This window comes from Pseudomonas sp. GW822-FHT02D10, assembly GCF_058802345.1.
Genome location: NZ_JBXAOB010000010.1, coordinates 55,539 through 111,265, shown reverse-complemented (window position 1 = coordinate 111,265; position 55,727 = coordinate 55,539). Strand labels below are relative to the sequence as shown.

At 57.8% G+C, this 55,727-nt stretch carries 56 protein-coding genes and 1 tRNA gene (1 of these 57 only partly in view); 28 read left to right on the top strand and 29 right to left on the bottom strand.

The window, feature by feature from the left end; all coding sequences use genetic code 11:
• The 4 genes from pdxR to AC1RPZ_RS17585 all read left to right on the top strand — a co-directional run.
• Positions 1–806: the 3' portion of a MocR-like pyridoxine biosynthesis transcription factor PdxR gene (gene pdxR / locus AC1RPZ_RS17600; protein WP_493138334.1), read on the top strand. Its footprint begins 613 nt before the window's first position; the window shows 806 of its 1,419 coding nt (coding positions 614–1,419); the start codon falls outside the window, past its left edge; its stop codon occupies positions 804–806.
• 187 nt (positions 807–993) lie between these two features.
• Positions 994–1,431: a carboxymuconolactone decarboxylase family protein gene (locus AC1RPZ_RS17595; protein ID WP_493138247.1), complete on the top strand. Its 438-nt coding sequence runs from the start codon at positions 994–996 to the stop codon at positions 1,429–1,431.
• Between the two features lie 11 nt (positions 1,432–1,442).
• The gene (locus AC1RPZ_RS17590; RefSeq protein ID WP_493138246.1) at positions 1,443–1,883 is read left to right on the top strand and encodes a cupin domain-containing protein; all 441 of its coding nucleotides are present in this window, start codon (positions 1,443–1,445) and stop codon (positions 1,881–1,883) included.
• A gap of 562 nt (positions 1,884–2,445) precedes the next feature.
• Positions 2,446–3,024: a DUF4337 domain-containing protein gene (locus tag AC1RPZ_RS17585; RefSeq protein ID WP_493138245.1), complete on the top strand. Its 579-nt coding sequence runs from the start codon at positions 2,446–2,448 to the stop codon at positions 3,022–3,024.
• Positions 3,025–3,208: 184 nt separating this feature from the next.
• On the opposite strand, the gene AC1RPZ_RS17580 is transcribed toward AC1RPZ_RS17585, so the two are convergent.
• Positions 3,209–3,544, bottom strand: coding sequence for a hypothetical protein (locus AC1RPZ_RS17580; RefSeq protein ID WP_493138244.1), 336 nt, complete (start codon positions 3,542–3,544; stop codon positions 3,209–3,211).
• 420 nt (positions 3,545–3,964) lie between these two features.
• Between AC1RPZ_RS17580 and osmE the strand changes: the two genes are divergently transcribed.
• From osmE to AC1RPZ_RS17565, 3 genes are all read left to right on the top strand, one after another.
• A complete protein-coding gene (osmE, locus tag AC1RPZ_RS17575) occupies positions 3,965–4,327 on the top strand; it encodes an osmotically-inducible lipoprotein OsmE (RefSeq protein ID WP_493138243.1) in 363 nt (120 codons plus the stop codon).
• Between the two features lie 142 nt (positions 4,328–4,469).
• On the top strand, positions 4,470–5,012 hold the full coding sequence (locus AC1RPZ_RS17570) for an Hsp20/alpha crystallin family protein (protein WP_493138242.1): 543 nt from the start codon (positions 4,470–4,472) through the stop codon (positions 5,010–5,012).
• Positions 5,013–5,231: 219 nt separating this feature from the next.
• Positions 5,232–6,779: a sensor domain-containing diguanylate cyclase gene (locus tag AC1RPZ_RS17565; protein ID WP_493138241.1), complete on the top strand. Its 1,548-nt coding sequence runs from the start codon at positions 5,232–5,234 to the stop codon at positions 6,777–6,779.
• A 90-nt stretch (positions 6,780–6,869) separates the two neighbouring features.
• Here AC1RPZ_RS17565 and AC1RPZ_RS17560 read toward each other — a convergent pair whose 3' ends face one another.
• Positions 6,870–7,706 carry an IclR family transcriptional regulator gene (locus AC1RPZ_RS17560; protein ID WP_493138240.1) on the bottom strand — a complete coding sequence of 279 codons (837 nt, stop codon included), beginning with the start codon at positions 7,704–7,706 and terminating at the stop codon, positions 6,870–6,872.
• A gap of 242 nt (positions 7,707–7,948) precedes the next feature.
• Between AC1RPZ_RS17560 and AC1RPZ_RS17555 the strand changes: the two genes are divergently transcribed.
• The 8 genes from AC1RPZ_RS17555 to phaR all read left to right on the top strand — a co-directional run bounded on the left by AC1RPZ_RS17555 (position 7,949) and on the right by phaR (position 15,228).
• A complete protein-coding gene (locus tag AC1RPZ_RS17555; RefSeq protein ID WP_493138239.1) occupies positions 7,949–8,977 on the top strand; it encodes an ABC transporter ATP-binding protein in 1,029 nt (342 codons plus the stop codon).
• Positions 8,974–9,846 (top strand): ABC transporter permease, encoded by an 873-nt coding sequence (locus AC1RPZ_RS17550; protein WP_493138238.1) that lies wholly within the window; start codon positions 8,974–8,976, stop codon positions 9,844–9,846. The genes AC1RPZ_RS17555 and AC1RPZ_RS17550 overlap by 4 nt, the downstream gene beginning before the upstream one ends.
• Positions 9,847–9,849: 3 nt before the next feature.
• Complete coding sequence (locus AC1RPZ_RS17545; RefSeq protein ID WP_493138237.1) at positions 9,850–10,644, top strand: ABC transporter permease; 795 nt, start codon at positions 9,850–9,852, stop codon at positions 10,642–10,644.
• A gap of 15 nt (positions 10,645–10,659) precedes the next feature.
• Complete coding sequence (locus AC1RPZ_RS17540; protein WP_493138236.1) at positions 10,660–10,950, top strand: (2Fe-2S)-binding protein; 291 nt, start codon at positions 10,660–10,662, stop codon at positions 10,948–10,950.
• The gene (locus AC1RPZ_RS17535; protein WP_493138235.1) at positions 10,947–12,299 is read left to right on the top strand and encodes an FAD/NAD(P)-dependent oxidoreductase; all 1,353 of its coding nucleotides are present in this window, start codon (positions 10,947–10,949) and stop codon (positions 12,297–12,299) included. Before AC1RPZ_RS17540 ends, AC1RPZ_RS17535 begins: the two co-directional genes overlap by 4 nt.
• On the top strand, positions 12,296–13,447 hold the full coding sequence (locus tag AC1RPZ_RS17530) for an NAD(P)/FAD-dependent oxidoreductase (RefSeq protein ID WP_493138234.1): 1,152 nt from the start codon (positions 12,296–12,298) through the stop codon (positions 13,445–13,447). The genes AC1RPZ_RS17535 and AC1RPZ_RS17530 overlap by 4 nt, the downstream gene beginning before the upstream one ends.
• A gap of 14 nt (positions 13,448–13,461) precedes the next feature.
• On the top strand, positions 13,462–14,505 hold the full coding sequence (locus AC1RPZ_RS17525; protein WP_493138233.1) for an ABC transporter substrate-binding protein: 1,044 nt from the start codon (positions 13,462–13,464) through the stop codon (positions 14,503–14,505).
• Between the two features lie 189 nt (positions 14,506–14,694).
• Entirely contained in the window at positions 14,695–15,228 is a 534-nt protein-coding gene (gene phaR / locus AC1RPZ_RS17520; RefSeq protein WP_123583025.1) for a polyhydroxyalkanoate synthesis repressor PhaR, read from the top strand.
• 35 nt (positions 15,229–15,263) lie between these two features.
• On the opposite strand, the gene phaP is transcribed toward phaR, so the two are convergent.
• Positions 15,264–15,827 carry a TIGR01841 family phasin gene (phaP, locus tag AC1RPZ_RS17515; protein WP_123583026.1) on the bottom strand — a complete coding sequence of 188 codons (564 nt, stop codon included), beginning with the start codon at positions 15,825–15,827 and terminating at the stop codon, positions 15,264–15,266.
• 251 nt (positions 15,828–16,078) lie between these two features.
• Here phaP and AC1RPZ_RS17510 point away from each other — a divergent pair, with 251 nt between their 5' ends.
• The gene (locus tag AC1RPZ_RS17510) at positions 16,079–18,517 is read left to right on the top strand and encodes a DUF3141 domain-containing protein (protein WP_493138232.1); all 2,439 of its coding nucleotides are present in this window, start codon (positions 16,079–16,081) and stop codon (positions 18,515–18,517) included.
• Positions 18,518–18,530: 13 nt separating this feature from the next.
• Here AC1RPZ_RS17510 and AC1RPZ_RS17505 read toward each other — a convergent pair whose 3' ends face one another.
• Positions 18,531–19,670, bottom strand: coding sequence for an AraC family transcriptional regulator (locus tag AC1RPZ_RS17505; RefSeq protein ID WP_493138231.1), 1,140 nt, complete (start codon positions 19,668–19,670; stop codon positions 18,531–18,533).
• Positions 19,671–19,940: 270 nt separating this feature from the next.
• On the opposite strand from AC1RPZ_RS17505, the gene phbB reads away from it, so the two are divergent.
• The 4 genes from phbB to AC1RPZ_RS17485 all read left to right on the top strand — a co-directional run bounded on the left by phbB (position 19,941) and on the right by AC1RPZ_RS17485 (position 24,106).
• Positions 19,941–20,687, top strand: a complete 747-nt coding sequence (phbB, locus tag AC1RPZ_RS17500; RefSeq protein ID WP_419114764.1) for an acetoacetyl-CoA reductase — start codon at positions 19,941–19,943, stop codon at positions 20,685–20,687.
• 64 nt (positions 20,688–20,751) lie between these two features.
• Positions 20,752–21,930: an acetyl-CoA C-acetyltransferase gene (locus AC1RPZ_RS17495; protein WP_493138230.1), complete on the top strand. Its 1,179-nt coding sequence runs from the start codon at positions 20,752–20,754 to the stop codon at positions 21,928–21,930.
• A gap of 160 nt (positions 21,931–22,090) precedes the next feature.
• Entirely contained in the window at positions 22,091–23,794 is a 1,704-nt protein-coding gene (gene phaC / locus AC1RPZ_RS17490) for a class I poly(R)-hydroxyalkanoic acid synthase (protein ID WP_493138229.1), read from the top strand.
• A gap of 45 nt (positions 23,795–23,839) precedes the next feature.
• Positions 23,840–24,106 (top strand): hypothetical protein, encoded by a 267-nt coding sequence (locus AC1RPZ_RS17485; RefSeq protein ID WP_493138228.1) that lies wholly within the window; start codon positions 23,840–23,842, stop codon positions 24,104–24,106.
• A 129-nt stretch (positions 24,107–24,235) separates the two neighbouring features.
• On the opposite strand, the gene AC1RPZ_RS17480 is transcribed toward AC1RPZ_RS17485, so the two are convergent.
• Together AC1RPZ_RS17480 and AC1RPZ_RS17475 are read right to left on the bottom strand one after the other, a co-directional pair.
• A complete protein-coding gene (locus AC1RPZ_RS17480) occupies positions 24,236–24,457 on the bottom strand; it encodes a hypothetical protein (protein ID WP_493138227.1) in 222 nt (73 codons plus the stop codon).
• Between the two features lie 208 nt (positions 24,458–24,665).
• Positions 24,666–24,755: transfer RNA gene (locus tag AC1RPZ_RS17475), tRNA-Ser, on the bottom strand.
• 307 nt (positions 24,756–25,062) lie between these two features.
• On the opposite strand from AC1RPZ_RS17475, the gene AC1RPZ_RS17470 reads away from it, so the two are divergent.
• From AC1RPZ_RS17470 to AC1RPZ_RS17460, 3 genes are all read left to right on the top strand, one after another.
• Positions 25,063–25,752 (top strand): crotonase/enoyl-CoA hydratase family protein, encoded by a 690-nt coding sequence (locus AC1RPZ_RS17470; protein WP_493138226.1) that lies wholly within the window; start codon positions 25,063–25,065, stop codon positions 25,750–25,752.
• A 214-nt stretch (positions 25,753–25,966) separates the two neighbouring features.
• Positions 25,967–26,689: a lysophospholipid acyltransferase family protein gene (locus AC1RPZ_RS17465; protein ID WP_493138225.1), complete on the top strand. Its 723-nt coding sequence runs from the start codon at positions 25,967–25,969 to the stop codon at positions 26,687–26,689.
• Between the two features lie 131 nt (positions 26,690–26,820).
• Complete coding sequence (locus tag AC1RPZ_RS17460; protein WP_493138224.1) at positions 26,821–27,792, top strand: magnesium and cobalt transport protein CorA; 972 nt, start codon at positions 26,821–26,823, stop codon at positions 27,790–27,792.
• A gap of 80 nt (positions 27,793–27,872) precedes the next feature.
• Here the strand turns inward: AC1RPZ_RS17460 and AC1RPZ_RS17455 are convergent, their stop codons facing one another.
• From AC1RPZ_RS17455 to AC1RPZ_RS17445, 3 genes are all read right to left on the bottom strand, one after another.
• Positions 27,873–28,601 carry an amidotransferase gene (locus AC1RPZ_RS17455; RefSeq protein ID WP_493138223.1) on the bottom strand — a complete coding sequence of 243 codons (729 nt, stop codon included), beginning with the start codon at positions 28,599–28,601 and terminating at the stop codon, positions 27,873–27,875.
• Positions 28,602–28,695: 94 nt separating this feature from the next.
• Positions 28,696–30,840: a 3-hydroxyacyl-CoA dehydrogenase NAD-binding domain-containing protein gene (locus AC1RPZ_RS17450; RefSeq protein WP_493138222.1), complete on the bottom strand. Its 2,145-nt coding sequence runs from the start codon at positions 30,838–30,840 to the stop codon at positions 28,696–28,698.
• A 41-nt stretch (positions 30,841–30,881) separates the two neighbouring features.
• Positions 30,882–32,087 (bottom strand): acetyl-CoA C-acetyltransferase, encoded by a 1,206-nt coding sequence (locus tag AC1RPZ_RS17445; RefSeq protein WP_493138221.1) that lies wholly within the window; start codon positions 32,085–32,087, stop codon positions 30,882–30,884.
• Between the two features lie 606 nt (positions 32,088–32,693).
• Here AC1RPZ_RS17445 and AC1RPZ_RS17440 point away from each other — a divergent pair.
• Entirely contained in the window at positions 32,694–33,500 is an 807-nt protein-coding gene (locus tag AC1RPZ_RS17440; RefSeq protein WP_493138220.1) for a c-type cytochrome, read from the top strand.
• Between the two features lie 120 nt (positions 33,501–33,620).
• Here the strand turns inward: AC1RPZ_RS17440 and AC1RPZ_RS17435 are convergent, their stop codons facing one another.
• The 14 genes from AC1RPZ_RS17435 to AC1RPZ_RS17370 all read right to left on the bottom strand — a co-directional run bounded on the left by AC1RPZ_RS17435 (position 33,621) and on the right by AC1RPZ_RS17370 (position 45,097).
• Positions 33,621–34,424, bottom strand: coding sequence for a transglutaminase family protein (locus tag AC1RPZ_RS17435; RefSeq protein WP_493138219.1), 804 nt, complete (start codon positions 34,422–34,424; stop codon positions 33,621–33,623).
• On the bottom strand, positions 34,421–35,371 hold the full coding sequence (locus AC1RPZ_RS17430; protein WP_493138218.1) for an alpha-E domain-containing protein: 951 nt from the start codon (positions 35,369–35,371) through the stop codon (positions 34,421–34,423). Before AC1RPZ_RS17430 ends, AC1RPZ_RS17435 begins: the two co-directional genes overlap by 4 nt.
• A gap of 12 nt (positions 35,372–35,383) precedes the next feature.
• Complete coding sequence (locus AC1RPZ_RS17425; RefSeq protein ID WP_493138217.1) at positions 35,384–36,793, bottom strand: circularly permuted type 2 ATP-grasp protein; 1,410 nt, start codon at positions 36,791–36,793, stop codon at positions 35,384–35,386.
• Positions 36,794–37,094: 301 nt separating this feature from the next.
• Positions 37,095–37,436: a ribonuclease E inhibitor RraB gene (locus AC1RPZ_RS17420; RefSeq protein WP_019689386.1), complete on the bottom strand. Its 342-nt coding sequence runs from the start codon at positions 37,434–37,436 to the stop codon at positions 37,095–37,097.
• Between the two features lie 211 nt (positions 37,437–37,647).
• On the bottom strand, positions 37,648–37,884 hold the full coding sequence (locus AC1RPZ_RS17415; RefSeq protein WP_493138216.1) for a hypothetical protein: 237 nt from the start codon (positions 37,882–37,884) through the stop codon (positions 37,648–37,650).
• A 137-nt stretch (positions 37,885–38,021) separates the two neighbouring features.
• A complete protein-coding gene (locus AC1RPZ_RS17410; protein WP_493138215.1) occupies positions 38,022–38,627 on the bottom strand; it encodes an START domain-containing protein in 606 nt (201 codons plus the stop codon).
• A gap of 41 nt (positions 38,628–38,668) precedes the next feature.
• Positions 38,669–38,923 (bottom strand): YkgJ family cysteine cluster protein, encoded by a 255-nt coding sequence (locus tag AC1RPZ_RS17405; RefSeq protein WP_493138214.1) that lies wholly within the window; start codon positions 38,921–38,923, stop codon positions 38,669–38,671.
• A gap of 166 nt (positions 38,924–39,089) precedes the next feature.
• Positions 39,090–39,593, bottom strand: coding sequence for a translation initiation factor 2 (locus tag AC1RPZ_RS17400; RefSeq protein WP_493138213.1), 504 nt, complete (start codon positions 39,591–39,593; stop codon positions 39,090–39,092).
• A 91-nt stretch (positions 39,594–39,684) separates the two neighbouring features.
• Complete coding sequence (locus tag AC1RPZ_RS17395) at positions 39,685–41,124, bottom strand: aminotransferase-like domain-containing protein (protein ID WP_493138212.1); 1,440 nt, start codon at positions 41,122–41,124, stop codon at positions 39,685–39,687.
• A 211-nt stretch (positions 41,125–41,335) separates the two neighbouring features.
• Positions 41,336–42,148, bottom strand: a complete 813-nt coding sequence (locus AC1RPZ_RS17390) for an OmpA family protein (RefSeq protein WP_493138211.1) — start codon at positions 42,146–42,148, stop codon at positions 41,336–41,338.
• Positions 42,145–42,501, bottom strand: a complete 357-nt coding sequence (locus tag AC1RPZ_RS17385; protein WP_493138210.1) for a DUF4398 domain-containing protein — start codon at positions 42,499–42,501, stop codon at positions 42,145–42,147. The genes AC1RPZ_RS17390 and AC1RPZ_RS17385 overlap by 4 nt, the downstream gene beginning before the upstream one ends.
• A gap of 9 nt (positions 42,502–42,510) precedes the next feature.
• Positions 42,511–43,335 carry a substrate-binding periplasmic protein gene (locus tag AC1RPZ_RS17380; RefSeq protein WP_493138209.1) on the bottom strand — a complete coding sequence of 275 codons (825 nt, stop codon included), beginning with the start codon at positions 43,333–43,335 and terminating at the stop codon, positions 42,511–42,513.
• Positions 43,336–43,417: 82 nt separating this feature from the next.
• Entirely contained in the window at positions 43,418–44,347 is a 930-nt protein-coding gene (locus AC1RPZ_RS17375; RefSeq protein WP_493138208.1) for an electron transfer flavoprotein subunit alpha/FixB family protein, read from the bottom strand.
• Positions 44,348–45,097, bottom strand: coding sequence for an electron transfer flavoprotein subunit beta/FixA family protein (locus tag AC1RPZ_RS17370; RefSeq protein WP_401122313.1), 750 nt, complete (start codon positions 45,095–45,097; stop codon positions 44,348–44,350). It lies immediately after the preceding gene.
• Between the two features lie 546 nt (positions 45,098–45,643).
• Between AC1RPZ_RS17370 and AC1RPZ_RS17365 the strand changes: the two genes are divergently transcribed.
• Complete coding sequence (locus tag AC1RPZ_RS17365) at positions 45,644–47,308, top strand: electron transfer flavoprotein-ubiquinone oxidoreductase (RefSeq protein ID WP_493138207.1); 1,665 nt, start codon at positions 45,644–45,646, stop codon at positions 47,306–47,308.
• Positions 47,309–47,402: 94 nt separating this feature from the next.
• On the opposite strand, the gene AC1RPZ_RS17360 is transcribed toward AC1RPZ_RS17365, so the two are convergent.
• Positions 47,403–48,293, bottom strand: a complete 891-nt coding sequence (locus tag AC1RPZ_RS17360; RefSeq protein ID WP_493138206.1) for an AraC family transcriptional regulator — start codon at positions 48,291–48,293, stop codon at positions 47,403–47,405.
• A 180-nt stretch (positions 48,294–48,473) separates the two neighbouring features.
• Here AC1RPZ_RS17360 and AC1RPZ_RS17355 point away from each other — a divergent pair, with 180 nt between their 5' ends.
• Positions 48,474–49,526, top strand: a complete 1,053-nt coding sequence (locus AC1RPZ_RS17355) for an NAD(P)-dependent alcohol dehydrogenase (RefSeq protein ID WP_493138205.1) — start codon at positions 48,474–48,476, stop codon at positions 49,524–49,526.
• Between the two features lie 85 nt (positions 49,527–49,611).
• On the opposite strand, the gene AC1RPZ_RS17350 is transcribed toward AC1RPZ_RS17355, so the two are convergent.
• On the bottom strand, positions 49,612–50,094 hold the full coding sequence (locus tag AC1RPZ_RS17350; RefSeq protein WP_493138204.1) for a GNAT family N-acetyltransferase: 483 nt from the start codon (positions 50,092–50,094) through the stop codon (positions 49,612–49,614).
• Between the two features lie 351 nt (positions 50,095–50,445).
• On the opposite strand from AC1RPZ_RS17350, the gene AC1RPZ_RS17345 reads away from it, so the two are divergent.
• Positions 50,446–51,318 carry an esterase/lipase family protein gene (locus AC1RPZ_RS17345; protein ID WP_493138203.1) on the top strand — a complete coding sequence of 291 codons (873 nt, stop codon included), beginning with the start codon at positions 50,446–50,448 and terminating at the stop codon, positions 51,316–51,318.
• Positions 51,319–51,381: 63 nt separating this feature from the next.
• Here the strand turns inward: AC1RPZ_RS17345 and AC1RPZ_RS17340 are convergent, their stop codons facing one another.
• The 4 genes from AC1RPZ_RS17340 to AC1RPZ_RS17325 form a co-directional block, all read right to left on the bottom strand.
• Positions 51,382–51,942 (bottom strand): DUF1285 domain-containing protein, encoded by a 561-nt coding sequence (locus AC1RPZ_RS17340; RefSeq protein ID WP_493138202.1) that lies wholly within the window; start codon positions 51,940–51,942, stop codon positions 51,382–51,384.
• A 17-nt stretch (positions 51,943–51,959) separates the two neighbouring features.
• Positions 51,960–52,547 (bottom strand): DUF4823 domain-containing protein, encoded by a 588-nt coding sequence (locus AC1RPZ_RS17335; RefSeq protein WP_493138201.1) that lies wholly within the window; start codon positions 52,545–52,547, stop codon positions 51,960–51,962.
• Positions 52,548–52,655: 108 nt separating this feature from the next.
• Positions 52,656–53,624, bottom strand: a complete 969-nt coding sequence (locus tag AC1RPZ_RS17330; protein ID WP_493138200.1) for a GTP 3',8-cyclase MoaA — start codon at positions 53,622–53,624, stop codon at positions 52,656–52,658.
• A gap of 140 nt (positions 53,625–53,764) precedes the next feature.
• Positions 53,765–54,403: a TetR/AcrR family transcriptional regulator gene (locus tag AC1RPZ_RS17325; RefSeq protein WP_019689364.1), complete on the bottom strand. Its 639-nt coding sequence runs from the start codon at positions 54,401–54,403 to the stop codon at positions 53,765–53,767.
• Positions 54,404–54,482: 79 nt separating this feature from the next.
• Here AC1RPZ_RS17325 and AC1RPZ_RS17320 point away from each other — a divergent pair, with 79 nt between their 5' ends.
• Positions 54,483–55,616: an aminotransferase class V-fold PLP-dependent enzyme gene (locus tag AC1RPZ_RS17320; RefSeq protein ID WP_493138199.1), complete on the top strand. Its 1,134-nt coding sequence runs from the start codon at positions 54,483–54,485 to the stop codon at positions 55,614–55,616.
• Positions 55,617–55,727: the final 111 nt, after the last annotated feature.

Here is a 55,727-nt window from a genome sequence, read left to right as displayed (position 1 = left end):
TTGTGGCCATGGAAGAACCCGGCTATCCCCCCGCGCGCGCTTGCTTTACCGCTATGGGCGCCAAGGTAGTGAGCGTGCCAGTCGATACCGAGGGCATGCTGGTAAGCCAGCTACCTCAGGGTGCACGGCTTATTTATGTAACGCCATCACACCAGTTTCCGCTGGGCATGCCATTAAGCCTGGAGCGCCGCGTTGCCTTGCTTGAATGGGCACAAAACGCCGGCGCAGTGATCGTCGAAGACGACTACGACGGTGAGTTCCGCTTTGAGGGCCGCCCGCTAGAATCGCTTAAGAGCCTGGATCGCAGCGGGCTGGTAGCCTACGTGGGCACTTTTTCCAAAACCATCTTCCCCGAGTTACGTATCGGCTATGTGGTGCCGCCCCTCACGCTGATAGCTGCCCTGATCAAGGCTAAACAGATTGTGGACTGGCACACCGCCACGCTCACTCAGGCGGCCTTGGCGCGCTTTATGCTTGACGGTGATTTCGCCAAGCACCTGCGACGCATCCACAAACAATACGAAGCCCGGCGCGAAGCGCTGCTGCGGCATTTGCGTGGGCCGCTCGCTCCGTGGTTTGAGCCGATTGTGCCGGCCGCAGGTATCCACCTCACAGCGTTGTTGAAGGCTGGTTTTAATGAAGCGGATGTAGTGAATGCCGCCCGTGACGTGGGGGTAGGCTTATATGGTATTTCCAATTTTTATGCCGATACGACTCCCCGGCCGGGTTTGCTATTTGGCTATGGCGGGATCAGTGCAGAAGAGATCGACACCGCGTTAGGAAAGTTGCTGCTAGCCCTGCGTTAGGGTGTGTCATTGCGTAGAGGGGTAACGGACCACGGTGGAGGCTTTTTTTGGGCGTTTCGCATTTTAGCGCGACGCTACTGGTTACCTGAAAATACGCAGAAATGGCCATTTCTGCCTACTGGTTCCGCGATTAACCTTGCTCCTGTCCGCGCAGTTTATTGCGCCTTACCCCGACTGGAGCACGATCATGGAACAACGTCTCGACTTCTACAAAGCCAATGGCCACGCCATCAAAGCCATGATTGGCCTGGAAGAGCGCATCGGCAAATCTGCATTGGAAAAATCCCTGGTAGAGCTGGTGCGCCTGCGTGCCTCGCAAATCAATGGCTGCGCATTTTGCGTTGATATGCACTCTAGCGATGCCCGCAAAGGCGGCGAAACCGAACGCCGCCTGGCCACCACCGTAGTCTGGCGTGAAACCCCCTTCTTTACTGACCGCGAGCGCGCTGCGCTTGAATGGACAGAGGCCTTGACTCTGGTGTCGGTAGACCATGTACCAGACTCCGTATGGACCGCCGTGCGCCCCTACTTCAGCGATGAGGAAATTGTCGATCTCACCTTGCTGGTGATTGCGATCAATGGTTGGAACCGCATGGCCATCGGCTTCCGTAAGACCCCAGCCTGAGGAGCATGATCATGCGCAATGTCAAACACGCTACGTTACCTCTAAGTCGCGTATTGGCTGCGACATTCGCAGTCGCGCTGACGTTCGTCCTGCCTGTCGCACATGCGCACGATGCAGGCGAGGAAACGGTTACCCCGGTTATGAAACAGGATATTCCTAAAAATGCGGGGGATCATGTCTTGCTGGCCACGGTGAGTTACGCACCGGGTCAGGCATCCAAAGCCCATTTGCACGTCGGACCGATATTTGCCTATGTGCTGGAAGGACATGTCACCTCGCAATTAGGCGATGGCCCGCTCAAAACCTATGGCCCTGGCGAGAACTGGTATGAAACACCGGGAACGCATCACACGGTATCGCGCAATGCCAGCGACACCGAGAGCGCCAAGCTGTTGGTGTTTGCAATCGTGGATGGCGCGAACCCCATTAAACAGCCTCTCCCGGCACCATAAACTTGCTCATCTCTTGGCTGATAGCGATTGAGCTCCCGTACGCTCGCCATATGAGCAAGCGTATGGGTATCCAGTCGATCAGTCTTGACTCACTGCCCTGTGGACCTGGCGAACTCACGGGCTTGTCGAGGGTTGACCCGCACCCTGGGAAAACCTGCGGCATAGAGCGCCTCCAAGGCCTTCAACTCGTATCAGCCCATTGCTTCCAGAACAACCTGCTCAGGCGCGAAAGGCCTCAGCCAGTCGATCACCTGGCTCCATCCAGCAGGGTCATTGGAGGCGTGTAGCCGTGGCTTATGTCCATGCACTCCCACATCGGGGAGTCCTTGCTCACATCGATACCCGCGCCTATGCAATTCATGGCGATCGCCTCTAGTCTGGTGACGTCGAGAGTTCTCCTCGTCAGCCCAGCCTTATCTACGAGTGGGGTTACCGTCGGATAAAGATGAAAACCTCATAGTTTCCAGAAGTAAAAGTTCGAAAGCCCCTCATTGAGATAGCGCCTTTGACAAATACTACCGTTACAATTTGACACTTATTCACTCCGCAAAGACCAAAGTCCATGACTGAAGACTTCGAAGTCCCTAGCCCGCACGAAAAACATCTCGAACACGCTACCGAACACGCCCAGGCCCGCGGAGACAGTTTCGCCAGCAAGATCGCGGTGATGACGGCGATCATGGCGACCATCGGTGCCATGCTCAGCTATCAGGCGGGCTCCACGGAAAGCGAAGCGGCAATGGACAAAAACAACGCCGCCATCAAGAAAACCGAAGCCTCCAACCAGTGGAATTACTACCAGGCAAAATCCAGCCGACAAAACCTGTCGGAACTGGCGATTCACATTCCCGGCCTCGATGCCGCGCACTACACCGCTGAAGCGCAACGCTACAAGACCGAAAAAGAAGCGGTGCGCAAGCAGGCAGAGATACTCGAAGCGGAAGCTCGCGAGTGGGATGAAAAGTCAGAATTGGTATTGCACCAGCATCACCGCTGGGCGCAGGCAATGACGGCCATTCAGATTGCCATTTCGCTGGCAGCGATCACCTTGTTGACGCGCAAGGAATGGCTGAAAAGGGTCGCGTACAGTGCGGCGGGCATCAGCGTCGTGCTGGGTTCGCTGGCGTGGTTACATCTATAAGTTTTTGGCGGGGGAGCGACATCAGGTCATCGCTCCAACGTCAATTCATAAGGGTTGCGTACACACGCTAGCACCTGCGCGAGACACTGCCTGCAACTTGAGCGCCTACCGGCACGATTTCGCGGCAAGCAAGGTGCCCTGGTTCGAGATCACGGATGCCTTGTCGCTGCATGAAACCGCTGAGCTACAAACAGTTACGCAGTGACTTCAGCAGCGCGCCCGACTTGGCCCACGGCGGACCTTGATAAAGCGATATTCGACTCCCATTCTTGTACTTCACAATATCCAGAGTCTCGTCGGCGGTAATAACGCTTGGCGCAGTGATCCTGTAGCCGTTAGCAATTGCAATCTGAGTGGTTTTAGGGACCTCGCGCTGCCAGGCCGGCAGTACGCACTGTGCGTAGTCCTTGGGAACCTTGGCAGTGATCTCACTGACATTCGGTTCACCCGGCACCAAGGACGCTGGCAAAGAGCACCCCGCCAACGCTGCAACAGCAAGCGCGCCTATCAAAATTCGCATAATTGTTCCTTGCAATAAAATGTGGCAAATGTAACGCGAGGCCGAGTAGACATCCAGCGGAATTGGGGGGCCGCAGTGCGACGCTCGGTTCCAGAATTGAGAGCGATTTTATCGAAAAGGAACGTTTTCGCGCGCTTCTAAAAATCGGCCCAACTCCTTTTCGCAAGCCCCGCCTTCAGCCTCGACGTTTCGTCGCCTCGTCGTTGATAGCCTCTGGACCGTAGAGCACACTCCGAATCGCTGACGGAACCAGCCCCCAAACAGAAAGCCCACCACGCGTGGGCTTTCTGTTGTCTACCCTTCCCAGGCACGCCAATGCCTCAGCCCAGAGAATATTTGGCGCGCACCGCCGAACTCGACTTTAATTTTACTGATGCACCCAGGAGTTTCTTCACGACACTCACTATCGGGAGCCCAGTCATGAACACCCCTCTATTCGCACTGGTCGCCGTGTTATCTGCGGTGGCTGGATGCAGCTCTGATTCACAGGTCTATCGAGAGCAACCGCTGGTCGCAAAGGTCGAGATGGGCATGAGCAAGGATCAAGTTCAGCAAATCGGCGGGAAGCCTTTATCCATCAGTGAGCGCACCGTCGAGCCCGGCACCTGCTTTGACTACATGCTCACGCAAGCCGGCCAAAAGCACACGTTCAATGTCAGTTTTGATGGTCGAGGCAAAGTCGACCATAAGAGCTTTATGACGTGCGCGGAATGGAGTCATGTGCAGCAAAAGGCTAGAGAGCCATCCGGCAGTACGGGGGGGATGGGCGGTGGAGGATATTAGCGCTTAACAGCGGGGATGGATTTGTTTTGGCTGGGAAAACCGGCCTTGTAGGGCTTGGTAAGACGGTATATTTTTTTGAGGTGGGCAGGCGTCCGGGATGCTCGCAGCCCACCTGCGGACATTACCAAGAGGAGAGGTGAAAATGGCCAACTCCGTAAAGAAAATGCCGATCAACACTGAAGACAAAGCCAGTCAGCACCCGGTAACGACTGACCTTTGGCGTCCCCTGGAAAAACTGCGGCAACAGGTCGATCACCTGTTCGAAGACTTCAATCGAGGCTCAGGATTGTCGCCGTTCAGCCGCGGACTGTTTGATGTCGAGCCGTTCTGGCGGCGGGAATTTATCGGTCGCGGCCTACCTGCCGTGGATATTGCCGAGAAGGAAAAAAGCTTCGAAATCACTGCCGAATTACCGGGCATGGATCAGAAGAACATCGAGATCAAACTGTCCAACGGTAGCCTGATCATCAAAGGCGAAAAGAGAGAGGATAAGGAAGAGAACAGAAAGGGCTATCACCTTTCCGAGCGTCACTACGGTTCCTTCGAGCGGGTGTTCAACCTGCCAAAAGGGGTTGATGCCGACAAGATTGAAGCAAAATTCAGCAACGGTGTGCTGAGCATATCGCTGCCGAAAAAGCCCGAAGCCATAAAACCGGAAAAGATCGTGCCGATCAAAACCGAATGAGCCGGCGACAGACCAGCCCCTTGTCGGGAAACCGGCAAGGGGCTTTTCATTGTAGAGAGGGGGACGCGCAACGGTAGACGGTTGCCTGCGCTGTCGTCATTAAAAAATCAAAACGAGCGCATGGCCAGAAAAGCCGGAACCTCAGCCGAAAAAATCTCAACGATGTAAAAAAACTAGAATACGCTAAACGCTACTACCCAAGGATGACGGCAGAAATCAATGCTAATACAGAAGGCCTCAATTTTTGCCACCGAGTGGACGGATGCCAAACTCAAGGTCGGCCATGTAGTCCTTTTCGTTGCCGTCGTCTGCCTCTCATTGACAGCGATAAGCATCTGGGGCGTTTTCAACTCACTGGAGTACCATCTGCACGACAAAGAAACCGAGATGTCCAATCTTTCCAAGACGCTATCATCCAACATTGAGGCCACTCTAACTCAGGCCGACACAGTGCTTTTAGGCGTTAAGGAGCGTCTGGAAGCTGAAGGTGAAGACACGGAAAATTTAAAAAGGCTGGGCGAACTGCTTAAAGTACAACAAAAGCGCCTACCTCAAATACATGGCTTCTTTATCTATGATGAGCAAGGGCGCTGGCTACTTAATTCAAACGGCATACTCCCCGCCGGCGCAAATAACTCAGACCGCGACTATTTCATTTACCATCGTGACCATGCCGACTCCGGCCCTTATCTTGGCCCCTCAATACGCAGTCGCTCGACCAATGAATGGATCATGACTATATCCCGCAGAATCAACCATCCTGACGGGAGTTTTGCCGGGGTAACGATTGCTACCATTTATCTTGATTATTTTCTCAGCCTCTACGACGACGTCGACATGGGAACAAACGGAATCATCAATCTAGTGACATCACGCGGCAATATTCTGGTACGCAAACCATTTCACGACTCAGACATCGGCATTAACATATCAACTGGAGAAGTGTTCGCCCTACTAAAACCCGATGTAAATTCAGGCACTGCAACCATAAGGTCGTTTATCGACGGCGTGGAGCGAGTCATTGGTTTTCGACGTGTTGATGGATACCCGTTGATCGTCATCGCCGCTTTTGACAGAAATGAACTCCTCGCGGACTGGCGAAGCGAGTCTCTGGCCAGCTTATTCATATCCTCCATATTGCTAATAATCCTTAGCATCATAGGTTATCGACTGATCAAGCTGATGAGCCAGCACATTCAAGCGCAAAGAGAGTTACAGGCATCCCAAAAGAACTATATCGAAGCAAACAAAGCACTTGGATTAATGGCACTCGAAGATGGGCTTACAAAAATTGCCAACCGCCGTCATTTTGACTTATTTATAGAAGCTGAAATCAACCGCAAGAAACGCAAGTTAGACGGCACTGCGCTAATCATGATCGACATTGATTTTTTCAAAGCCTACAACGACCACTACGGACACGTACAGGGTGACGAATGCCTGAAGACGGTGGCGACAATAATTAAAAACCATGTCAACCGAATCGGCGATCTTGCCGCCCGATACGGTGGAGAAGAATTTGCCATTGTGCTTTCAAATACAGATTATGTTGGCGCTTTCCTGCTGGCTGAAAAAATACGACTCGATCTAGAACAAATTAAAATAGAACACATCAAGTCTCCGCTGGGAGTGATCACTGTCAGCATTGGCATTAGCGCACTCTCTGAAGAGGAAATTGGCACTCCCGAAAACCTGGTGGATACCGCCGACAAAGCGCTATACATCGCCAAGTCTAACGGGAGAAACAGGACAATTATTTCAAATTAATATTGATCGGCCTGAGGGGATTAGAAAAGCTTGATCAACACCGCCGTGACGGCGGCCACGGCGTAATCTCTATACACGCGAAATGAGATATCAGCCCTGCCCACCGAATATTTGTGAAGGCCGACGCAGGGTCGGATCAAACGGGTTGATCTTCGGTCCGATGGCCGCAGCCTCGCGCTTGAGCATTTCCACAACGGTAGGCAGCCGGTCCGGCCCCAATCGGTCACTGATGGTCGCCACGCTGAGCGCAGCCACGGCATGACCGTCGCGGTTGAGTATGGGAACGGCGAGACCTGCCATGCCTGGCAATGCACCCGTGTTGCGGGCGGCATAACCAAGGCGACGGACATTTTCCACCTCCGAGCGCAGGAACACCTCGTCATACAGGTGAAAGTCCTTGAGCCTGGGCAGGTTGTAGCGGATCACTGTCTCACGCTCCTCTTCGGGCAGGAACGCCAGAATCGCCAGACTGCCTTGCCCCACCCCCAAAGCCACCCGCCCGCCGATATCGCCGGTAAAGGTGCGGATCGGATAAGGCCCTTCACTGCGGTCCAGACAGATGGCATCGAAGCCGCTGCGTGCCAGGAGAAATAGCGAATCACCCAGCGAAGCACTGAGCCGCAGCATGCTTGGCCTGACCAGATCGCGCAGGTTGCCAGTGTTGCCGGCGCGGGCGGCCAAGGCAAAGAATTCCAGGCTCAGGCGGTAACGCTTGCTGCGCCCATCCTGCTCGACCATGCCTTCGTCCATGAGGCTGCGCAGCAAGCGATGGGTGGTCGGTTGCGACAAGCCGACCTGCTGCGCCAGTTGGGTCACCCGCTCACCACCTTCAGAGGCCGAGCCAAGCGTACGCAGTACGGCGAACAACCTTGAGACGCTACCAACACCGACTTCTTTGGCACTTTCATTCCGATCAGTGGAATTCATTTTGAATATTTCTCTATAAAAATTCGATCATTGAAAGAAACCGTAGAAATACTCCTTTCAATGAAATTAGTACTTTCACCCATCCTAATCTTCGTCCTAATCTGAGTCCACAGGGGCGATTCGAACAATATTTGGCAGCCGACTCAGATCGAGCTCCAGCGCACCCGCGGCATCCCTTCGCATCTGCCCATCACAAAAAAGCGTGTTTCGACGCGTCCTATAAATACAGATGGAACGCAGGCATGGCATTTCTCCAACTCGAAGGTCTCAGCAAACGCTACGGTGCAATCGACGCTGTCGTCGCCACACATCTGGCGGTGGAAAAAGGCGAATTCGTTTCTCTGCTCGGCCCTTCCGGTTGTGGCAAAACCACTACCTTGCAAATGATCGCCGGTTTCGTCGACGCCACGGCCGGGCGCATAGTGCTGAACGGTCGCGACATCACCCACGCCAAACCGAGCAGCCGTGGCCTGGGGGTGGTGTTCCAGAGCTATGCACTGTTCCCACATATGACGGTGCGCGACAACGTCGCTTTTGGCCTGCGCATGCGCAAGGTACCGACAGCCGACATTGCCCGGCGGGTGGCCACGGTGCTGGCGCTGGTACGCCTGGCCCAACATGCCGAACGTTATCCACGAGAACTGTCCGGCGGACAGCGCCAGCGTGTAGCCCTCGCCCGAGCCCTGGTGATCGAACCGCCGGTGTTGTTGCTCGATGAACCGCTGTCCAACCTTGACGCCAACTTGCGTGAAGAAATGCAGTTCGAGATTCGTCGCATTCAGTGCGAAGTCGGCATCACTACCCTGATGGTGACCCACGATCAGGCCGAAGCGTTGTCGATCAGTGATCGCGTGGTGGTGATGCAGGCCGGCCGCGTGACCCAGATCGACGAGCCGTACAAGCTCTATGAACACCCGCGCACCCGCTTCATTTCCGGCTTCGTCGGTAAGGCCAATATGTTGGCCGGGGACTTTGACACGGCGGGTTGCCCGCAAGTGCGCCATAGCAGCGGCGACGGCGAACTGACCCTCAGCCTGCGCCCGGAAAAGATCGACATGCTGGACGCCGGCAGCGGTCGTCTGCAAGGGCGCATCCTGACCCGTTATTTTCTCGGCAGCCAATGGCTGTATCGCATCGAAACCGCCGTGGGTGAACTGACCGTGGTACGCCGAAACGACGGCAGCGCCCCGCTGGCCGAAGGCACCGCGGTGGGGCTCGACTGGCAGGCCGAGCTATTGCGCGTACTCGCGGCCGATGAGGTGTCGGCATGAGCACCCTCGCCGCCATGCGCCAAGGCGGACGCGGTTATCTGCTGTCGATGCCGGCGATGCTGTTGTTCGTCTGCCTGTTGGTCCTGCCGCTGTGCCTGACGCTGGTGTTGTCATTCAACGTCTTTGACTACCAGCTCGGAGTGAAAAGCGGCGCCTACACCCTCTCCCACTACCTTGGCCTGTTCAGCGATTCGTACTTCTACGAGATTTTCTTCCGCACGTTCTGGATCAGTGCCGTAGTGACGTTGCTCTGCGTGCTGATCGGCGTGCCCGAGGCCTACATTCTCAGCCGCATGGGGGCACCGTGGCGCTCGATCTTTTTGATCCTGATCCTGACCCCGCTGCTGATTTCGGTGGTGGTACGGGCCTTCGGCTGGAGCCTGTTGCTCGGTGCCAATGGCTTGGTCAATCAAGCCATTGAGGGACTCGGCGGGCGGCCGGTGAAGCTGCTCTATACCTCCTTCGCAGTGATCATCGCGCTGGTGCATGTGATGCTGCCGTTCATGATCATCCCGATCTGGACCTCGCTGCAAAAACTCGACCCGGCCGCCGAACAGGCGGCGCTGTCCCTCGGTGCCAGCCAGGCCAAGGTCATGCGCTTGGTGGTGTTGCCCCAAGTGATGCCCGGCGTGCTCTCGGGAACCCTGATCGTGTTCGGTCTGTCGGCCAGCTCCTTCGCCATCCCCGGCCTGCTCGGCGGGCGACGGCTGAAGATGGTTGCCACAGCGGTCTACGACCAATACCTATCGGAGCTGAATTGGCCCATGGGCGCGACCATCGCAGTGGCGCTGCTGCTGGCCAATCTGCTGATCATGCTGACCTGGAACCGCTGGGTCGAAGGCCGCTATAAAAAAACGTTGGGGGAGTAAGGCATGTCCAGAAACGGTCCTCTGTCGCTGGTTTTCCATACGCTGGTAGTGCTGTTCATGATGGCGCCGCTGGTGGTGGTCTGCCTGGTGGCCTTTACCCCGGAAAACACCCTGAGCCTGCCAACTGCCGGCTTCTCTTTGCGCTGGTTCAAGGCAGTCTTCGAACGTGCCGACTTTATCCACGCGTTCTACAACAGCCTGATCCTGGCCTTCGTCGCAGCGTCCCTGGCGACGCTGATCGCGGTGCCCGCCGCCCTGGCGATCACTCGCTACACGTTCCCGGGCCGTGACTTTCTCAACAGCGTGTTCCTGTCGCCGATCATCATTCCGCACCTGGTGCTGGGCGTCGCAATGCTGCGCCTGTTCGCCCTGATGGGAGTCAATGGCAGCTTCACCTGGCTGATGCTGGCCCACGTCGTAATCATTACGCCGTACGTGTTGCGTCTGGTCATCGCCGCCGCCATCGGGATCGATCGCAGCACCGAACAGGCCGCCGAATCACTGGGCGCCAGCCGCTTAACGCTGTTCCACCAGATCACCTTGCCAATGATTCTGCCAGGAGTGGCCGGTGGCTGGCTGCTGGCGTTCATCAACAGTTTCGACGAAGTCACTCTGTCGATTTTTGTCAGCTCACCGGCGACCCAGACACTACCGGTGCGCATGTACGTCTACGCCACCGAATCCATTGATCCGATGATGGCCGCCGTCTCGGCTCTGGTGATCGCACTGACCGCAGCGACCATGATTCTGCTCGACCGGGTGTACGGCCTGGACCGGGTTCTGGTTGGCAAACATTGAAAGGAAAGGACTGAGATGGCGTTGCTCAAACGACTGGCCGAACAGGATCGACCGGGGCTGGCTTTTACCCTCGACGGTCAACCCGCCACTGGCTTGCAGGGCGACACGCTGCTGACTGCAGTACTGACCTGCGCCGAGCACTTGCGCGGCAGCGATTTCAGCGCCGAACCGCGCGCAGGTTTCTGCATGATGGGCGCGTGCCAGGATTGCTGGGTACGCCTGAAAGATGGCCGCCGCGTGCGCGCCTGCTCGACCCCGCTGGAAGCGGGACAAGTCGTCAGCCGTGAACCGGGGCGCAGGCCATGAGCGTGGTTATTGTGGGCGCTGGCCCCGCCGGGATTCGCGCCGCGCAAACCTTGCTGGCTCACGGCGTCAAACCGTGCCTGGTGGATGAAGCGCCACGCGGCGGCGGCCAGATTTATCGCCGCCAGCCCGAAAATTTTCGCCGTTCGGCGCAGAAGCTGTATGGCTTCGAGGCCTCGAAAGCCGAGTCGATTCATCGTACTGTCGATGAGCTGGCGACGCAGATCGACTACCGCCCCGAAACGCTGGTATGGAATGCCGAAAATGGTCGCCTGGATACCCTGAACAATGGTCGCTCCAGGGTCGTGGACTATTCACAAATCATCGTCGCCACCGGCGCCACCGACCGCATTCTCCCTGCACCGGGCTGGACTTTACCGGGTGTGTACAGCCTCGGCGCTGCGCAAATCGCGTTGAAGTACCAAGGCTGCGCCATCGGGGAGCGCGTGGCGTTTTGTGGCAGCGGGCCTTTGTTGTATCTGGTTGCCTATCAATACGCCAAGGCCGGCGCAACGGTCGTGGCCGTGCTGGACAGCGCACCTTTCAACGCCCAATGCCGAGCCTTGCCTGCCTTGATGGGTCAGCCCGGCACCTTGGCTAAAGGTATGTATTACCGCAGTTGGTTGACCGCCCACGGCATCCCGGTGCATCAGGGCGCAACCCTCGAACGCATCGACGGCGAGCAGCGCGTCAGTGCCGTAGTCTGGCGTCAACATCAGCGCCAGCAACGGCTGGAATGCGATGCGGTGGCGTTCGCCCACGCCCTGCGCAGTGAGACGCAACTGGCCGATCTATTGGCCTGTGAGTTCCACTGGAGCGAATTGAACCGAGCCTGGCTACCGCTTCGCGACAGTGCCGGACGCAGCACTGTCGAGGGCGTGTATTTAGCCGGTGATGGCGCTGGGATCATGGGCGCCGACGCCGCGGAAATGGCTGGCGAGCGCGCCGCCCTGGCGCTGCTCGAAGACTGCGGGCACAAGGTCGACAGCGCTCGCGGCAAGCATCTGGAACGCAAACTTGTCGCCATCGAACGCTTTCGGCATGGCCTGGAAACTGCGTTCCCCTTCCCCGCCAACTGGGCTGCGCAGGCACCGGACGAACTGATCATCTGTCGCTGCGAAGAAGTCTCGACCGGCGATGTGCGAGCCGTGGTCGATGAAGGCCATTGGGAACTCAACCGGGTCAAGGCCCAGTGCCGGGTCGGTATGGGCCGGTGTCAGGGGCGGATGTGCGGCGCAGCGGCGGCAGAGATCGTCGCCCAGCGCAGCGGGCGGGCGCTGGCCAGTATCGGCCGGTTGCGCGGCCAGGCACCGATCAAGCCGTTGCCGTTCGGTGTGGAGGTTGAGTCATGAGCACGCTGATAGAAACCGATGTGGTGATTCTCGGTGGCGGTATTGTCGGCGCTTCGGCGGCCTTGATGCTCGCACGCAAGGGTAAACAGGTGGTGCTGCTGGAGCGCGACTTTTGCGGTTCGCACGCCAGTGGCGTGAACTACGGCGGCGTACGCCGTCAGGGTCGGCCACTGAGTCAATTGCCATTGTCCCAGCGTGCCCACGAGATCTGGGGCAACTTGCGTGAATTGATCGGCATTGACGGCGAGTATGTTCGCTCGGGGCATCTCAAGCTCGCCCGCAGTCATGCGGACATGACTGCGTTGCACGCCTACGCCGAGGCCAGTCGCGGCTTTGGCCTGGGGTTGCAACTGCTCGACCGCGCCGAGTTGCGCGCACGTTTCCCGTGGGTCGGCGATGTGGCGGTGGGTGCCTCATTGTGTCCAGACGACGGCCACGCCAATCCACGCATGGTTTCTCCTGCCTTCGCCCGAGCCGCGCAACGCCTGGGCACACGGGTGTTCGAACAGGCCAAGGTTACACAGGTCGAGCACGACGGGCAGGCGTTCCAGGTGCACAGCGCCAATGGTCTCCAGGTCCGCGCACCATGGCTGCTCAATTGCGCCGGCGCTTGGGCTGGCAGCGTTGCGGCGAAGTTCGGCGAGCCGGTACCGATGCACTGCGGGTATCCGGCGATGCTCGTCACCGAACCTTTGCCCGTGGTTATGGATGTGAGTACCGGTGTCGAAGGCGGCGGTATTTATGCGCGCCAGGTCGCCCGCGGCAATTGCGTGTTGGGTGGTGGTCAGGGTTTCGCCCTCGGCCCGGAACAGGCTCGGCCGGGACAGGCGGCAGTGCTCGACATCCTGCGCAACGCCGCCGAGCTGTATCCGTTTTTGGCGGGTGCTCAGGCGATTCGGACCTGGAGCGGCACCGAAGGTTATCTGCCAGACCGGGAGCCCGTGATCGGCGCCAGCACCACTCAAGCCGGATTGCTCCATGGCTTCGGCTTCGCCGGGGCTGGTTTCCAGATTGGCCCGGCGGTGGGGGAAGCCTTGGCCGAGCTGGTCTGTGCCGGTCATGCAACACACCCCATCGAAGCGTTTTCAATCCGTCGTTTTTTATCCACTCCGGCCGCCGTCAGCGGGGACCGTCATTCAATTGCCTAGAGGAAGTCGCGCCAATGAAGAACGTCAATCGTATCGCCCTGTCTTGCCTACCCTTGGCCAGCCTGCTGCTCACGGCCCCGGCGCATGCCGAACCGACGCTGTATCTGGGCATGAACGGCGGCACCATGGAACGCGTCTATGCCGACAAAGTGTTGCCGGCGTTTGAGAAAGCCAATCACGTCAAGGTTGTGATCGTACCCGGCACCTCCTCGGACATTCTGGCCAAGGTCCAGGCCAGCAAGGACAACCCGCAAATGCACGTCATGTTCCTCGATGACGGCATCATGTATCGCGCCATTTCCATGGGCTTGTGCGACAAGCTGCAGGACAGCCCGCAACTGGCGGACATTCCGGCAAAAGCCAAGATCAAGGATGAGGCCGTCGCCGTAACGCTGGGTGTGACAGGCCTCGCGTACAACGCGCGAATGTTCAAGGAAAAGGGTTGGACCCCGCCGACCTCGTGGATGGATTTGGCCGACAGCCGCTTTAAAGACAAAGTGGTGTTCCAGTCGCTGGCCTCATCGACTTTCGGCCTGCACGGTTTCCTGATGTTCAACCGCATCCAGGGCGGCAACGAATCCAACGTCGAGCCGGGTTTCAAAACCTGGCCAAAAACCGTTGGCCCCAACGTGCTGGAATACATTGCCAGCTCGGCGAAGATTTCCGAAATGGTGCAAACCGACGAAGCGGCTATCTTCCCGCTGACTCCGACCCAAGTCACCACCCAGCAATTACTGGGTGTACCAGTTGAGTACGCTCAACCCAAAGAGGGTGCGGTGGTACTCAACGTCGCCGAATGCACCATCGCCCACAACGACCAAGCGGAACTGGCGCAGAAACTTGCTGCCTTCCTGTTGACCCCAGAAGCACAAGCACCGGCACTGGAAGAAGGCGACCAGATCCCATCCAACCCGAAAACCCCGACCACCGACAAGACCCGGGGCCGGGTCGAGGCAATGAACAAATACCTTGAGACGGCCATCTCTATCGATTGGGATCAGGTCAACCAACAGCGGCCGGAATGGAATGCGCGTTGGAGCAAGACGATCGAGCGGTAGGCCTCTTCGGCTAACGCCTGCAAAAAGAAAGCACAAACAAAAGGCCCGTAGCGTGGGTCGCACTCAAAAGATGAAGAAAGGTCTTACTCTGAACACCCAGCGCGTGCCGCGTGGGGCGACGCGTTGGAGTGACAGTGATCAGAGTAGGATAAGATGCCTGTAAATCAGGCTCGCTATGAGTAGCCCCGCATGACAGATAACAGTCGGAACACCACCCGTCTGATCAAGAAGTACCCGAATCGCCGTCTATATGACACGCACACCAGCAGTCATTTGACCCTTGCGGATATACGCCAATTGGTCGTCGATAAAATCCCGTTCGAGGTGGTCGACGCCAAGACTGGCGAGGATCTGACCCGAAGTATTTTGCTGCAGGTCATTCTGGAAGCCGAAAGTGGCGGTGAGCCGATATTCTCCAGTGAGATGCTCATGGGGATTATTCAGTTCTACGGTCCCTACCAGAGCGTCCTCGGCAGCTACCTGGATAAAAGCATCCAGACGGTTATCGACATCCAGTCCCAGACCGGAGCTCAGTCCTCTGAAGCCTGGAGCGAATTCATGCACCAGCAAGCACCGGTCATGCAGGATTTGATGCGCCAGTATGTCGACCAGTCAAAAGCCCTCTACCTGAACACTCAGAACCTCTTCGGCCTGTTCGGCGGCATGCCACCAGGCAAGCCAGCTGCCGGTGGCGGGACGAAAAAAAATGGCGATGGGGAGTAAACCCATCGCCATCAGTTCAACCGCTCTAATGTGACTTACTTGTTGCCGCTTGTGGCCTTGGCACCTGGAGCGGTTTTGCCGGCTGCTGCGGTCGCTGCGTCAAAACCGCTCTGGGCAACGTCAGCAGCCTGTTTTACGGCTTTCTGTGCGCTTTCAAAAACGGTACCGGCATTCGCCAGCGACGACTTGAATGCGGCCACAACAGGCTCGGAGCCAGCCGGTGCATTCTTGCTGATCACGTCAACGAACTCTTGCACCTGCTGGGTGCCCGCCTCGACCTGACGCGAGGTCAGTTTGGTGATTTCCGAGTGAGTGCCAACAATCAACGCTTGCACTTGGCGATTGAACTCAGCCAAGCGTTCGGCTTGCACATTTGGCTGGGTGAAAGAAGCCTGGAGCTCAGCGAACCCTTGTGGATCACGGACTGCCAGCAGCTTGCGAAAGACGTCGAATTGTTCCTCGGTGGAGGCCTGCAGTGTCTTGAACTGCAATTGGCTGAGCTGTTCAACACTGGAGAAGATTTTGCCGCTGATTTGCTGCAGGAGGTCTAGGTTGGCTTTCTGAGCGTCTTGCAATTTTTCCGAGTTGAAAAAAGACATGCTTGAATCTCCTGATTCTGGAAGGCCGACACGGGCCTGAGGACGCGATAGCGATCCTGCCGGTCATCGCGCTAGGTTTAATTTTGCAGCGCACAATTTTTTTTGGCAATGATTTTTTGTGCAGCGCACAAATGTTTTTTCTCTACTGCCGATTTTCGCTATAGACTCCTGACATCAAGCGGACAGCCAAGGTCTCATTCATCAATGAGCCGCAGGCCGCTGCTTCGCATGCATAACCCCAGGAGATCACCATGGGCCAGGAAGATATTATTGCATTGCAATATAAAAAACTCTCCTCTCAACGCGGCCTGTTCGAACACCTGAGTCATCTACAGCACCTCAATACGCTGAACATCCTTGATGCTTTGCACCAGCGCCAGGAAAAAAACCTAGCGCCGCTGAAGCAGGGTCAACTCAGACAACCTACGCCCGCTGAATGGCAGGAATATGTCACCGACCTTGGCCAACGCTGCCTGCTGTTCTGGGACACCCTGCGCCAGCGCGGCGACAATACGCTGGCGCATGAACGCGCAGGGTATCCGCTGCTGCTCAAGTTCGATCATGAAACCCTGATCGCAGGCTCCGATCTCCCACGCCCGGTCAACTATTCACTGCTGCGAATCCTCCCCGGACCAGAGCAAAGAATCGACAGCAACGGCCAGCCGGTGATCATCATTGACCCACGCGGCGGCCACGGCTCCGGAATCGGCGGCTTCAAACAGGATTCGGTATTAGGTGAAAGCCTCAGAGCCGGTCACCCCACTTATTTCATCTCTTTCAGCCACTCACCACAGCCTGGGCAAACCCTGGCCGATATCGTCGAAGCCCAGGCCCGGTTCATCGAGGTCGTCAGCGCCCTTCACCCAGCCAACAGCAAGCCGATCATTATCGGCAACTGCCAGGCCGGCTGGGCCTTAATGGGATTGGCGGCAACAAGACCGGAACTGCCGGGATTGATCATTATCAATGGTGCCCCCTTGTCGTACTGGGCCGGTGTCAATGGACGCAATCCGATGCGTTACACCGGCGGCCTGCTGGGTGGCGGCTGGATGGCTCGCCTGGGTAGCGACTTGGGCAATAACCGTTTCGACGGCACCTGGCTGGTCAGCAATTTCGAAAACCTGGACCCGGCCAACACCTATTGGGGCAAGTACTACCAGTTGTTCAGTCGGATCGACAGTGAGGCTGCGCGCTTTCTCGACTTCGAACGCTGGTGGGGCAGCCCGACCCTGCTCAATGGCGAAGAGATCGAGATGATTGTCGATGACCTTTTCATCGGCAACCAGTTGTCCGGCGGCCTTGGCCGCAAGAGCTCCGGTATTGACCTGAAACGGATCGAAGTACCGGTGGTGGTGTTCTGCTCCTACGGAGACAACATCACCCCTCCCCAGCAGGCGTTGAACTGGATCGCCGATGTCTATCCCAGCGATCTCGCTTTGCATGATGCAGGACGTACCATCGTCTACCTGCGACACGCCAGCATCGGCCATTTGGGCATCTTCGTTTCCGGCAAGGTGGCGCGACGTGAACACCGTGGATTGCTCGGTGCGGTCGAAGCCATCAATGCGCTGCCGGCAGGGCTATACGATATGCTGATCGACGATCTGCCGGCCCCCTCAGGCAGCGGTGACGTGCAATACAGCGTGAGTTTCGAATCAAGGCGAATAGCTGATATCCATGATGACGTCGAGCCAGCCCGTGATGACGATCGCGAATTCTCTCTGGTGGAGCGTGCTTCTGAAATCAATAGCGAGTTTTACGACATGTTCATACGCCCGTGGCTGCGTCAGGTCGTCAACGAACCCATTGCCGAACTGATGCGCAGGACGCACCCCTTCCATCAGCAGCAAGTGCTATGGAGCAGCCTGAATCCGGCGCTGTGGTGGTTAGCTGGGGCCGCTTCCCAAGTGAACAGTGATCGTCGTCCCGCACGCCAGGACAACCCGTTGCTGGCGTGGCAGGAGCTGTTCTCCAACCAGATACAAGACGCCCTAAATGCTTATCGCGATGTGCGTGACGCCACTCAGGAGCTGTGTTTTTACGGTATCTACGGCGCACTGGGTACCCTCACCAGCAACAAGCCGGTGCGAAATCTCCAGGCACATGCCGACCAGCAGGACCAGGCCCTGATCGAACGCCTGCAGGATGCGCTGCCCCATGGCGGCCCCCTGGAAGCTTTAGTGCGGATTCTGTTTTTGCTGGGCCGCGACAGCGACAAGGCGGGCAAGGAAAGCATAGAGAAACTGATCCAGCAGGTGCACTTGCTGGTCCAGGACTACAGCACTGAGCCCACAGCCCTGCGCGAAGCCATCCGATTGCAGAACCTGCTGGTTTTTGCCCACCCGCAGGAAAGCTTGCGCAGCCTGCCCTTGTTGCTACCCGAGGCCAAGGAACGCCAACAGGTGCTGACAGCCGTTGGGCAATTAATGCCTGAATTGCTCTCGACTGCTGGAACCGAAGGCAAATTCTGGCGTGAACTGCACACACTGCTCGAAGTCCCCCTGCCCGGTTTCAGCCTCACCCAACCGCCCAGTGAAACAGATGTCATCCCGCGGGAGGCCCCTGCACAGCCATCCCCGTTTGTAGTAACACCGCCGCCGGAAATCACACCGACACCCGCTCCCGCCATCGTCGTTAAAGCCCCGAAGCGAAAAGCGGGCAAAGGGACAAAAGGTCCAAAGCCTAAATGACCTCCACAGGGGATTAGCGGTGTATCCGTTCGGCGTAGGCGCTGGCGAAGCCTGCAATCTTATGGTCTCTGCGCAGACCGACGGAGTTCATGGCTCGGACGGGCACGGGCACGGACGCGACTTCCTTGAGCGCAAACAACGACTCATCGCTTCGATACTGACCGGGGGGCATGCCGAACCAACGGGTGCATGCCTTATGGAAGCTGCTGTGATCATGAAAGCCGAGCAGATACGTCACATGCTTCATGTTGAAATGAGAATGGCGCAAATAGAAGTCGGCCAACTGCCGGCGCACATCGTTCAGGACATCCTTGAATTGCGTGCCATCCTTCTCAAGGCCTCGCTGAAGCGTTCGCTTGCTGATGTTCAGTGCCGCCGCAATCGATTCCATATCACATTGCCCTTGGCCCTGCCCCTGGCTCAAGCGCTCGATAATCAGCGCGCGAATCCTGCCAACAATAGTGCAGCCGGACAACTGGTCCAATTGAGCCTCGGCATAACTGTCATGGAGTATGGCGAGCGCCTCGTTGGCCATACTCAAAGGACTCAGAAGCTCCTCGCCATCGAACAGGATGCTGTCATAAGCCGCCCCGAAACGCAGCGGACAGCCAAAAAGCCGCTGATGCTCCGACGTGTCTTCAGGCTCGGGATAAGTGAACTCTACACTCAACGGTTGCGGCAACTTGCCACCCGCCAGCCAGCGGCAGAAACCCAGCAGCGAAGCCAGGCCTGCATCCGTATATTGCCGGGGTTTGACCGAGCCACGTTGCTGATGATCGAGGCTGGCCAGACGGAAATGTTGCTGCTCCTGGACAAAGAAAAGGCTGAATCCGGTACTTATCAACGGGCTGAAACGAACCAGACGTTCGAGCGCCCTTTTCAGATTCGAACTGGACATCATCGTGTAGCCCACGATCTGAAAAACGCCGGGGTGGAAACTCCCGTAGGCTTTCAAACCGATGTTCGGATCATCCGAGGCCTGAGCAGCCAGATCCCAAAGACGATAGATAACGCTTCGCTCGCAGTATGCTCCAGGTTTATTCACGAACCCGACGTCCAGTCCCGCCTCCTGGCACAGACCGGCAACGTCCAGTCCTTGAGCCAAAAGCGTATTCGCCAGCATGCCTGCATAACCTGAACTCATTCTATACATAGCGCCCTCAATAACCTGTGGAACCGAACATCCTGTCCGGAGCCAATATTGACCTACGCTGAACATATTTCAGCCATGTTGCACGAATATTAATTATCCGTTCCGTTTCAAGTATTGATCCCAGTATAGGTACTCCTCATTTTTTGCAAGCGGTCTAAAACGCCTGTGTGGCACCGATGGACACGAATACGTCACCTACAAACACTTCCGCACGAACCGTTGATATCGAACAATCTTCGCTCCTGCAGCGCAAAAAAAGGAAGTTGAAATATGGAGTCGCGTAGTCGTATTGCGGTAGTAACAGGTGGTATGGGCGGCATTGGTACAGCCATCAGCCAACGTCTGTACAAGGAAGGCTTCAAGGTTATTGTCGGCTGCAGCGCCAACTCCAGCCGCAAGGATGACTGGATGGCAACACAGCTTGCGGCAGGCTATCAATTCGAATGCGTCGAAACCGACATCACCGATTGGGAATCGACCCGCAAGGCCTTTGAGATGGTGCGGGAACACTTCGGGCCGATCGACGTACTGGTCAACAATGCTGGCATCACTCGTGACGCGTCCTTCCGCAAGCTCACCCCGGAAGACTGGAACACGGTGATCGGGACCAACCTGAACAGTTTGTTCAACACCTCCAAGCAAGTCATTGAAGGCATGCTCTCCAAGGGTTGGGGGCGGATCATCAACATCTCGTCGATCAACGGCCAGCGTGGCCAGTTCGGTCAGACCAACTACTCGGCAGCCAAGGCTGGCATCCATGGTTTCACCATGGCACTGGCCCGGGAAGTTTCCGGCAAGGGCGTGACCGTCAACACCGTCTCCCCAGGCTACATCCAGACCGACATGACTGCGGCAATCCGCAAGGACATTCTGGACGGCATGATTGCCGGCATTCCGGTTGGTCGCCTTGGCCAACCCGAAGAGATCGCCTCAATCGTGGCCTGGCTGGCCTCCGATGAGTCCGCCTACAGCACCGGTGCCGACTTCTCGGTAAACGGCGGCATGAACATGCAGTAAGCCCAACCAGGGCATTCATGCCCTGGTGTGTTCGACAAATTTTGTCTTTTCAATGAGGTCACGCATGAACGAAGTCGTAATCGTTGCCGCTACTCGTACCGCCATCGGCAGTTTCCAGGGTGCTTTGTCTGCAATTCCCGCGACCGAACTGGGTGCCGCAGTGATTCGCCGCTTGCTGGAGCAGACGGGTATCGATGCTGCTCAAATTGATGAAGTGATCCTCGGCCAGGTACTCACTGCCGGCGCTGGGCAAAACCCGGCCCGCCAGACAGCGATCAAGGCCGGCTTGCCACATACCACGCCCGCCCTGACCTTGAACAAGGTCTGCGGCTCTGGCCTCAAGGCGGTCCATCTCGCCGTCCAGGCAATCCGTTGCGGCGATGCGGAACTGGTGATCGCTGGAGGTCAGGAAAATATGAGTCTGGCTCCCTACGTTCTGCCCAAGGCACGCACTGGTCTGCGCATGGGCCATGCGCAACTGCAAGACAGCATGATCCAGGATGGCCTGTGGGACGCCTTCAACGACTACCACATGGGAATCACCGCTGAGAATCTGGCGCAAAAGTACGAGATCTCTCGTGAAGCGCAGGATGCCTTCGCCGCCGCCTCGCAACAGAAGGCCGCCGCTGCCATTGAGGGCGGGCGATTCCAGAGCGAAATCACCCCGATCCTGATTCCTCAGCGCAAAGGCGAACCACTGGTATTCGACACCGACGAACAGCCGCGTATCGACAGTACTGCGCAAGCCTTGGCCAAACTCAAACCGGCATTCCAGAAAGACGGCAGCGTGACCGCCGGCAATGCTTCGACCCTCAACGATGGCGCCGCCGTACTGTTGCTGGCCAGCGCCGCTAAAGCACAAGCGCTGGGTCTTCCGGTACTGGCACGGATCAAAGCCTATGCCAGCGCCGGTGTGGACCCGTCGATCATGGGCATTGGCCCGGTCCCCGCTACGCGTCTGACCCTGCAAAAGGCCGGCTGGAACGTCGAGGACCTGGACCTGATCGAAGCCAATGAAGCCTTCGCCGCCCAGTCGCTGGCCGTTGGCAAAGAGTTGGGTTGGGACACCAGCAAAGTCAACGTCAACGGCGGCGCGATCGCCCTTGGCCATCCGATCGGCGCGTCGGGGGCACGGATTCTGGTGTCGCTGGTGCACGAACTGATCCGTCGCGACGGCAAGAAGGGGCTGGCCACTTTGTGCATCGGTGGCGGACAAGGCGTCGGCCTGGCGATCGAGCGCTAACCAACGGCATCTGAGTAGCCAATGCGCGGACTTGGGACCTTGTTCCGCGCATCAGGTTGGCGTCAAACAATGCAGCCCGCATTCCTGCCGTCGCTACGCCGGAGTCCGGCAAAGCGCGGCTTTTTTTCTGCCCGGCTCATCGGTATGGGCAAGGAACTTTATGGATAACAACGCGCATACATTCAAAACCTATTGGTCAGGCCAGGTTCCGTTCATCGCGTCCTTGGCAGTGCAACAGTTGCGCCTATGGGTCAGCACTAACCCCTGGTTTTCCGGACATGAGCACGGCGCCTGGTTCGAGCTACCTCGCGAAACCCTGGACAGCCTTCAAGCGGACTACCAGGTTCAATGGGGCCAACTCGGCCAAAAACTGCTGACCGGCCAATCCTTCAGCTTCGATGATCGACGTTTCGCCAGCGGCAACTGGAGCGAGCCACTGTTCGGCTCCCTCGCTGCGTTTTACCTGCTCAACTCCAGCTTTCTCCTGAAACTGCTCGACAAGCTGCTGATCGACGATAAGAAACCGCGCCAACGCCTGCGCTATCTGGTAGAGCAAGCCATTGCCGCCAGTGCGCCAAGCAATTTTCTGGTCAGTAACCCTGATGCGCTCCAGCGTGCGGTTGAAACTAAAGGTGCCAGCCTGCTCACAGGTCTGCAGCATCTGGCCAGCGACATGAACGAAGGCAAAATGCGCCAGTGTGATAGCGGTGCCTTCAAGGTTGGCGTCGATCTGGCTAACACCCCGGGCGAAATCGTCTTCGAGAATCACCTCTTCCAGCTCATTCAGTACTACCCGCAAAGCGAGACCCAGTACCGACATCCGGTATTCGTCGTACCGCCGTCGATCAACAAGTACTACATCCTTGATTTACGCCCGGACAACTCGATGGTCCGCCATCTGCTGGAAAAGGGACATCCCGTATTCCTGATGTCCTGGCGCAACTTTGACGATGAACACGCTGGCACTACCTGGGATGACCTGATTGAGCACGGGGTGATCAATGCCCTGCAAGTGACCCGTGAGATCAGTGGCGAGCAGCGACTCAATTGCGTGGGTTTCTGCATCGGCGGCACCCTGTTGAGCACTGCGCTGGCCGTACTGGCTGCACGCGGTGATCGAGAGATCGCCAGCGTGAGCCTGCTCACTACGTTCCTTGATTACCTGGATACCGGTCCCATCGACATATTCGTCGACGAAGAACTGGTGGCCTATCGAGAGCGCACCATCGGCGGAATGAATGGCCCCATCGGCCTGTTTCGTGGCGAGGACATGGGCAATACCTTCTCCCTGCTGCGCCCCAACGACTTGTGGTGGAACTACAACGTCGACAAATACCTCAAGGGTCAGAAGCCGATTCCACTTGATTTGCTGTTCTGGAATAACGACAGCACCAACCTTCCGGGCCCGATGTACTGCTGGTATCTGCGCCACACCTATCTGCAGAACGATTTGAAATCAGGTGAGCTTGAGTGCTGTGGGGCCAAGCTGGATTTGCGTGCAATCGACGCTCCCGCTTACATCCTCGCCACCCATGACGATCACATCGTGCCCTGGAAAAGCGCCTACGCCAGTACCAACCTGCTCTCCGGGACCAAGCGCTTTGTACTGGGCGCTTCCGGGCATATCGCCGGTGTCATCAATCCACCCGCCAAGCAGAAGCGCCATTACTGGACCAACAATCGGGTCACTAAAAACCCGGAGACCTGGTTCAAGAATGCCGAGCAGCAACCCGGTAGCTGGTGGAATGATTGGTTCAACTGGCTGGCGGGACACTCCGGCGAGCGCCAACCAGCAGTTCCGCACACCGGAAATGACAAATTCCCGCCTCTGGAGCCGGCGCCAGGCAGTTATGTAAAGCAATGAAAGTTGGCGGCACATCATTTGTTTGGGTACAAGGAGAGACGCCCCGTGAGCACCCCGTTCCGCATCAACGAAGCACTTTTGATTGCCAGCCACGCATTCAAACCTTTTCAATGTGTCGCCTGGGCCCCACAAGATGGTAATGGCGAACTGAGCCTGAGTGTCATCGACCGGGCCAACACTCGTATTTGTCGCAAGCTGGTTCCAAGCAGTGCCTATTCCGACCCGGCGCAGCTGGAACGCCTGCTGGAAGAGGTGCGCACCGAGTTGAGCCAGGAGGGTTACAAGCTGCAATCCTGGACAATGCCAGAGTAAGTATTCTCGCGGATCGCTAACGGTGATCCGCCTAATACCCCACTCTCAAGATCATCGAAGGCAGCCTCATGCACCTGGTGTTGGAAGCAGCCGGTTGTGCCTTTTTGACATAAGTGGCGTTAATTGCATTCAGCTGCAGGCCTCCCTCCGAAAGCCACCCGCACCCTGCTCAGCGGCTGGCTTCGGCGCTAGATTTTGATTGCCCAGCACGTAGCAACTCACCACCTGCGGCCCGCCCTGCGGATCGCTGATCCCGGTCACCGCCAACAGCTTCCAACCGTTCTGCAAAAACTCGTTGGCCTTGTCGACGCCATACACTTCCCTTACTTGAGTCGCTTCATGTAACTGCATGGGGCTTTCCTTATGCGTGTGCCGGAGTGGCCCCCTCAGCCTGGTCCACCCGCCAGCGGGCGGGGCTTCCTTTCTGTTCGGCAGTTGCGATCCAGGTACTGACGGCGAAAAAATAGTCCCGTGGTCCCATATCGCCCTTTTTCAGACGTCAGAAACCACAAACCCCCGACTTTCTCTAGGAAAATCAGGGGTTTGTGTTTACTAAATGTGGCGGTGAAGGAGAGATTCGAACTCTCGATACAATTTCTTGTATACACACTTTCCAGGCGTGCTCCTTAAGCCACTCGGACACTTCACCGTATCTCTTCAAACATGTTCTGTCTGTCGAGGCGCGCTAATGTAGTCGAAAGCTTTTCCGATGGCAAACTTTTTTTCAGAATTTTCATGCGGTTAAGAGATTTGTGCGTTCGGGCGGGTTTGGAGGCATGGCAAACCTGCCAATCTTCGGCCAGGTGAATGCTTCTATATAGAGGGCAATGCGCGGCACGTATGGCCGGCTACGCTTGGCGGGGGTGAATTGGCTGACTGGTCGGTCAGCCTTGGTGCTTTACCTGGCCTACGGCGGTGGGTAACGTCTGCCCCACTTCAATACAAGGAATAGCGTCATGAGTGAGTTGATTTCCTACCACCTCGAAGACGGTATCGCGACCCTGACCTTGAGCAATGGCAAGGTCAATGCCATCTCGCCGGACGTGATTGCCGCGTTTAATGCTGCGCTGGATCGTGCGGTGACGGATCGTGCGGTGGTGATCATCACCGGTCAGCCGGGCATTCTGTCGGGCGGTTATGACTTGAAGGTGATGACGGCCGGTCCTAAAGAAGCGGTGAGCCTGGTGACCGCCGGTTCGACCCTCGCCCGTCGTCTGTTGTCGCACCCTTTCCCGGTGATCGTTGCGTGCCCTGGGCATGCGGTGGCCAAGGGCGCGTTCATTCTGTTGTCGGCCGATTACCGGATTGGTGTCGACGGCCCGTTCAGCATTGGCCTGAACGAAGTGCAGATCGGCATGACCATGCACCACGCCGGCATCGAATTGGCCCGCGATCGTTTGCGCAAGTCGGCATTCCACCGTTCGGTGATCAACGCTGAGATGTTTGATCCGCAGAGCGCTGTGGATGCGGGCTTCCTCGACAAGGTCGTCTCTGCCGAAGAACTGCAAGGTGCAGCACTGGCTGTGGCGCGTCAGTTGAAGAAGATCAACATGACCGCCCACAAGAACACCAAGCTGAAAGTACGCAAGGCCCTGCTGGAGACACTGGACAACGCGATCATTCTGGATCAGGAACACCTGGGTTAAGTCCGAAAGCGCTGCAACGAAAAGCCCGACCGCCGAGTCGGGCTTTTTCTTGTCCGATCTGTTTACCGTCCTTCAATCGCTCTAGGCCGCATCTGACGCTATAGGTCAGAAACATGCGCTTAAACATCGCCTATCTCCTACCTCTATAGCGGCAATTGCCGAAAACAGTGCACATCCGTACACTGCGCCACCTTTTGTCCCGGTGGGCCTGTAAATGCTGTATCTGTTTCGCATGTTATTGATGGGCCTGCATTTTGTTGTAGCGGGTGTGCTGGGTGTAGTGCTGGGCCTGTGCCGACCGTTCAATCCAGATAACAGCCGTTTGTGCGCGCGCCTTTATGCCTGGCCGGCGATGTGCATTTTGCGTTTGCGGGTGAAGGCCGACGTTGGCCCGCTGACGAACAAGACGCAAAGCTGCGTGGTGATCGCCAACCATCAGTCCAACTACGATTTGTTTGTGCTGGGCAATGTGGTGCCGCACCGCACCGTGTGCATCGGCAAGAAGAGCCTGAAGTGGGTGCCGCTATTCGGGCAGCTGTTCTGGCTGGCCGGTAATGTGTTGATCGACCGTAGCAATGCGCACAAGGCTCGACAGTCGATGCTCACCACCACCAATACCTTGCAGCACAAGGACACCTCGATCTGGGTGTTCCCGGAAGGCACGCGCAATATGGGTGAAGAGTTGCTGCCATTCAAGAAAGGCGCGTTCCAGATGGCGATCGCCGCCGGGGTGCCGATTGTGCCCGTGTGCGTCAGCAGCTACATCAACCATATGCGTCTGAACCGCTGGCACAGTGGCAAGATCCTGATCCGCTCGCTACCGGCGATTCCTACCGCCGCTTTGAGCATGGACGACATGCCGATGCTGATCGCCCAGTGCCGCGAACAGATGCGCGAGTGCATCGAGTCGATGGATCGACAGCTGCAAGCTGCCTGAATGAAGCCCGCCCCGTGCGGGCTTTTTTTGCCGGCGAACTTCGCCGATTTTACTGACTCTCAAACTTCAGGACAGGATAATCTGGACGTTACCTGTCACTGCCATTTGCCAAGAAGAAGTGAATAAGAATTATGGGTAGAGTCGTTGCGTCTGCGGTCTACAGTGCCGGTAAAAGAGTCGCCAATATCACCCTCGATGAAGGCGCCGCCTGGGCTGCAAAACCCGGCCACTTTGTATGGATCGGCCTTGAAGAGCCGAACGCCCAGGAGCTGGCCAACCTGCAACGCCAGTTCGGTCTGCACGAACTGGCGATTGAAGATGCCCTGGATAAACACAGCCGACCGAAGCTGGAAACCTTTGGTGATGCGCTGTTTATCGTCACGTACTCGCCAGTGCGCCATGAAGGCAAACTGGAGTTCATCGAAACCCACATCTTTGCGGGCAAGGGTTACATCATCACCTGCCGCAACGGTCACTCGGCGTCCTACGCCCACGTGCGCCAACGCTGTGAGGCGCGTCCGCTGCTGCTTGAGCACGGAGAAGATTTCGTGCTCTACGCCCTGCTCGATTTCGTCATCGAAAACTATCAGCCGGTGGGCGAAGCGATCCATAACGAGATCGATGAGCTGGAGCGCAACGTACTGCGCAGCACACTCAACGAAAAGGACATTCAGAACCTCCATGGTTTGCGTCGCGACGTGTTGCGCCTGCGCCGTTATGCAGCGCCGATGGTGGAGATCAGCGAAGAGCTGCAGAAGCTGAGCTTCCCGTTTATCGACAAGAACATGCGCCCGTATTTCCGTGATGTGCAGATCCACGTCACGCGGCAGATGGAGGACCTTACGACGTTACGCGACATCGCCAGCCAGACCATCGAGATCGGTGTGCTGCTGGAAGCGGCCCGACAAAGCGTGGTGCAACGCAAGTTTGCCGCTTGGGCAGCGATTCTGGCGTTCCCGACGGCGGTGGCCGGGATCTATGGGATGAATTTTCAGAACATGCCGGAGCTGAGCTGGCACTACGGCTATTTCGTGGTGATGGGGTTTATGGCTGTGGGCTGTTTCGGGTTGTGGGTGAGCTTCAAGCGGTCGGGGTGGCTATAGAGGCCTTGCCCCGTAGGAGCTGCCGCAGGCTGCGATCTTTAAAGTTCAAGATCGCAGCCTGCGGCAGCTCCTACGGGCATCTATACGGATTTCGCCTGCGGCTTATGAGCCACAAACCGCATCATCCATTCCGCGACAGTGGCGCCGTGGTGCTCATGCGCCAGGCTCTCCACGCCTTTCTGATAGACCTGTTCGCCAAGGTGCTGCTGGCGGATTTCCAGCAACGCCCGCGAGTAATCGTGAATGAACTCCGGGTGGCCCTGGAAGCACAGTACCTGATCGTTGATGTGGTACGCGGCGTACGGGCAGAAATCGCTGGAAGCAATCACCGTAGCGTTTTCCGGTAGCGCGGTGACCTGATCCTGGTGACTGATCAACAAGGTCAGCTCTTCTCTCACCGGGCTCATCCACGGCGCTTTGGCGGAGAGTTTGTAGCTGTGGGTGCCGACGCCCCAACCCTGGGTCGCGCGCTCACTTTTGCCGCCCAGCAGCAGCGCCAGCAATTGATGGCCAAAGCACACACCCAGCAGCTTGTCGCCGCGCTCATAGCGCGACAACAGGTAAGTCTTGAGGGTTTGAATCCACGGGTCGGTGCCGAACGAGTCAGCCTTGCTGCCAGTCACCAGATAGGCATCGAAACTCAGCTCATCGCTCGGATATTCGCCCTGCATGACGTTGTAGACGGTGAACTCGGCAGCGATGGGTTGCTGCGAAAACAGACGCTGGAACATCTGCCCGTAACCCTGATATTGATCGACCAGTTCTGGGCGCAGGATGTCGGTTTCCAGAATGCAGATGCGTAACGACATAAAAAGTACCTGACACGATAGAGGCGATAGTGCACACCCAGAGCCTGCCTTGAAACGCAGGGTCAAGGCAAGCCCGGTGCGCGCCGCCAGTCCGTCAGAACATCGCGCCCTTCGCCGCCTTTTCCAGCAGTAACGCAGGTGGCGTGAAACGCTCACCGTACTGCTCGGCGAGGTACTGGGCGCGGGCGACGAAGTCTTTCACCCCGTACTGATTGATGAACTGCAACGCCCCGCCCGTCCAGGCAGCGAAGCCAATGCCGAAGATCGAGCCGATGTTGGCGTCGGCCGTCGACAGCAGCACGCCCTCCTCCACGCAGCGCACGGTTTCGATGGCTTGCACGAACAGCAGGCGATCACGCACGTCCTGTGGCGATATCTGCCCGTCAGCCTTCTCGAAACGCGCTTTCAGCTCTGGCCACAAATGTTTTTGCCCACCGACCGGGTACTCGTAGAAACCAGCGCCAGCAGCTTTGCCGGGGCGTTTGTACTCGTTGAGCAGTTGGTCGATCACGGCAAACGCCGGATGCGCTGTCAGCGGTTTGCCTTCGGTTTGCAGGTCCTTGGCGGTTTGCTGGCGAATATGGCTCATCAGGCTGAGGGAAACTTCGTCGGAAATCGCCAGCGGCCCCATCGGCATCCCGGCCTTGCGCGCTTCGGTTTCGATCATCGGCGCCGAGATACCCTCTCCGAGCATCGCAATACCTTCATTGGTAAAGGTACCGAACACCCGCGAGGTGAAGAAGCCACGACTGTCGTTGACCACAATCGGGGTTTTCTTGATTTGCAGGACGAAATCGAAACCACGGGCCAGGGTTTCATCGCTGGTATTGGCGCCTTTGATGATCTCCACCAGCGGCATTTTATCGACCGGGCTGAAGAAGTGCAGGCCGATGAATTTCGACTGATCCGGCACCGCTGTCGCCAGGCCGCTGATTGGCAAGGTCGAAGTGTTGGAAGCGATAACCGCATCCGCGCCGACGACTTTTTGCGCGGCTGACGAGACTTTGGCTTTCAGCTCGCGGTCTTCGAACACGGCTTCAATGATCAGATCACAGCCCGCCAGATCGGCGTCCTGCTCGCTGGTCTTGATCCGCGCCAACGTGGTTTCCCGCTGCTCTGCGCTGAGCTGACCACGGGCGACTTTTTTGTCCAGCAGCGCTGCCGAATCGGCCTTGCCCTTTTCGGCTGCCGCCAGGTTGATGTCCTTGAGCACCACGTCGATGCCGGCCACGGCGCTGACGTAGGCAATTCCGGCGCCCATCATGCCCGCGCCGAGCACCCCGACTTTATTCGTCACGTAAGGCGAAAAGCCCGCAGGTCGCGAACCTCCGGCATTGATTTCGTTGAGCTGGAACCAGAAGGTGCCGATCATGTTCTTCGCCACCTGGCCGGTGGTCAGCTCGGTGAAATAGCGGGTTTCGATCAGTTGCGCGGTGTCGAAATCGACCTGGGTCCCCTCAACCGCAGCGCAGAGGATCTTCTCCGGTGCCGGCATGCAACCCTGGGTTTTACTGCGCAGAATCGACGGTGCGATGGCCAGCATTTGCGCGACTTTCGGGTGCGACGGTGTGCCGCCGGGAATCTGGTAACCGCTCACATCCCAAGGCTGTTTGACCGTCGGGTTGGCGACAATCCAGTCCCGCGCCTTGGCCAGCAGTTCATCACGATCCGCCGCCAACTCATCGACCAAACCGGCTTGCAGCGCTTGTTGCGGCCGGACTTTCTTGCCTTCGAGCAGATACGGCAACGCCTTCTCCAGCCCCAGCATGCGCACCATGCGCACTACCCCTCCACCGCCCGGCAGCAAACCGAGGGTGACTTCTGGCAAACCGATCTGCACCGACGGATTATCCAGTGCCACGCGGTGATGGCAGGCCAGGCAGATTTCCCAACCGCCGCCCAGCGCCGCGCCATTGATCGCTGCAACCACCGGCTTGCCGAGCGTTTCCAGCGTCCGAAGTTGGCCTTTGAGCGTCAGCACCAAGTCGTAGAAGGCTTTGGCTTGGGGCTTGCCGACGTTGATCAGCTCGTTGAGATCGCCGCCGGCAAAGAAGGTTTTTTTCGCGGAAGTGATGATCGCCCCAGCGATCGAATCCTTGTCGGCCACCAGCCGCGCAACGCAGCCCGCCATGGCCTCGCGGTACACCGCGTTCATGGTGTTGGCGCTCTGGCCCGGTATGTCGATGGTCAGGACGACGATCCCGTCCTGACCTTTTTCGTAACGAATGGCATCAGTCATGGCAATTTTCCTTGAAGTCTGGATTCCCTGAAGTCGGGGGCTCAGAGGCGTTCGATGATGGTGGCGATGCCCATGCCGCCGCCGACACAGAGGGTCGCCAGGCCGTAGCGCAACTGCCGCACTTCCAGTTCATCGAGCAAGGTGCCGAGAATCGCGCAACCGGTGGCGCCCAGCGGGTGGCCCATGGCAATGGAACCGCCGTTGACGTTGACCTTGGCCGGATCGATGGCCATGTCCCTGATGAACTTGAGCACCACCGAGGCGAACGCCTCATTGACCTCGAACAGATCGATGTCCTCGATCCGCAGCCCGGCTTTGGCCAAGGCCTTGCGTGTGGCTGGCGCAGGGCCGGTGAGCATGATGGTCGGATCGGTGCTGGTGACTGCGGTGGCAACGATCCGCGCCCGTGGCTGCAAACCCAATGCCCGACCACGGGCGGCGGAACCGATCAACATCAGCGCCGCGCCGTCGACGATCCCCGAGCTGTTGCCCGGCGTGTGAACATGGTTGATTCGCTCCACGTGGCTGTAGATCCGCAGCGCGGTGGCGTCGAAGCCCATTTGCCCGATCATCTCGAAGCTCGGCTTGAGCTTGCCCAGGCCTTCCAGCGTCGACTCGGCGCGAATGAACTCGTCATGATCGAGCAGGACGATGCCGTTCTGATCCTGCACCGGCACCAGGGACTTTTTGAACGAGCCGTCGGCCCGTGCACGCGCAGCCTTTTGCTGGGAGTGCAGTGCGTACGCATCGACGTCCTGACGGCTGAAACCCTCGATCGTGGCGATCAGGTCGGCGCCTACGCCTTGCGGGGTGAAATGGCTGTGCAGGTTGGTCTGCGGATCCAGCGCCCAGGCGCCACCGTCGCTGCCCATCGGCACCCGCGACATGGACTCGACGCCGCCGACCACCACCAGGTCCTCGAAGCCGGAACGTACCTTCATCGCCCCCAGATTCACCGCTTCCAGCCCGGACGCGCAGAACCGGTTGATTTGCACACCCGCGACGCTGACGTCCCAGTCGGCCACCAACGCTGCGGTTTTGGCGATATCGGCGCCCTGATCGCCAATCGGTGTGACGCAGCCGATCACAATGTCATCGACCTCGCGGGTGTCGAGTTGCATACGCTGCTGCAACGCGCCGAGCAAGCCTGCCAGCAGGTTGACCGGTTTGACGCTGTGCAAGGCGCCATCGGCCTTGCCTCGGCCACGGGGCGTGCGTAACGCATCGAAAATCAAAGCTTGGGTCATGACGTCCTCGTACCGCTGGGCAGATGAATAATGAGCGAGTTGTCACCTTAGGCTCAGCAGCGGCGGATTCAATGACCGAAGCGCTCAACGACCTTGACGGTCACGCTCAGACGGACGGTAGTGAGCTATCGGATTAACCGATTCAGGTCAGCGAACGGTCTAGCAAAAGGCCGGCAAAGCTGCTGGCAATACGCCTCATGCTCCTTTAGAAGCATTTTTAGCTTACTTGATACGAAATGGATCTAAACCGCAGCCTGCGGGCCCCCTAAGGTAAACATTACGAGGTTGTCGTCGGGTTTTGCCGAGGCGCTCGTGAGAAGGGAACTACAGCGCTTTGCCGTCATGGAGAAATGCAGGCAAGCATTCGACGCTCAGGAAATAACAAAAAAAGGCAGACAGCCATGTTCAAACATTCGAAAGTGCGTCAAGCCGGGCTCATTTTATTCGCCACTACGCTGTTACTGATTTTACCGAACCTTACAAAAGTGATCGGATAATCAAGCGTAGTTGTTTACGACGCCTCACTAAAAAATTGACTCGCTCGCTACCCGGGTCCGTGCGTGTGTGCCAACCTTCACGGCATACCCACGACAGGATGGCGATCACTTGAAAGCTCTAATTTTGCTTGGGGCCTTGCTGCTCAGCACGCCGTTGTATGCCGCACAGTTGGTGCTCGACCTGGGTACCGGCAGCCGAACCTGGCAGACCGAGGAGTTGCTCAAGCATCCTCAGGTTCAGACTATTCAGATCACCGACGATGTGTCCTATAAACGGGACATGAGTTATCGCGCTGTACCGCTGGCGGCGTTGTTGACCGGTATCAAAGCCGACGACCATCTGCAAGCCGTGGCCCTGGACGGTTTCGCCGCCGAGTTGGCTGCCGCGCCGTTGCTCGACACGGTGGGCGCGCAGGCGTGGTTAGCCATTGAAGACCCGGCCAAGCCTTGGCCAGCGCTGTCGGAGGGTAAATCCAGCGCCGGACCGTTTTATCTGGTGTGGACCAACCCTCAGGCCGGCCATATCAGTCCCGAGCAATGGCCTTTCCAGGTCGCCAGTATCAAACGCCTGGCGGCGGTCGGCGTACGCTTCCCTGCCCTGCTTCCAGACCCGGCGCTGGCGGCCAATGACCCGGTGAATCTGGGCTACGCGCTGTTCCAGAAAAACTGCCTGGCGTGCCACCGCCTGAACGGCGCGGGCGATGCGCAGTTTGGTCCTGACCTGAACATTCCCTTCAGCCCTACCGAGTACTTTGGCGCCGAATTCCTCAAGCGCTATATCCGCGACCCGCAAAGCTTGCGCCAGTGGCCGCAGGCGAAGATGCCGGGGTTTTCGACGGCGGTATTGTCGGATGAGGAGCTGACGTTGCTGGTGGGGTATTTGAAGCATATGGCGGGGCGTAAGGTTCAGCCCTGATAGTTTGAGAGGTGCGGTGTTAGTCAGGGCCTCATCGCGAGCAAGCTCGCTCCCACATTGGATCTCCTGTGTACCGGAAATCCTGTGGGAGCGAGCTTGCTCGCGATGCGGTATCCCGAATTACTGCTGTTGCACGGAGATCACCGGCGTCGGCGCGACGAACACCTTGGCGTGCATCTGCTCCCCGCCACCGCCACGGCGCATGCCGCGTACCGGGCAAGCATCGAGATAGTCGAGGCCCACCGCCAGCTTCAGATGACGCTCGGGCCTGGCCAGTTCATTGGTGACATCGAAGCTGTACCACGCGTCGTCGAGCCAGGCTTCAGCCCAGGCGTGACTGGCCAGGTGCTCGCTGTTTTCGCTGTACAGATAACCCGACACATACCGCGCCGGAATCCCCAGGCTACGCGTGCAGGCAAGAAACGCATGGGCGTGGTCCTGGCAGACCCCGGCGCGCCCGGCGAACGCTTGAGCGGCGCTGGTGTCGACTTCGGTGGAACCCGGCGTGTAGGTCATGTGCTGGTTGAGGCCATGCATCAAGTCGATCAACGCGGTGCGATCACGGCGTTGACGACATTCCTTCTCGGCGAACCCACGTAGCGCTTCATCCGCCTCGGTCAGTCGAGTGAAACGCAAGAACGGCAGCGCCGACTGGCTCTCATGTTCGGCCTCACGCAGTTCATCGATGTCCACCTGGCCCCGTGCTCCGATGATGATCGCCTCGTGGGGCTCGTCCATCGTCAGCACGTGCAGGATGTTGCCGAACGGATCGAGTTGCGCGCGCACCGGCCGTGGCAGGTCGAGCTGCCAACTGAGCACGTGCTGACGCTCGCTGTCGTGAGGTGTCAGTCGCAAATACTGGATGCTCGCCCGCACCTGATCTTCGTAGTGATAGGTGGTCTCGTGGCTAATGGAAAGTCTCATGCAGCCTCCAGGTAGGAACTGTGTATGGCGTTGCCCAACTGGCGCACCAGCGGGATGAACTCGGTCAGCCAGGCGTGCAGGCCTTCGTCGAGGATTTCGTTGATGCCGGTGTAACGCAGCCGCGCGTCCATCTCCGCCGCCAGGCGTTGCGCAGGACGACCGTTGGCCCCCGGCAGACTGGCGAGGATCTGGTCGATTTCTTCAGTGCAGGCACGCAGCGAACGCGGTACGTCGGCACGCAACAGCAACAGTTCGGCGACATGCCGAGCGCCAGGCGCGTCGCGGTAGATCTCGGTGTACGCCTCGAACGACGACAAGGCCCGTAGTAGTGCGCTCCACTGGTAATACGCGTGGGCCGTGCCGTCGCTGACGGCCTCGGCCTGATCGCCGGCCATTTCGTAGCGAGCGTCGAGCAGACGCAATGTGTTGTCGGCCCTTTCGATAAACGTCCCCAGACGAATGAAGCGGAACGCATCGTTACGCATGATGGTGCCGTAGGAGGCGCCGCGGAACAGGTGGGAACGTTCCTTGATCCACTCGCAGAAACGGCTCATGCCATAGCGACTGAGACCCTGCTCGGCGATACCACGAATCTCCAGCCAGGTCGCGTTGATGTTTTCCCACATGTCGGCGGTAATCCGCCCACGTACCGCATGAGCACTGGCCCGCGCTGCACCGAGACAGCTGTAGATGCTGGCCGGGTTGGCCGCATCCAGGGCGAAGAAGTGCAACAAACGCTCGGCATGCAACTCGCCGTGACGCTCCAGGTAATCGTCCAGCGTGCCGGTGATCAGCAAGGGCATCGCTAATTCGTGCAGACCGTCACCGCGGCCATCCTGCGGCATCAATGACAGCGAATAACTGATATCGAGCATCCGTGCGAGGTTTTCCGCCCGCTCCAGGTAACGCGACATCCAATACAAATCCGAGGCAGTTCTACTTAACATGGCAGGCTTCCTTCAATCCTCGACCACCCAGGTGTCCTTGGTTCCGCCACCCTGGGACGAATTAACCACCAGGGATCCTTCGCGCAGGGCTACACGGGTGAGGCCACCGGGCACTACCCGGGTTTCGCGACCGGACAGGACAAACGGGCGCAAGTCGATGTGCCGTGGAGCGATGCCGTTTTCGACAAACGTCGGGCACGTCGACAGGGACAACGTCGGTTGTGCGATATACGCGTGGGGCTTGGCCTTGATGCGTGCGCGGAACGATTCGATCTCCGCCGCAGTAGCAGCGGGTCCGACCAGCATTCCGTAACCGCCAGAACCCTGGGTTTCCTTGACCACCAGCTCAGGCAGATTCGCCAGCACGTGAGATAACTCTGACGGATTTCGGCACTGCCAGGTCGGCACGTTCTTCAGGATCGGCTCTTCGTCCAGGTAGAAACGAATCATGTCGGTCACGAACGGATAAACCGACTTGTCGTCTGCGACACCGGTGCCGATGGCATTCGCCAGCACCACATTGCCGGAACGATAGGACGACAGCAGTCCCGGAACGCCGAGCATCGAATCCGGGTTGAACGCCAACGGATCGAGGAAGGCATCGTCGAGGCGACGGTAGATCACGTCGACGGATTTCGGCCCGTCGGTGGTGCGCATGAATACCTTGTCATCGCGTACGAACAGGTCCGCACCTTCCACCAGTTCCACGCCCATCTCGCGCGCCAGAAACGCGTGCTCGAAGAACGCACTGTTGAAGCGCCCGGGGGTCAGTACCACAACACTCGGGTTGTCCAGCGCACTGGAGCTTTTCAGGGTGTCGAGTAACAGGTTCGGGTAATGATCGATGGGCGCGATGCGCTGGGCGGCGAACAACTCCGGGAAGAGCCGCATCATCATCTTGCGGTCTTCGAGCATGTAACTGACGCCACTGGGCGTGCGTAAATTGTCTTCGAGCACGTAGTACGTGCCGTCGCCATCACGCACCAGATCGACGCCAGAGATGTGCGAATAGATATCGCGATGCAAATCCAGCCCTTGCATGGCCAACTGGTACTGCTCGTTGGCCAGCACTTGCTCGGCCGGGATGATGCCGGCCTTGATGATGCGCTGCTCGTGATACAGGTCGGCAAGAAACATGTTCAGTGCCTTGACCCGTTGAATACAGCCGCGTTCGACGATCCGCCATTCACTGGCGGGGATGCTGCGTGGAATGGTGTCGAAGGGAATCAGGCGCTCTGTCCCCTGCTCATCACCATAGAGCGTGAAGGTTATCCCGGCACGATGAAATAACAGATCGGCCTCGCGTCGCCGTTGTGCCAAAAGCTCGTCAGGCGTTTCAGCTAACCAACGGGCGAACTCCCGATAATGCGGGCGGACCAGGCCGCCGGCGTCGTACATTTCATCAAAATAGGTGCGGATCATGCCGTACTCCTTGTCACCCGGACACCTAGGCTTCGCAAGGCCCGTGCCAGCGGCATAAACGCTTTATTATCAATCGGTTGGATAATCGCCCAAGACACGCCGCACCAATCCTGTGCGGCCAATGCCCCAACCTGATCGCCCCCGCTTCATTGCAAAGCAATGCTCATGGCTATTACCAGCATAGCCAGAGTTGATTTCACCGCTTGTGTACGGTTGCGATCCGTTGATTTTTTAATAGCCGAAAACGAAAACGGCCAACCCTGAGGTCAGCCGTTGCTGAGTGTTGTCGCTGTTCATAGTGTTATGCGAGTAGCCCTCGTACCTCCTGCTTGACGCCCCATCCTTCGATAATCCCACCCAAAGGCTCGACCACCGCCTCAAAGTCCTGCTCGAAGTCGCCAATGCCGCCGTAAGTGGCGTACATCACCTTGCTCAGCTCCAGATGCCAGGCACCGTCATCACGCACACTGACCTGCGCATTCAAGGACTCACCGCGAAAATGCCCTGCCGCCCTGCGTGCCCGCTCCTCATCAGGGAAAATGGCGTAGAACTCGATGGGATGGAACCGTGAAAAATCAAAACCGCCTTCTTTCATGCGGCGCAGCACACTGCTGCTGATGTCTTCTTGATAGGCTGTGCTCATGAAACGTCCTCCTCAAACTGATGGATAGACTTTCCGTACTCCCTGCGCCCACAACCGAATGGTGAGGGCGATACGGCAATCAGATTGCCGCCGGGAAACAAGCATGTAGCTGACAAGACCAGACCTTAGCGATCCATTCGCTGATCTCGATTGCAGAGTAGCCCCAAGTCAGAGCTGCTGCCAAGGCCTGCTTGCGAGTCGCATCAAGAGGTTATGCAATTAACGTGATACTGAGGATTTCAATGCTGTTCTGATCTTTCAGACTTTTGACTGTCGGATCATCGGTTCGCCCCTCCAGATCATTGAGATCGAGCTCGGCCGGGACAGGGAGAAGTTTTGCACGAATCAATTGCGCGGCCCGCTCCATCGTGGGTTCTTGTTCGCAATCGAATTGCTCCACGGTCTGCACACCGTGATCATCAACGAAGGTGACTTCCCACTTTTGCATCGGTGCCTCCTCGACAAGCCCCATAGATGGGCTTACAACATCTCGACCCCGAGCGCCGGGCAATCGTTCCCGCGAAACCCGATGGTTTGAGATGAAAAAGGCCGCCTGTTGGCGGCCTCCTTCCAAAGAGCGCGGAACTACTTCTCGGCGCGTTCTTTCAGTGCTTTCAAGGTATTGAAGGGCGCGTCGACCACGAACTTGTTGGCCAGCCAGGACGGCACGCTGCCACCTGGCTCGGTGTGAACCTGATAGGTCACTTCGACCTGGTCAGCGCCTTTTGGAACAAGCTTCCAGAAGCCTTGAACCTGGGCGACACGAACAAAGCCTTTTTCTTCAGGAAGGTAGGTCGGCACACCTTCAAGCTTACGCGTCAGGCTGCCATCGGCGCCTTCGACGGTGGTCACGTGCAATACCGAATCACGCGCAGTCACCGGCCACGGGGTGCTGAACTGAGTATAGGTCCAGCTTTGATCGCCTTCGTGCTTGAGCAACTTCTGCGATTTGCACTCATGAATCCACGCACACGCGCCGACCACATCTTCCTGAAGAGCTCGCAACTTGGCTACGGAGGTCTTCATCACGGTCACACCCCGATAGGCCTTGTATTGAGACCCGGCGACTTCACTCAGGGAAACCTTGATACCTCCCTCGTCCTTGGCAGTGACCCAGTCTTCGGCCTGGGCTGTTGTGGCCAGCAGAACCGTCAAACCACATAACACAGCGATACGATGCAGCGAACCCATGGTCTTATTCCTTATTGTTGAAGTTCCGTTCGTTGAACACACTACGCCGCGGTCATTTCCTCCCACCAACCGAGCAACTTGATGGCTTCTTCCTGGCTGTTGCCGCAGACCTCGATATCCGCCTGAAACGCGCCACATACCGCCGGACGTTCAGGCTTGCCGAAAATACTGCACAGATTATCGACAGAAAGTTGCACACAACGTTCTCCCGCCGCCTTGCCGTTTGGCATGCCGGGGATGGGTGTGCTGATGGAAGGGGCAATGCAACAGGCGCCACAGCCTTCTCGGCATTCCATGACGACAGCTCCTCGCGACGGGTAATGTGTTGAATAACGTGGACTAGAGTACCCGCTAAAACAGCCGTTTGAAATTGGCCGGATAGCGGTTTTTCGCTCAAACACGCGTGACTGACCAGTCTCCGACAAAGCGTCAGGTGCGAGGGTCACAGATCAATACAGGGTTTTACTGTTTGAACTGAAATTCCAGCGCCGCACCTTCGATCTCACGTCGCTCTTCTTTGCGCATTTGCAACTGCATTTCGTTGCTGAGCAGGCGACCGTTGAGCTGAAACGGGCTGTCATCTTTGGGCTTTTCACCAAACATGGGCGGTAGTAAGGGCGCGTGTTTGACTAGCGGGACACTCCCGACTGGTTGCAACTGCTTGACCAAATCCGGTGGCAGACTCAAATCCAGCTTGGCCGGTGGCAAGTACGTGGTTCTGACCACCTCACTCGTGGATTTTGATTTTGAGGCAACAGGTGGGCGTTTTTTTTGTGGCGTCGGCTTCTTCACCGCTTCGGTCTTCTTGGCTGGCGTGTGTGTTTTTGCCGGCGCAACGGGCTTCGCTTTCGCTTCAGACGAGCTAACGCCCCCTTTATCCGGGACGGCCGCAGCCATCGCGCTACCCGGAATGAAGACACTCAACAGGCACGCCAACATCAAACCAGCAGGAAAAATCGCTTTCATAAACACTACAGCGCTAACGGCAGAGGGCCATATGCTCGCTTGTTGGAAGGTCTCTGACAAGCTCGCATAGCAACCAGCTCTCTGGCCCGCGTCAAAAACCGCCAGCAGTCTCCTGACAAAGCTGAGTGGCCAGCATTCCGAGTGTCATCAGCGCCCGCTCGGCTTCACGATTCCACGGCGTGCCGCAGTTCAAGCGAATGCAGTGATTGAACTGCTCGGTGTTACTGAAAATAAGCCCCGGCGCAATACTGATGCCCTGCTGCAAGGCACGTACATGCAGTTCCTGCGTATTGACCCGCCCGGGCAGGCTGACCCAAAGAATGAAGCCGCCGGTGGGCCGGCTCATCTGCGTTCCCTCAGGGAAATACTGCTGCACCGCCAGCTGAAAGGCGCTGAGGTTCTTGCGGTACTCCTGACGAATGTAGCGCAAGTGTCGATCGTAGCCGCCGTTCTCCAGATAGGCTGCGATCCCCATCTGCGTCACGCTGCACGCCGAATGAGTGCTGAAGGTCTGCAAACGCTGGATTTCCTGCTGGTACTTGCCGGCAATCATCCAGCCGATGCGCACACCGGGTGACAGGGTCTTGGAGAAACTGGAGCAATAGATGACCCGATCCAGTCGGTCATAGGCTTTCAACGATTTGGTGCGGCCCTGCTCGAACATCAACTCGCCGTATATATCGTCTTCGACCACCTGAATGTCGAAGTCCGAAGCCAAACGCAACAGCTGCTTTTGCCGCTCTTCCGGCATGGTGCCGCCCAGCGGGTTGCTCAGGCGGGTGGTCAGCACCAACGCCTTGATCGACCATTGGTTGGCGGCCAACTGCAAGGCTTCCAGGCTCATGCCCGTCGCCGGGTCGCTGGGAATCTCGATGACTTTGAGACCCAGCAAGTCGGCGAGTTGCAACAGGCCGTAGTAGGTCGGCGACTCCGCTGCGATCAGATCACCGGGACGCGTCAGGACGCGTAACGACATTTGCAGCGCATCGACGCAACCATGGGTGATGACCACTTCTGAAGGGTCGACCACTACGCCGGCATCACGCATGCGGATCGCCACCTGACGGCGCAGCGGCTCAAACCCCGGGCTGAACATATAACTGAACGCCCGCGGGCTGTGGAACCGCGTGACCTTGGCCAATTGCTGGTGCAGCGCCCGTACCGGCAGATAGTCGACGCTGGGCACCGCCGCGCCTAGCGGGAACACCCCTTCACGACGCGACTCGACCAACACTTGCTGGATGATACTGCTGCGCGTGACCAGACCAGGACGCTCGACGCGGGCGATATCCGGCGTCGGCGCGGTCAGTGCCGGGGTCTGGTGGACGTAATAACCCGACTGCGGACGCGCGCGTATCAGCCCCTGATCTTCAAGATTGGCGTACGCCTGAAGCACCGTCGCATGGCTGACATTGAGCTGCGAGCTCATCTTGCGCACTGAAGGCACGCGCTCGCCAGGCTGATAGACACCACGCCGGATATCCTCAGCCAACTGCTGAGCGATACGTTGATAAAGCAAGAGATTGGTCATGACGCAGCACTCGATTTCACGGGCATTTTATTCTTGTGTGAAACAATACCGGAACAGTTTAGAAGTGTACTGGGACAGTTGCCACAATAGTCGACCGTACAGTGCAGTGATAGCAAAAACTGTACTGCTTTTATGGATATGGCGCGATCCAATTCGCAGGCAAAAAAAACCCGGCACCGCTGAGGGGCCGGGTTTTCCAGTAACGCCGACCTTAGCGGGCAGCGCCGAGCTGGCCTTTTGCATCGGAGAACACAATTTCGACCCGGCGGTTCTGCGCGCGCCCTCGCTCGGAAGCGTTGACCTCTACCGGATATTCATCGCCGTAGCCTTCGACCTGAATGCGTTTATCGTCGATCCCCAGATCAATCAGCATGTCTGCCACTGACTGGGCACGGTCGCGAGACAGTTGGAGATTGTCCTGCTTGCCGCCCGTGCTATCGGTATAACCTTCGATACGCACCACACGCTTGGGGTTGAGCTGAAGGAACTGGACGATTTTCAGTACGGTGCGGTTTGCCGAGTTTTTCAGCTCGGCTTCACCCGTGTCGAACAATACATCCCCGAGGGTCATGACCAGACCGCGATCGGTCTGGGTCGTGGCCAGGCTGATGATTTGTTCTTCGAGCCATTTACCCTGTTGCTGCACGCTGAGCAGTTTGTTCTCACGCAATGCCAGTTGCAGGCGCTGACGCTCCAATTCAAGCTTCACCGCACGCTCATCATTCAGCGCTTGCTCTGTGTGTTGACGGGCAATTTCGCTGTAACGCTGACTCAGGTAAGCGTAATGCTGAACATCCGCGCCGCTGCCCCAATAGGTCGACAGGCGATCAGCCCGGGCAAGGGATTCACCCGCCCGAATCACGTCCTTGGGCGCGATTCGCAACACATTCGAATCTTCCTTGACCTTCTGAAAGTCGGCGCCGGCTTGTTGCAAGGCCGCCGCGCTCTGTTGACCCGCACAGCCGGCAAGCCCCGCGCAACCGACCAGCAGCAAGCCGCCCAGGAGTGTGTTTTTCAGGTTCATTGGGCATCTCCCAGTTGCTTGCGCAGGCGAGTGATGCGGGTATTGAGCACGTTCAGTTTCTCCTGACTTTTCAACGTCAGAACCTTGGCCTCGGCCAAACGCGCATCCAGCTCTGCCTGTTCGGCCTGCATGCGCGCATCCTTGAACGATTGATGGGTCATGTCGACCTGAGCCTGAGCGAACTTGCCTTCAGCAAGTTTCAGCTCGGGCACATCTTCAGTAGTTGCCCCAACAGCGGCGGCCTGTTCCAGGGTCCGTTCAGTCAAACGCAATTGTTCATTCGGCGCCGGATCGGCTGCACAACCCGCCAGAGCCAGAACGGCCAAGGCAGCGAAAAGAGGTCGAAGAGTCACTAAAAATCCCTACTGTTTTGGGGTGCTGACGGGTTGCTGCAAGTGTGCTTTCCAGCGCTCCAGATTGCGCTGCAGCACGGCCTCCGTCAGGCCGGACGCGGGCAATTCTGTCATCTTTTTCGACAACTGTCCGCGTAACCATGGATCGTTGCAGGCAGAGTTGCGGGAAATGGCGAGGAACAGCCCCGGTTGGTCGATCGGTTGCGGATACGCCTTTACGTCATTGGCCATACCCAATGTCTGTGCCATGGCCATCCCGGTATAACGCCCGGCGAGCACATAATCCGCTTCACCCAGCAGCAACTTCTGAAAAGCCTGTGTCAGGTTTGGCAGACTCATCAAGGTCAATTGCTCTTGTGCATAGGCCTCGAAAGGTTGTGTTAAACGAGCCTTTGCCGAGACCGCGCCAACATGCCCACGCAAGTCCTGCGCCTCGTTGTAGACCAACACCGAGCCCTTGCGGGTCCAGACCAGATAGTCATTTTCCACCAGCGGCGGCTGGATGTAGTCCAGTGACTCGAGTTGATTATCCATAAGAGGCGCATCGACCAGCATATCGATGCGCCCACTGCGCACTTCATCCAGCGCCTGGGAGCGTTTGCCGGCGTACAGCAACTCAACCTTGATCCCCAACTCCCCCGCCATCTGTTGCAACAAGTCGGCGCTGGTACCGATCAAGTGCACCGGATCTTGCGGGTCTTGCCACAGATACGGTGGTGCATCCGGGCTGCCGGTCACCACCAGATGCTCGCATTTGCCTGCGGCGACTGAGAATAAGGGCAAAGCCGATAGGCTCAGCAGCAGCCACAAGCCGCTCCAGCGACGCAAATCCATGGCGCATTTCTCCCACACTCAAATCGCAGACAGTAAAAAGCCCGGCCAAAAGGCCGGGCTCTTTATAAGTCAAGCCGCTGGATTAGACCAGCTTCTCAAACTCGGGGATGGCTTCGAACAGGTCCGCCACCAGGCCGTAATCGGCCACCTGGAAGATCGGCGCTTCTTCGTCCTTGTTGATCGCAACGATCACTTTGGAGTCTTTCATGCCGGCCAGGTGCTGGATCGCGCCGGAGATACCGACGGCGATGTACAGCTGTGGAGCAACGATCTTGCCGGTCTGACCAACCTGCATGTCGTTCGGTACGAAACCTGCGTCGACCGCGGCGCGGGAAGCGCCGACAGCAGCGCCCAGCTTGTCGGCCAGGGCGTACAGGTGTTTGAAGTTGTCGCCGTTCTGCATGCCGCGGCCGCCGGAAACGACGATCTTGGCAGCGGTCAGTTCCGGACGATCGGACTTGGCCAGCTCTTCGCCAACGAAGCTGGAAGTGCCAGCGTCGTGAGCAGCAGCAACCGCTTCAACGGCAGCCGAACCACCTTCCGCGGCAACAGGGTCGAAACCGGTAGCGCGCACGGTAATAACTTTTACCGAAGCGTTGGACTGAACGGTCGCGATGGCGTTACCGGCATAGATTGGGCGCTTGAAGGTGTCAGCGCTTTCAACCGAGATGATCTCGGAGATCTGGTCAACGTCCAGCTGAGCGGCAACGCGCGGCAGGATGTTTTTACCGTTGGAAGTCGCAGCAGCCAGAATGTGGCTGTAGCCCTTGCCCAACTCTGCAACCAGAGGCGCTACGTTTTCCGGCAACTGGTGTGCGTAAGCAGCGTTGTCGGCGACCAGCACTTTGGCCACGCCAGCGATTTTCGCAGCGGCTTCAGCCACGGTGCCAGCGCCCTGGCCTGCCACCAGCACATGGATGTCGCCGCCGATTTTGGCAGCGGCAGCAACGGTGTTCAGCGTGGCCGGGGCCAGCACTTTGTTGTCGTGTTCAGCAATAACCAAGATAGTCATTTAGATTACCTTCGCTTCGTTTTTCAGTTTCTCGACCAGTTCAGCCACCGACTTGACCTTGATACCCGCGCTGCGTGCAGCCGGCGCTTCAACTTTCACGGTCTTGTTGGTGGAGGCGGTGGAAACGCCCAAAGCGTCCGGAGTCAGCACTTCGAGAGGCTTCTTCTTGGCTTTCATGATGTTTGGCAGAGACGCGTAGCGCGGCTCGTTCAAACGCAGGTCGGTGGTGACGATCGCCGGTAGTTTCAGCGAAACAGTCTGCGCGCCGCCGTCGATTTCGCGGGTCACGGCAACTTTGTCGCCAGTGACTTCGACTTTCGAGGCAAAGGTGCCCTGACCATAACCGCTCAATGCAGCAAGCATCTGGCCAGTCTGGTTGTTGTCGCTGTCGATGGCTTGTTTGCCAAGGATCACCAACGAAGGCTGTTCCTTGTCAACAACAGCCTTGAGCAGCTTGGCAACGGCCAGGGAAGTCAGGTCTTCGGCGGATTCGACGAGGATGGCGCGGTCGGCACCCAGAGCCAGCGCGGTGCGCAGTTGCTCTTGAGCGGTGGACGGGCCGATGGAGACGACGACGATTTCAGTCGCAACACCTTTCTCTTTCAGGCGTACGGCTTCTTCCACTGCGATTTCGCAGAAAGGGTTCATCGACATCTTGACGTTAGCGAGATCGACGCCGGAGTTGTCCGCTTTGACGCGAACCTTGACGTTATAGTCGACTACTCGTTTGACAGCTACAAGAACCTTCATGGATTCCTCGTTACTCTCCGGTGAAAAGAAAGTCGCCTAGGCGAACCTGGCGGTTGATGCTCATCGGGTACAAGGGCACCTCTAAAAACGCCGGCATTTGTAATGGGTGACCCAGCTCACGAGGCTGATGACCGTTCGTCAGTGGTGACTAATGAGTCATTCTTTGTCGCGGCGTGTAAACTTCGCGCCAAACCTGCGCTGCGCGTCACCCTGTACTGCCTTCGCCCTGTCTTTAGAGGTGCTCTTGAAACCAACAGTCAGCCTACGGCGAGCGCAAAACCGCCCGTATCTTGACCGGAACGCCTATTCCGGTCAATACGCCAAAATAGCCAGTTATAAGCCGCGCTTCTTTGATTTCTCTGGCCTGGAGCAAATTCAAACAAACGTTTGTATTGGACGCTGAGAGTGGTGTAGATATAATGCGCCACCTAGAGAGAAAGGTGGTTCATCGATTGTCCCTTCCCCCGCCTGTCGTGGGAATTCATGGATGCGACATCAAACCTCCAATTAGAAAAAAACTGTTGAGCCTTGAGTAGGAGATAACCTGTGGAACGCGAATACATGGAATTCGACGTGGTCATCGTCGGTGCCGGCCCCGCTGGTCTTTCCGCCGCCTGCCGATTGAAGCAGAAGGCCGCCGAAGCCGGTAAGGAAATTAGCGTCTGCGTGGTCGAAAAAGGCTCCGAAGTCGGCGCTCACATTCTTTCTGGCGCGGTGTTCGAACCTCGGGCCCTGAATGAATTGTTCCCTGACTGGAAAGAACTCGGCGCACCACTGAACACTCCGGTCACTCGCGATGACATCTTCGTTCTCAAGAACGCCGATGGCGCGATCAAGATTCCAGACCTCTTTGTGCCCAAGACCATGCACAACGAAGGCAACTACATCATCTCCCTGGGCAACCTGTGCCGCTGGCTGGCTCAGCAGGCCGAGAACCTGGGCGTAGAGATCTACCCAGGCTTCGCCGCTCAGGAAGCGCTGTTCGACGAAAACGGCGTGGTTCACGGGATCATCACCGGCGACCTCGGCGTTGACCGTGAAGGCAATCCGAAAGAAGGCCTGTACACCCCTGGCATGGAACTGCGTGGCAAATACACGCTGTTCGCCGAAGGCTGCCGTGGCCACATCGGCAAGCAACTGATCAAGCGTTTCAACCTCGACACCGATGCCGACGCCCAGCACTACGGCATCGGTCTGAAAGAAATCTGGGAAATCGACCCGGCCAAGCATCAGCCAGGCCTGGTGGTGCACACTGCCGGTTGGCCGCTGGACATCATGGGCACCGAAAACACCGGTGGTTCGTTCCTTTATCACCTGGAAAACAACCAGGTGGTAGTCGGTCTGATCGTTGACCTGTCCTACAGCAACACTTACCTGTCGCCATTCGACGAGTTCCAGCGCCTCAAGCATCACCCGGTGCTCAAGCAGTACCTGGAAGGCGGCAAACGTATCAGCTACGGCGCCCGCGCCATCTGCAAAGGTGGCCTGAACTCGCTGCCGAAGATGGTCTTCAAGGGCGGCGCGCTGATCGGTTGCGACCTCGGCACCCTGAACTTCGCCAAGATCAAAGGCAGCCACACCGCGATGAAGTCCGGCATGCTCGCCGCTGATGCCGTGGCCGACGCCCTGTTCGCAGGCTCCGAAGGCGCTGATGAGTTGAACAGCTACGTTGAATCGTTCAAGGCCAGCTGGCTCTACGAAGAGCTGTTCGCCAGTCGCAACTTCGGCCCGGCGATCCACAAATACGGCGCGATTGTCGGCGGTGGCTTCAACTGGCTCGACCAGAACATCTTCGGCGGCAAACTGCCGTTCACCTTGCACGACACAAAGCCGGACTACGCCTGCCTCAAGCTGGCCGCCGACAGCAAGAAGATCGACTACCCGAAACCGGACGGCAAACTCAGCTTCGACAAACTCAGCTCGGTGTTCATCTCGGGCACCAACCACGAAGAAGAACAGCCTTGCCACCTGAAGCTGGCCGACGCGAGCATCCCGATCAGCAAGAACCTGCCGCTGTACGATGAGCCTGCTCAGCGTTACTGCCCGGCTGGCGTGTACGAAGTGATCACCAAGGAAGACGGCGAAAAGCGCTTCCAGATCAACGCCCAGAACTGCGTGCACTGCAAGACCTGTGACATCAAGGACCCTGCGCAGAACATCACCTGGGTAACGCCGGAAGGTGCTGGCGGCCCGACTTACCCTAATATGTAAGTCGTACGCTTGAACAGAAAGGCTCCCGAACGGGGGCCTTTTTATTGACCAAATGTCCCACCCGACACCGCTCCCATATTGGGTTTTCGCTGCATCACCCGACCCGCTCATCTCCCGGGCTGCGCTCGAAATAGCGTTTGTACTCGCGACTGAACTGCGACGTACTCTGATAGCCCACCCGATGCGCAACCTGCGCCACCCCCAGCCCCTCTGACAGCAACAGCTGCTGCGCCTTGAGCAATCGCAGGCGCTTCAAATACTGCACCGGCGACAACAAGGTGCTGCGTTTGAAATGCTCGTGAAAGGTCGATGTACTCATATTCGCGCAGCTGGCAAGTGTCTCGACGTTCAGCGGCTCGGTGAAGTGCGCATGCAAATGACTCAAGGATGCCGCAACCCGGGCAAATTGCCCCTGTTGCTCGACCAACGCTCGCAACACATCAGCTTGTGGTCCACGCAACGCCACGAACAGCAACTCACGCAACCGCGCCTGCCCCATGATCTGACATTCCAGCGGATCGTGCAGGCAGTGCAACAAGCGCTCGACACAGCCACGCATGCTGTCGTCGAGTACCGCCGAGCTCATGGATTCGGGTGTTTGCGCCGGCGTATTGCGGCCAGGTGCCAGCCCCATGGCCAACACCAGTTCGCCCAGCAGCGCCCGGTCAATGGCAATCGAAACCCCGAGCAATGGCGCATCGGCCATGGCAAAGGTTTCGCATTCGAAAGGCACCGGCAATGCCTGAATCAGGTAATGCCCGGCACCGTATTCCAGAGTGCGCGCGCCCAGATAGGCGACTTTACTGCCCTGAGCGATGATCATCAGGCTCGGCTCATAGATCTGCGGGCCACGCGCCACATCGCAACTGGCTCTGAGCACGTGTACGCCGGGCAAGCGCGTCCGGACAAAACCATCACGGGTCGCCAATGGTTGAATCAGCGCAACCAGCGCGGCATTGGCATCAAGATGACGGGTCAACAGCATGGCAAAAACTTCACGCAAAAAGGGATGAAAGCATCATCGCAGGTCTGAGCGCCAATGCGACCGATCCACCGCGGATGCCGGAGGAATAGGCATAAGACGCGGAGGAATCGTCATGGCCGGTGAAGCGGACGGCGCGGAAAATCCCCCACCTCACCCGTCACTGCTTTTGCGAGGTTCACCATGTACACCGCCATCGGTTACGCCGCCCAGTCAGCCACCACTCCCCTCGCCCCGATGACCTTTGAACGTCGCAGCCCCCGCGCCGACGACGTAGCGATCGAGATTCTCTACTGCGGTGTCTGCCACTCCGACATCCACCAGGCACGCAACGAATGGGGTATCGCGGTTTACCCGCTGATGCCGGGTCACGAGATTGTCGGCAAAGTCACCGCCATCGGTGCCAATGTCACCGCCCATAAGGTTGGCGATCTGGTCGGCGTCGGCTGCATGGTCGACTCGTGCCGCCACTGCGAAGCCTGCCATGCCGACCTTGAGCAATATTGCCTCGAAAGTCCGACCTTGACCTACGCGACCCCGGACCGGGTCGACGGCAGCAACACCATGGGCGGTTACTCCGACAGCATCGTGGTCAGCGAGCACTTCGTCGTACGCATTCCCGAGAAACTCGATCCGGCCAGCGCTGCACCGATCCTCTGCGCCGGCATCACCACCTACTCGCCGCTCAAGCACTATGGCGTGAAAGCCGGCGACAAAGTCGGGATTCTCGGCATGGGTGGTCTCGGCCACATGGGCATCAAGTTCGCCAAGGCCATGGGTGCCGAAGTGACGCTGTTCACCCGCTCGGCGAGCAAGGCCGAAGAAGGTCGTCGCCAGGGCGCAGACCACGTGATCGTCTCAACCGATGCAGAGCAGATGAAAGCGGCCGCCGGGCAGTTCAACTTCCTGCTCGACACCATTCCGGTGCAGCACGACCTCAACCCTTATCTCGACACACTGCGCTTCGACGGCGTGCACATCCTGGTCGGTCTGATCGAGCCGATCGATCCACCCGTCCACGCCGCCAAACTGGTGCTGGGTCGTCGAGTGCTGGCCGGCTCGTTGATTGGCGGTATCGCAGAAACCCAGGAAGTGCTGGATTTCTGCGCTGAGCACACCATCACCTGCGACATCGAGATGCTCGACATCCGCCAGATCAACGAGGCTTACAGCCGCATGATTGCCGGTGATGTGAAGTACCGTTTCGTCATCGACATGGCGACGTTGAAGGTCTGATCAGACCTTGGCACGAAGCGGCACCAACAGCCGAGCTGTGACCTCTTTAATTAGAGGAATCAGTTCGGTGTTTTTTACCACTCATTCAGTTCCCCTCGGCAAACTCCCGCAATACCGCTCCATCCATGCGATAGCGCACCCACTCTTCCTGCGGCTGGGCCCCGAGGGATTTGTAGAAGTCGATGGCTGGGGTGTTCCATTCCAGCACGCTCCATTCGAAACGGCCGCAGTCGTTGGCGCAGGCAATTTTTGCGAGATGGCGCAGCAGGTGTTTCCCCGCGCCGCCACCGCGCTGCTCGGGGGTGATGTAGAGGTCTTCGAGGTACAGGCAGTTGCTGCCCAGCCAGGTCGAGTAGCTGAAGAAAAACACCGCAAAACCAATCGGCAAACCGTTGCGCAGACAGATCAGGCCATGGGCGGTAGCGCCTTCACTGAACAGGCTGCGCTCGATGTCGGCGACACTGGCGATGACTTCATGCCGGGCGCGCTCGTAGTCGGCGAGCTCGGTGATGAACGCGAGAATTTGTGGCGCATCGCTGGGGGTGGCCGGGCGGATCTCGATCGACATGGACGTGCCTTGTGAACAGTTGAAACCGCCATACTATGTCGGCGATCAGCGCTCGTCACATGTCACTTCAAAACTAAATCTACGGGCGCCGCCACAAAAGGACTTTTATCAACCTCGCCGCCTTCGCCCCACGGCAAACCCTCGCCTCAACCTTGTTGCCCCGCGCGCTGGGGCCGTCCGAGGACGGTGCTGGCATTAGCGGTGTTAACCGGATGATTACGCTGGTGCGACTGCTCTGACGCTGGGCGAAGCGATTTGTAGCAACCCGCTTTGTAAACTACGGTTAGCCGCGACAGATCAAGCAGTCAATAGCATCTGTTCCACTTGAATCCGCTATCGACAGGTATAAGCATGAACATGGATGCCTCTACGCAATACCCGATTGTTTTGGTTCACGGTCTATTCGGCTTCGATACAATCGCCGGTTACCCCTACTTCTTCGATATCAAGGAAGCCTTGGAACACGCTGGCGCTCGGGTGTTTGCCGTCAATATTCCAGCCATCAACGGCAATGAGGAACGCGGTGAAAAACTACTCGAACAGGTCAACCGCATTTTGCAGGAAACGGGCGCCGCCAAGGTCAATCTGATCGGCCATAGCCAGGGCCCCCTGGCTGCACGCTACGTAGCGGCACTGCACCCGGAAAAGGTCGCGTCGGTCACCTCTGTCAGCTGCCCCAATCACGGCTCCGAGATTGCCGACCAATTGCACAAGGCCCTGACGCCCGGTGAGTTGCCCGAAGCGCTCGTACTCGCCCTGTTGAGCGCAGTCGGCACCTTCATTTCATTGATCAGCGGCCATCCGCAGAACCCCGCGGACCCTCAAGCAGCGTTCGAATCGCTGACCAGCGCAGGGTTGGCTGAATTCAATCGCAAGTACCCGCAAGGGGTGCCGAAGCACTGGGGCGGTGAAGGCAACGAAATTGAAAACGGCGTGTATTACTACTCCTGGAGCGGGATTCTGCAAAACTTTCAAACCCCGCAAATACTCGATCCAACCCATATCAACTGCATCGTGCTGTCGAAGTTATTTTATAAAGAGAAAGACGCCAACGATGGCCTGGTCGGCCGATACAGCTCACACCTGGGGAAAGTGATTCGCTCGGATTACCCCATGGACCATTTTGACGCAGTCAATCAAATGGCCGGGATCACCAGCTGGAACGTGAGCCCGGTCAGTCTCTATCTGGAACATGCCGCTCGGCTCAAGAGCAAGGGTTTGTAAACCCATTGGCAATGGCCCGGTTTAAACACCGGGCCGTTTTCCAGAACACAGAAGCACAACGTGTTACGGCTCAAGGCCAATAGGGAAGAACTCCCCACCACTCCACACGCCCAACCAGCGCTGCCCGTCGATCTCGCGGGTCACGGCCAGTTCGACCAGTTGATAAAACACGTTGCGATGGATCAGCGCTTCAAGGTTGGTACGTACGTGCACGTAAGGCGCTGGTTCCTGCGTCAGCGGATCAATCACCACGCGCAACGGATGCTCGCCCCCCGCCTCGGTCTGCTCTTCAACGTTGGTGATAAAACGCAACACCTGCGCCTCGCCCTCGCCTTCAACCTCCAGCGCAACCGCCACGAACGGCGCGTCATCAACCTTGATCCCGACCTTCTCGACCGGGGTAATCAGAAAGTAATCATCGCCGTCACGGCGAATGATGGTAGAGAACAGCTTGACCATTGGCTTGCGCCCGATCGGCGTGCCCAGGTAATACCAGGTACCGTCGCGGGCGATGCGCATGTCGATGTCGCCGCAGAAGTCGGGGTTCCACAAATGGACCGGCGGCAAGCCTTTGGACTTGGGGATTTGCCCCAACAGATCGTTAGCTTTTTGCGGACCACTCATGCTGCTCTCCTGGTGAATTACTGGTTGCTCAGCCCAAGCAGGCTACGAGCGTATTGCTCCAGCGGCGGGCCGATCAAATCTTCCGGTTTGTCGTGGAACGCCAGCAAACCGCCACGACTTTTGATCCGTGCAGTATCGATCAAATACTGAGTGCTGGTCTCGATCAGCATGATCTGAATCACCCCGCTGTCGACCCCCTGGTGATCTACGGCTTCCTGGTCGAGCCAATCATCCGCGTCGGCCTTGGCAAATCGGGTGTAAAGCAGATAATGCGCGCCAGCCGCACGCGCCTCGCCCATCGCGGTGTCGAGGCCTTCAGGGGCGCGGGCACGGCGAACCATCGGAAAATATTCGATGAAGCCGTTGAAAGCCACTTCAGCGATCACGTTCGGCTGTGGATAGGCACTGCCCAGCGGCGCAAAAGCGCCTTGAGCGATGTAGATAAACGAGTCCGGCTGAATGCGCAGGTTATTCACACGACGGCTGTCGCTGTGATCGAGCAGACCTGCGTCGCTCATGTGGTAGTGAACCCCTTCGCCCATATCGCTGACATTCATGCAGCCGCCAAGCGCCAAAAAGGCCAGCAGCAAAACCAGGCTACGCATCCTACCCTCCAGAGGCCGGTGACGGAAAACCGGCGAATGTCCGCAGGATGCAGCTTCCGCGCCAGTCCTTGAGCACATGAACATTTCCAGGTACAGAATGCAGATCTATCAACCGCCGATGATTTTCATCACGGTCGCACCGCCGGAAAACGCAACGTCCTGTTTGTCACCCAAGGCTTTCACCAGCAAACGCTGGAGCGCTGGCAACGCTTCATGACGGGGCTTGTCCAGCAAGTCACCGACATAGTGGCGGTTACTCGACGACAGACAGCCATGCAGCCAGCCAGTGGACGACAGGCGCAAGCGCGAGCACGTGCGGCAGAACGGCACGCTTTCATTGGCGATCACGCCGAAATAGCCATGCCCCTGAATTTCGTAGCGAACCGCCGTGGCATCCACCGGCGCATCGGCCTGCAGGTACTCGTAGCGTTCACCGATCAGACTCAGCAACTGCTTGAGGCTGACAAACTGCTGCAGGAAAGCGTTCGAATCACTGGCCAGATGGCCCATGCGCATCAGCTCGATGAAGCGCAACTCATAACCACGTTCCAGGCAGTAATCGAGCAGCGGCATCACCTGATCGAGGTTCTGCCCGCGCAACGGCACCATGTTGACCTTGACCTTCATGCCCGCTGCCCGAGCCTGCTCCATGCCGTTGAGCACCGTTGCCAGATCGCCACCGCGCGCAATGCTGCGGAACCCATCGGCGTCCAGGGTATCGAGGGAAACGTTGATCCGCCGAATCCCGGCGTCCACCAGCAAGGGCAGTTTCTTCGCCAGCAGCTGACCGTTGGTGGTCAAACTGATATCCGCCAGACCCATTTTCCCGACGGCCGTCATGAAGGCTTCCAGCTTCGGGCTCACCAGTGGCTCGCCACCGGTAATGCGCAATCGCTCGATGCCCGCGGCTTCGATCAGATAGGCAACACCACGCGCCATGGCCTCGGCCGACAGTTCATCCTGCGCCGCTACCAACCGTTTGCCATTGGGCACGCAGTAAGTACAGGCGTAGTTGCAGGCGGAGGTCAGGCTGACCCGCAAATTGCGGAAACGCCTGCCTTGTCGGTCAACGATCATGGATCACTCCGGCGGAAGTAGATTCGGAAGCGCTAAAACTTGACTCACAAATCAAGTTTTAGCAATACCTAAGCCTGAGTATATTCCCGGGGCACTGCGCCATACAGGGAAAACATGGCGCAATAAGGCATCTGAATGGTTCAGCTGCTTGGCGTGTCGGTATCGCGCTTGCGCTTGTTGCCCATGCGCACGCCGATGTCCATCAGGAACTGGAAGAAACCTTCCTGATCTTCCAGCACATTGCTCCAGAACGGCGAGTGATACAGCGCGACAGCGCCGTGCACCAGCGCCCAGGATGCGCAGTAATGGAAGTACGGCGGCACGTCTTCAAGCTTGCCTTCGCTGATGCGGCCCTTGATCAACAAGGTCAGGCGCTCGAAGTTGGAGGCGCGAATCTTGTGCAACTCCTCGACCATCTCCGGCACTTGATTGCCCTTGACCACCTTCTCTTCCAGACGATCGAACAACCGGTAACGTTGCGGATCGCGCATGCGGAATTCGAAGTAGGCCCGGGACAGGGCTTCCTTATCCTTGTCTACATCGGCAGAGTGCAGCAGCTCGTTCAAGTCGCGCTCATAATCGAGCATCAGGCGCAGATAAATCTCCGCCTTGGACTTGAAGTGCTTGTAGATGGTGCCTTTGCCGATACCCACGGCATCAGCGATCATCTCGACGGTGACACTGTCTTCACCTTGTTCGAGGAACAGCTTGAGCGCGGTGTCGAGAATTTCTTGCTCGCGGCGACGAAACTCACGGACCTTACGAGGTTCTTTGTGCATAAGAAAAGGTCTGTAGGGGTCAAAATTCGAAGCCGCGTATTATGCCTAACTTGCGCCAAATTGCACGGATCATCCGACCATGACTACGTTTCTTGATGAATTTGTACAGGCTCCTGGCCTGCGTTATTTAAATCATGCGGCCGTTGCACCCTGGCCAAATCGCGCTGCCACGGCAGTGGCACGCTTCGCCCAGGAGAACGTTTTACTGGGCGCGCGGGACTATTCGGACTGGATGACGCTTGAACAACGTCTGCGTGAACGGCTGATGCGCCTGCTTAACGCAGCGTCGACGGATGACGTGGCGCTGGTCAAAAATACTTCTGAGGCATTGTCTTTTGTCGCCTTCGGACTGCCGTGGCATAGCGGCGACCAGATTGTCATCAGCGACGAAGAATTTCCTTCCAACCGCATTGTCTGGGAAGCTTTAGCCTCCCAAGGTGTGGAAGTGGTTCAGACCAGCCTCAAGGGCGATGACCCGGAAGGCGCCTTGTTGGCTGCCTGCGGACCGCACACCCGCCTGATGTCAGTGAGCGCAGTGCAATTTGCCAGCGGTCTGCGTCTGGACCTGCAACGCCTGGGCGCCGGCTGCAAACAACAGAACGTGCTGTTCTGCATCGACGCCATCCAGCAACTCGGCGCCCTGCCCTTCGACGTCCAGAGCTATCAATGCGACTTCGCCATGGCCGACGGCCACAAATGGCTGCTCGGACCAGAAGGTCTGGGGGTGTTCTATGTGCGCAGCGAACTGCGTGAACAGCTGAAGTTGCACGAATTCGGCTGGCATATGCTCGAACACATGGGCGATTACAACCGCACCGAGTGGGAACCGGCCAAAAGCGCACGCCGTTTTGAATGCGGCAGCCCGAACATGCTTGGGGCGATGGCGCTGGAAGCCAGCCTGTCGTTATTGGAAGAAGTCGGTATGGAGCAAGTCGCTGCACTGATCGCCGAGCGAGTGAAATGGCTGCAGGACGGCCTGAGCGCGATTCCCGGCGTCATACTGCATAGCCCGCTTAATCCAGCCCGGCGCGGGGGGATTCTTTCGTTCAGTATCGATGGCATCGATAACCAGACCGTTTACGAGGTCCTGAAAGCCCAGCAGGTGGTGTGCATCCCGCGCGGTCCAGGCATTCGTTTTTCACCGCACTTCTACACCGAAAAGCGCGTGATCGACGAAACTGTTGCCATTGTTGCGTCGATCGCCAGGCAGTGAGAACTCAAGCGAAGCGCCTGTATTCCAAATATGTTTAAGAAACAGGTGGGGCAAACTGGACTCGGCGCAATAGTGATCAATACTTGAACTGTCGGCGTGACATCTCCCCCA

Bases quoted from the DNA above. Each gene is read 5' to 3' on its own strand.
- AC1RPZ_RS17445 (WP_493138221.1), bottom strand. From the start codon at position 32,087: ATGACCCAAGCTTTGATTTTCGATGCGTTACGCACGCCCCGTGGCCGA.
- AC1RPZ_RS17590 (WP_493138246.1), top strand. From the start codon at position 1,443: ATGCGCAATGTCAAACACGCTACGTTACCTCTAAGTCGCGTATTGGCT.
- AC1RPZ_RS17400 (WP_493138213.1), bottom strand. From the start codon at position 39,593: ATGAAAGCGATTTTTCCTGCTGGTTTGATGTTGGCGTGCCTGTTGAGT.
- AC1RPZ_RS17585 (WP_493138245.1), top strand. From the start codon at position 2,446: ATGACTGAAGACTTCGAAGTCCCTAGCCCGCACGAAAAACATCTCGAA.
- AC1RPZ_RS17565 (WP_493138241.1), top strand. From the start codon at position 5,232: ATGCTAATACAGAAGGCCTCAATTTTTGCCACCGAGTGGACGGATGCC.
- AC1RPZ_RS17325 (WP_019689364.1), bottom strand. From the start codon at position 54,403: ATGCACAAAGAACCTCGTAAGGTCCGTGAGTTTCGTCGCCGCGAGCAA.
- AC1RPZ_RS17535 (WP_493138235.1), top strand. From the start codon at position 10,947: ATGAGCGTGGTTATTGTGGGCGCTGGCCCCGCCGGGATTCGCGCCGCG.
- AC1RPZ_RS17465 (WP_493138225.1), top strand. From the start codon at position 25,967: ATGCTGTATCTGTTTCGCATGTTATTGATGGGCCTGCATTTTGTTGTA.
- AC1RPZ_RS17375 (WP_493138208.1), bottom strand. From the start codon at position 44,347: ATGACTATCTTGGTTATTGCTGAACACGACAACAAAGTGCTGGCCCCG.
- AC1RPZ_RS17460 (WP_493138224.1), top strand. From the start codon at position 26,821: ATGGGTAGAGTCGTTGCGTCTGCGGTCTACAGTGCCGGTAAAAGAGTC.
- AC1RPZ_RS17415 (WP_493138216.1), bottom strand. From the start codon at position 37,884: ATGCAAAAGTGGGAAGTCACCTTCGTTGATGATCACGGTGTGCAGACC.
- AC1RPZ_RS17505 (WP_493138231.1), bottom strand. From the start codon at position 19,670: ATGTATAGAATGAGTTCAGGTTATGCAGGCATGCTGGCGAATACGCTT.
- AC1RPZ_RS17360 (WP_493138206.1), bottom strand. From the start codon at position 48,293: ATGCTGTTGACCCGTCATCTTGATGCCAATGCCGCGCTGGTTGCGCTG.
- AC1RPZ_RS17480 (WP_493138227.1), bottom strand. From the start codon at position 24,457: ATGCAGTTACATGAAGCGACTCAAGTAAGGGAAGTGTATGGCGTCGAC.
- AC1RPZ_RS17495 (WP_493138230.1), top strand. From the start codon at position 20,752: ATGAACGAAGTCGTAATCGTTGCCGCTACTCGTACCGCCATCGGCAGT.
- AC1RPZ_RS17525 (WP_493138233.1), top strand. From the start codon at position 13,462: ATGAAGAACGTCAATCGTATCGCCCTGTCTTGCCTACCCTTGGCCAGC.
- AC1RPZ_RS17430 (WP_493138218.1), bottom strand. From the start codon at position 35,371: ATGTTAAGTAGAACTGCCTCGGATTTGTATTGGATGTCGCGTTACCTG.
- AC1RPZ_RS17420 (WP_019689386.1), bottom strand. From the start codon at position 37,436: ATGAGCACAGCCTATCAAGAAGACATCAGCAGCAGTGTGCTGCGCCGC.
- AC1RPZ_RS17530 (WP_493138234.1), top strand. From the start codon at position 12,296: ATGAGCACGCTGATAGAAACCGATGTGGTGATTCTCGGTGGCGGTATT.
- AC1RPZ_RS17340 (WP_493138202.1), bottom strand. From the start codon at position 51,942: ATGAGTGGTCCGCAAAAAGCTAACGATCTGTTGGGGCAAATCCCCAAG.
- AC1RPZ_RS17450 (WP_493138222.1), bottom strand. From the start codon at position 30,840: ATGACTGATGCCATTCGTTACGAAAAAGGTCAGGACGGGATCGTCGTC.
- AC1RPZ_RS17410 (WP_493138215.1), bottom strand. From the start codon at position 38,627: ATGGGTTCGCTGCATCGTATCGCTGTGTTATGTGGTTTGACGGTTCTG.
- AC1RPZ_RS17355 (WP_493138205.1), top strand. From the start codon at position 48,474: ATGTACACCGCCATCGGTTACGCCGCCCAGTCAGCCACCACTCCCCTC.
- AC1RPZ_RS17595 (WP_493138247.1), top strand. From the start codon at position 994: ATGGAACAACGTCTCGACTTCTACAAAGCCAATGGCCACGCCATCAAA.
- AC1RPZ_RS17320 (WP_493138199.1), top strand. From the start codon at position 54,483: ATGACTACGTTTCTTGATGAATTTGTACAGGCTCCTGGCCTGCGTTAT.
- AC1RPZ_RS17425 (WP_493138217.1), bottom strand. From the start codon at position 36,793: ATGATCCGCACCTATTTTGATGAAATGTACGACGCCGGCGGCCTGGTC.
- AC1RPZ_RS17370 (WP_401122313.1), bottom strand. From the start codon at position 45,097: ATGAAGGTTCTTGTAGCTGTCAAACGAGTAGTCGACTATAACGTCAAG.
- AC1RPZ_RS17550 (WP_493138238.1), top strand. From the start codon at position 8,974: ATGAGCACCCTCGCCGCCATGCGCCAAGGCGGACGCGGTTATCTGCTG.
- phaR (WP_123583025.1), top strand. From the start codon at position 14,695: ATGACAGATAACAGTCGGAACACCACCCGTCTGATCAAGAAGTACCCG.
- phaC (WP_493138229.1), top strand. From the start codon at position 22,091: ATGGATAACAACGCGCATACATTCAAAACCTATTGGTCAGGCCAGGTT.
- AC1RPZ_RS17350 (WP_493138204.1), bottom strand. From the start codon at position 50,094: ATGTCGATCGAGATCCGCCCGGCCACCCCCAGCGATGCGCCACAAATT.
- AC1RPZ_RS17545 (WP_493138237.1), top strand. From the start codon at position 9,850: ATGTCCAGAAACGGTCCTCTGTCGCTGGTTTTCCATACGCTGGTAGTG.
- AC1RPZ_RS17380 (WP_493138209.1), bottom strand. From the start codon at position 43,335: ATGGATTTGCGTCGCTGGAGCGGCTTGTGGCTGCTGCTGAGCCTATCG.
- osmE (WP_493138243.1), top strand. From the start codon at position 3,965: ATGAACACCCCTCTATTCGCACTGGTCGCCGTGTTATCTGCGGTGGCT.
- phaP (WP_123583026.1), bottom strand. From the start codon at position 15,827: ATGTCTTTTTTCAACTCGGAAAAATTGCAAGACGCTCAGAAAGCCAAC.
- AC1RPZ_RS17395 (WP_493138212.1), bottom strand. From the start codon at position 41,124: ATGACCAATCTCTTGCTTTATCAACGTATCGCTCAGCAGTTGGCTGAG.
- AC1RPZ_RS17390 (WP_493138211.1), bottom strand. From the start codon at position 42,148: ATGAACCTGAAAAACACACTCCTGGGCGGCTTGCTGCTGGTCGGTTGC.
- AC1RPZ_RS17470 (WP_493138226.1), top strand. From the start codon at position 25,063: ATGAGTGAGTTGATTTCCTACCACCTCGAAGACGGTATCGCGACCCTG.
- AC1RPZ_RS17405 (WP_493138214.1), bottom strand. From the start codon at position 38,923: ATGGAATGCCGAGAAGGCTGTGGCGCCTGTTGCATTGCCCCTTCCATC.
- AC1RPZ_RS17580 (WP_493138244.1), bottom strand. From the start codon at position 3,544: ATGCGAATTTTGATAGGCGCGCTTGCTGTTGCAGCGTTGGCGGGGTGC.
- AC1RPZ_RS17560 (WP_493138240.1), bottom strand. From the start codon at position 7,706: ATGAATTCCACTGATCGGAATGAAAGTGCCAAAGAAGTCGGTGTTGGT.
- AC1RPZ_RS17435 (WP_493138219.1), bottom strand. From the start codon at position 34,424: ATGAGACTTTCCATTAGCCACGAGACCACCTATCACTACGAAGATCAG.
- AC1RPZ_RS17335 (WP_493138201.1), bottom strand. From the start codon at position 52,547: ATGCGTAGCCTGGTTTTGCTGCTGGCCTTTTTGGCGCTTGGCGGCTGC.
- AC1RPZ_RS17345 (WP_493138203.1), top strand. From the start codon at position 50,446: ATGAACATGGATGCCTCTACGCAATACCCGATTGTTTTGGTTCACGGT.
- AC1RPZ_RS17570 (WP_493138242.1), top strand. From the start codon at position 4,470: ATGGCCAACTCCGTAAAGAAAATGCCGATCAACACTGAAGACAAAGCC.
- AC1RPZ_RS17455 (WP_493138223.1), bottom strand. From the start codon at position 28,601: ATGTCGTTACGCATCTGCATTCTGGAAACCGACATCCTGCGCCCAGAA.
- AC1RPZ_RS17540 (WP_493138236.1), top strand. From the start codon at position 10,660: ATGGCGTTGCTCAAACGACTGGCCGAACAGGATCGACCGGGGCTGGCT.
- AC1RPZ_RS17555 (WP_493138239.1), top strand. From the start codon at position 7,949: ATGGCATTTCTCCAACTCGAAGGTCTCAGCAAACGCTACGGTGCAATC.
- phbB (WP_419114764.1), top strand. From the start codon at position 19,941: ATGGAGTCGCGTAGTCGTATTGCGGTAGTAACAGGTGGTATGGGCGGC.
- AC1RPZ_RS17510 (WP_493138232.1), top strand. From the start codon at position 16,079: ATGGGCCAGGAAGATATTATTGCATTGCAATATAAAAAACTCTCCTCT.
- AC1RPZ_RS17330 (WP_493138200.1), bottom strand. From the start codon at position 53,624: ATGATCGTTGACCGACAAGGCAGGCGTTTCCGCAATTTGCGGGTCAGC.